Below are 56,318 nucleotides of genomic sequence, written 5' to 3'. Positions count from 1 at the left end.
GACGATCGGGCCGCTGTCGACGAGGCCCAGTTGCTCCAGCTGACGTCCCCGGCTGAGCACGTGGCTGACGCCCATGCCCGCGAACCGGGCCACCGTGGATTGCGCCCACTTGTCGGCGTCGGCGCCGCGGACGGGGCCGGGCGCGATGGTCACCGGCACGCCGGCCTGGAAGGCGCCGAGGATGGCCGCGATGAGTTCGACGGTGGGCTCGTTCGCCAGGCCGAGCGCGGCCACTTCCTCGTTGAGCAGCCAGTCGGCGACATTCTCGGCGCGGGCGTGCACTTCCGACCAGGGGTGGCGCGTCCACGTCCCGTCGTCGAAGACGTAGAGGCTGTTATCGGAGCTGGTCAACCGCTCGGCAAATGTCGCAGCCAACGATTTCATCTATAACCTCGCAGTGCTTACCCGCTCAATTCGCGATTTTCGGTCTAGTAAATATCGCCTAAGCTAACTTACGGGAATTTGCGGTGATCCTACGGGGTGGGAGGCTTCGTTCGTAGGCCAGCTTCAGCGGGCATCGGCCCAGACGTCGACCCGGTGCACCGGCAGACCGTGGCCGGGCAGTAGGTGTTCGACGGGCAGCGCGCGCATGCGCTGCTCGCTGCGTTTCGCGGCGGCGGCGTCGACGGTCTCGGGGGTGAACCAGGCTTGCCCGCCCGCGCTGAGCACCGCGTCGCCGGAGATCAGGGTCCGACTGTCGGCATGCCAGAACGCGGTCGAGTCGTCGGTGTGGCCGGGCACGTGCAGCACCTCCCAGCCCGGCGCGCCGGGCAGCGGCTGACCGTCGGCCAGCGGTCGCGCCCCGCCAAGGGCGTCACCGACCATCCCCTTACCTCCGCCGTACCCGGCGATGCGGGGGCCGTCGGCGAAGCCGCGCAGTCCGGTCAGGTCCAGCGGCTGGCTGATCAGGGTGGGCCAGATCTGGACGATCTTGCTCAGCGCCGGGGTGCGGGGCTGCCGCGTGCCGTCCAGATAGCTGAGAGTGACCTCGGGAAGATGGAGCGCCACGAGGTGTTCGGCGGCCAGTCGCGGCGCCCCGGCGACGTGGTCGCTGTGGCCGTGGGTGGCTGCGACCGCGCCGACGGTGCCGCGGTAGACCGACAGCACGCCCGCGACGTCGTCGGCGCTGCCGGGCATGCCCGCGTCGACCACGACAACGCCGCGGTCGCCACGGATCAGGTAGCAGTTGAAGATCCACCGCGAGAGGCGGATCACCCCGATGTCGTCGAGCGGATCAACGACCAACGCCATCGCAGGCTCCTTCGGTGGGGTCCACGTGAGAAGTGTGCGGTGCGGGACTCTCCTGCGGCAAGCATCGGGCCGACGCTTCCGGGAGCGGCGTAGCCAATGGGAAGCCAATGGGAAGCGAATGAGAACGGCCCCCGGAGTGTCCTCCGAGGGCCGTTCCACCTAGTAGCGGGGACAGGATTCGAACCTGCGACCTCTGGGTTATGAGCCCAGCGAGCTACCGAGCTGCTCCACCCCGCGTCGGGTGAACGCAACGTTACCGAAGGCGCTCGCGCAGTTCCAAATCGCGCGGTCACCGATGGTGGTGAATCGCGTCACCCCTGCGATTGCATGGCCGTTGGCGCCTCGCGAGCGACCGCAAATGTACGCACTGTGGCGGCGTGTCGCGGGACAAACACGGTCGCTCGCGGAACGCGTGGGCCGCTCGCGGAACCAGGGTGGGGTCAGTTCGCGGACTGGTATTTCTCCATCGCATCGTCGAGGCGTTGCAGCGCCTCGCCGAACTCGGCGAAGTTGCCGCCCTGCTGCGCCTGGCGCAGCCCGTCGAGCGCCGTGTTGACCTCCTGCAGCGCAGCGGCTTTCGCACCCGACAGCTCGACCGGCCCGCCCGGCGGCACCGCTGCCGCCGGCGGTTGCGGCGTCCGGCCCTGCTGGTTGGCCGGCGGGCGAGCCGACGGAGCTTCGCCGTCGGCCGGTGGCTGCGCCGCGGGCTGCTCGCCGCCGGTGCCCGCGATGGGCGCGGGGCCGGTGGCCGTGGCGTCCGCGCCGGGCCCGAACAACTCGATCAGCGCGTCGCGCACCGTCGGGCCGTAGCCGACCTTGTCGTTGTACATCATCGCCACGCGGATCAGGCGCGGGTACGACGACGCGGCGTCGCTGGCCCCGGGTGAGGCGTATACCGGTGCGACATAGAGCAATCCGCCCTCGGCGACCGGCAGCGTCAGCAGGTTGCCCCACCGGATGCGGTTCTGGTTGTCGCGGCCGATGACACCGAGGTCCTGGGACACCGCCGTATCGGTGCTGATCGCGTTGAACGCCAGCTTGGGACCGTTGACCTGTCCCGGGATCGTCAGCACGGTGATTTTGCCGTAGGTGTCCGGGTCGGAACTGGCACTCATGAACGCGGCCAGGAAGTCGCGGCGGAACCGGTTCATCGCACTGGTCAACTGGAACGATGCCGCACGCTCGTTGGCCGCAAGGTCTTTGGCCACGATGTAGTACGGCGGCTGATAGCTGCTCGCGGTGGGGTTGGGATCGAGCGGAACGTCCCAGAAGTCCGACGTCGAGAAGAAGGTGATCGGGTCGTCGACGTGGTACTTCGCCAGCAGCGCACGCTGCACCTTGAACAGGTCTTCCGGATAGCGCAGATGCTCCTGCAGTTCATCGGAGATCTCGCTCTTGGGCTTGACCGTGCCCGGGAACACCTTCATCCACGCCTGCAGCACCGGATCGTCTTCGTCCTGCGCGTACAGCGACACCGTGCCGTCGTAGGCGTCGACGGTGGCCTTGACCGAGTTGCGGATGTAGGACACCTGCTTGTCGGGCTGCAACCGGTTCAGCGCCACCTCGTTTGAGTCCACGGTGGCCGAGGACAAGGTCGTCAACTCCGAGTACGGGTAGTTGTCCAGCGTGGTGTAGCCGTCGACGATCCAGACGATGCGCTCGTTGACGATGGCCGGGTAGACCGCGGTGTCGGTGGTCAGCCACGGCGCCACCGCCTCGACCCGCTTGGCCGGGTCACGATTGAACAGGAGCTTGCTGTTCTCCCCGATCACGTTGGAGAACAGGAAGTTTCGCTCGGCGAACTTCGCGGCGAAGACGCTGCGCGTCAGCCAGTTGCCGATCGGAACGCCGCCCTCACCGGTGTAGGTGTAGTTGCGGGTCTCGACGTTGTTCTCGTAGTCGTACTCCCGCGGCGCACCGTTCTCCCCCACAATGGCGTAGTCGGCCGGGGTGTTGGCGATGACGGGGCCGTAGTAGATGCGGGGCTGGGCCAGCGGGGCGGGTCCGGGTGAGATCACCTCACCGTTCGCGCCGACCACACTGGCCAAAAACTCCGGGTAGCCGCCGTTCTGGTTGGGGTCGTTGGCCACGCCGCGCACGGTGTTGGCCGGCGAGGCGATGAAACCGTTGCCGTGGGTGTAGACCGAGTGGCGGTTGATCCAGTCGCGCTGGTTGTCGATCAACCGGTCGGGATTGAGTTCGCGCGCGGCGACCACATAGTCGCGTAGGTTCCCGTCCTCATCCCGGTACCGATCCATGTTCAGCTGGTCGGGGAAGTAGTAGAAGTTCTTGCCCTGCTGGAACTGGGTGAATGCCGGGCTGACGATGTTGGGGTCGAGCACGCGGATGTTGGACGTCGTGGCGCGGTCAGCGGCCACCTGGGCTGCGGTCGCGGGGGCGTTACCCGGATAGTCGCGATAGCTCACCACGTCGTCGGTGAGCCCGTAGGCCTGTCTGGTCGCCGAGATGCTTCGGCTGATGTATTCGCTTTCCTTCTGCGCCGCATTCGGTTTGACGCTGAACTGCTCGACGACCAGCGGCCAGCCCGCGCCGACAACCAGCGACGAGAGCAGCAACAACACCACGCCGATGGCGGGGATCCGCAGGTCGCGCAGCACGATCGCCGAGAACACCGCGGCCGCGCAGATCACGGCGATCGCCATCAGGATCAGCTTGGCGGGCAGCACCGCGTTGATGTCGGTGTAGCCCGCACCGGTGAACGGCTTGCCGCCGCGGGTGTGGCTCAGCAGCTCGTAGCGGTCCAACCAGTACGCGATCGCCTTGAGCAGCATCAGGATGCCGACCAGGGTGATCAACTGGATGCGCGCGGCACGGCTCAACGCACCGGCGCGGCCCGAGAGCCGGATACCGCCGAACAAGTAGTGGCCCAACAGGTTTCCGATGAAGGCCAGGAAGGTCGCGACGAACAGGTAGTTCAGGACCATCCGGTAGAACGGCAGGTCGAAGGCGTAGAAGCCCAGATCCTTACCGAACTGCGGGTCGGTGATCCCGAAGCTGTTGCCGTGCAGGAACAACTGGACCGTCTCCCACTGGCCCAGCGCGAACAACCCGACGAACAAGCCGATGAGCGCGGGAACCCCGAAGCCGACGAGGCGCAGCCGCGCCATCACCGCGGTGCGGTAGGCCGCGACCGGGTCGTTGGGGCCGTTGGTCGGCACGAACACCGGCCGGGTCCGGTAGGCCAGCGCCAACCCCGCGAACAGGATCGAACCGATCACCAGCGACACGACCAGGAACAGCAGGATCTGGGTGAACAGCACCGTGGTGAAAACCGAGCGGTAGCCGAGTTCGCCGAACCACAGCCAGTCGACGTAGGTGTCGACCAGCCGCGGGCCGATCAACAACAGGAGCACGATCACGGCTCCCAGCGCGATGAGAATTCGGCTACGTCGTGTCAGCTTCGGCATTCGTGCCGCGGGCCGCATACCCACTCGTTGACTCCAGTCCCGTTCCTGTACGTCGTGCTCGACGTGGCCCCAACTCTACGCAACGGCTTTTCGCCGATGACCTAACAATGGGGGCGTTCGCCACCGGCGGACAAGGTCTTCAACGCGTCGACGGCTTGCGACAGGGTCTCGACCTTGACCAGTTCCATACCGTCCTGCGGCGCCGTCTTGGCTTCTTCGCAGTTGTCGGCGGGCACCAGGAAGATGGTGGCGCCCTCCTCGCGCGCGCTCAGCATCTTGTGGGTGATGCCGCCGATCGAGCCGACCTCGCCGTCTCCGCTGATGGTGCCGCTGCCGGCGACGAACTTCCCGCCGTTGAGGTCGCCGGTGGTCAGTTTGTCGACCACCGCCAGCGAGAACATCAAGCCCGCCGACGGGCCGCCGATCTTCTCGAGGTTGAATTCGATCGAGAACGGCGCCCACGGCGCGTCGAGCACGCCGATGCCGAGGAGACCCTGGTCGCGATCGGGGTGCTTGCCCAGCGTGATGATGGCGACGCCGGACGGCGCATCCTTGCGGCGGTAGTCCAGCTTCACGGTGTCGCCGGGCTTGGTGTCCTTCAAAAGGGCTTGGAACTCCTCGAGTGTGGTCACCGGCGTGCCGTTGACGGCGTCGATCGCGTCACCGTCGCGCAGCTTTCCCGCCGACGGGCCCGGATCGTTGACGTTTTCCACCGTCACCGCCATCGGGAACTCCAGGAAATGCAGCGCGGCGTACTCGGCGCTGCGTTCGGAGTTGCGGAAATCGGTGGTGTTGGCCTCGTCGACCTCTTCGCGGGTCTTGTCCGGCGGGTAGACCAGGTCACGCGGGACCAGTTGTTCGCGGCCCGACAGCCACAGCGCCATCGCCTCGCCCAGCCTGAGCTGATCGCGCTGCGACACCGTGGTCATGTTCAGGTGCCCCGAGGTCGGATAGACATCGGTGCCCTCGATCTCGACGACCGGCTTACCGTCGAACTCGCCGAGCGTGTTGAACGTCGGCCCCGGCCCCAGGGAGACGAAGGGCACCGTCACCGCCGACACCAGCGCGCCGAACACCAGAATCGGCACGAGCGCGACGATCAACGTCAAAGTCCGCCTGTTCACGCCGCCCAATCTAAAGGTTGCGGTGCAAGCGACCGTGCCCACGACGTCCGTCGCCGGCCTGGTAGCCCGCTGCAACGCGGAAACGGGCGGTCCAGGGCGGGTTCGCTGTCAGCGTGAGGCGCCCACCCACGAGGCGCCGCCCTGGTGAGTACCGTTGGGGACATGGCTGACGTGCCTTTCGGCTTCTCCGCCGGCGACGACGACCCCGAGCGCGACAAGCGCAAGAAGGATCCCGACTCCGGATCCGGGGGGCCCGGCGACCCGTTCGGCATGGGCTTTCAAGGCGGATCCGAGTTCGACATGTCCCAGCTGGGGCAAATCTTCAGCAAGCTCGGGGAGATGTTCAGCGGCGCCTCCAGCGCGATGGCCGGCGGCAAACAATCCGGACCGGTGAACTACGACCTGGCCCGCCAGTTGGCGTCGAGCCAGATCGGTTTCGTCGCTCCGATTCCGGAGAAGACGTCGGCCGCGATCGTCGACGCCGTGCACCTGGCCGAGACCTGGCTCGACGGGGTGACAGCGCTTCCCGCGGGAACCAGCAAGTCGGTCGCCTGGACCCCGACGGACTGGATCGACAACACCCTCGACAGGTGGAAGCGGCTGTGCGACCCAGTCGCCGAACAGATCTCCACGGTGTGGGTGTCGGCGCTTCCCGAGGAGGCGCGCACCATGGCCGGTCCGCTGCTGTCGATGATGACGCAGATGGGTGGCATGGCGTTCGGCTCACAGCTGGGGCAGGCGCTGGGCAAGCTGTCGCGAGAAGTGTTGACCTCCACCGACATCGGGCTGCCCTTGGGCCCCAAGGGCGTGGCCGCGCTGATGCCCGAGGCGGTCGAGTCGCTGTCGGAGGGCCTCGAGCAACCGCGTAGCGAGATCCTGACGTTCCTGGCCGCCCGCGAGGCCGCCCATCACCGCCTGTTCAGCCACGTGCCGTGGCTGGCCAGCCAGCTGCTCAACGCGGTCGAGGCGTTCGCCCGCGGGATGAAGATCGACATGAGCGGCATCGAGGAACTGGCGTCCGGCCTCAACCCTGCCGCGCTGACCGACCCGGCTCAGATGGAACAGCTGCTCAACCAGGGCATCTTCGAGCCGAAGGCGACGCCGGAACAGACCGCGGCGCTCGAGCGGCTGGAGACGTTGCTCGCGCTGATCGAGGGGTGGGTGCAGACCGTCGTCTCCGACGCGCTCGGCGACCGTATTCCCGGCACGTCGGCGCTGGCGGAGATGCTGCGCAGGCGCCGCGGCACCGGCGGGCCCGCCGAGCAGACGTTCGCGACCCTGGTGGGCCTGGAGTTGCGTCCGCGCAAGATGCGCGAGGCCGCCGCGTTGTGGGAGCGGTTGACCGAGGCCGTCGGCTCCGACCGCCGCGACGCGGTGTGGCAGCACCCCGACCTGCTGCCCAGCGCAAAGGATCTCGACGAACCGGCCGGGTTCATCGACCGGATGATCGGCGGCGACACCAGCGGCATGGACAGCGCCATCGAGGAGGCGATCGCCGATCTCGAGAAGGACATCCAGAAGCCGGACGACGACGACCGGTAGCCGGTCGGTGACCGGTGACCCCTGTGGATAACTGGGGGTGACCCGCCGCCGGCGTGGCACGCTCGACCGATGACGCGCTATGCGTTGAGCGCCGCGACGCCGGTGCTGATGCGACCCGACGGTGCCGTGCAGGTGGGCTGGGATCCGCGGCGCGCCGTCGTGATCCGTCCGCCGGCCGGGCTTCCCACGTCGGCGCTGGCCGACATGCTGCGCCGCCTGCAGTCCGGCGCACGGGTGGCCGACCTTGCGGCGCTCGCCCCCGACGGCGCGGTCGTCGAGAACCTGCTGACGTCGTTGGTCGACGCCGGTGTCGTCACCGCCGCCGCCCGCCGGCGTGGCCGTTCCGCCGCGGTCCGCATCCACGGGCGCGGGCCGTTGTCGGATCTGCTCGCCGCGGCGCTGCGCTGTTCGGGTGCGCGCCTGAGCCTCAGCACCCGTACCGACACCGGTGCGCCGTCGGAGCCGACCGACCTCGTGGTTCTCACCGACTACCTGGTGGCCGATCCGCGTATGGTGCGCGAACTGCATGCGGTCGGGGTCGCCCATCTGCCGGTGCGGGTGCGCGACGGTGTCGGCCTGGTCGGGCCGCTGGTTCTTCCGGGTGTGACGAGTTGTTTGGCCTGCGCGGACCTGCATCGCAGCGACCGGGACGCGGCGTGGCCTGCCCTCGCAGCGCAACTGCGCCACACCGTCGGCAGCGCCGACCGGGCCACGCTGCTGGCCACCGCGGCGCTGGCGCTCAACCAGGTCGACCGGGTCCTTGCCGCGGTGCGCGGCGGCGTCGACGTCGAGGGCCACCCCGAACCGCCGCCGACGCTGGACACCACGTTGGAGTTCGACGTCAACGTGGGTTCGGTGGTGGCGCGGCGGTGGTCGCGCCATCCGCGCTGCGCGTGTTGACATCGGCCGTTGGCAAGTCGTTGCGCTGCGGGCAGCCGCGTCATGGATGATGGTCTGGTGAGTGAGATCAAACGGGGCAGCGCTGCGCGTAACGCCAAGTTGGCCGGCCTGGGCGCAGGGATGGCCGGGCGGGCCGCGCTGGGCTTCGGCAAACGGTTGACCGGCAAGTCGAAAGACGAGGTCAACGCCGAACTGATGGACAAAGCGGCTCAGCAGCTTTTCACCGTGCTCGGCGAGCTCAAGGGCGGCGCGATGAAGGTCGGTCAGGCGCTGTCGGTGATGGAGGCCGCAATCCCCGAGCAGTACGGCAAGCCGTACCGCGAGGCGCTGACCAAGCTTCAGCGGGAGGCCCCGCCGCTGCCCGCCGCCAAGGTGCACCGGGTGCTCAACGCGCAACTGGGCACCAAGTGGCGGGAGCGGTTCGCGTCGTTCGACGACCAGCCCGTCGCGTCGGCCAGCATCGGCCAGGTCCACAAGGCGGTGTGGTCGGACGGCCGCGAGGTCGCGGTCAAGATTCAGTACCCCGGCGCCGACGAGGCGCTGCGGGCCGACCTGAAGACGATGCAGCGCATGGTGGGCGTCCTCAAGCAGCTGTCCCCGGGCGCCGACGTCGACAGTGTGGTCAAAGAACTCATCGAACGCACCGAGATGGAGCTCGACTACCGGCTGGAGGCCGACAACCAGCGCGCGTTCGCCAAGGCCTACGAAGGCCACCCGCGCTTCGTGGTTCCCCGCATCGTGGCCAGCGCGCCCAAGGTCGTGATCCAGGAGTGGATCGAGGGAGTGCCGATGTCGGTGATCATCCGAGAGGGCACCCAGGAACAACGAGACCTGATGGGCACCAGGCTTTTCGAGCTGACCTACGACGCCCCCCGCCGGCTCGAGATGATGCACGGGGACACCCATCCCGGCAACTTCATGCTGCTGCCCGAGGAGAAGATGGGTGTCATCGACTTCGGCGCGGTGGCCCCGATGCCCGGCGGTATTCCGATCGAGATCGGTTTGGCGACGCGCTATGCGCTCAACGACGACTACGACAACCTGCTCACCACGATGCAGAACATCGGCTTCATCCAGAAGGGCGAGCAGGTGTCCAAGCGCGAGATGGACGACATGATGCGCCAGTACGTCGAACCGCTCGAGGTCGAGGTCTTCCACTACAACCGAAAGTGGCTGCAGCGCATCACGACCGCCAATATGCGCCCCGAACGCGCCGCAGGCCAGATCAAGGCCGCCCGGCAGATGGACATCCCGGCCCAGCTCGCGATTCCGATGCGGGTGATCGCGTCCAACGTCGCGATCGCATGTCAGCTCGATGCGCATGTTCCAGCGAGAAAGCTTGCCACCGAGCTCATTCCGGGCTTCGCCGACGAAGCGGCCTGACGCAGCCCCCCCGGGCGGGTCGGATGCGCCCACCCCGCCCCTCGGTACGGATTGTGAATCTGACGACGCATCTCGTGGGTTGAGCGTCGCCAGATTCACAATCGAGCGCGCGCAGGTCGCCCCGTGTGCGGCTATGCTGCTGCCGGGTTCCCGACGGTGTTCTTGCGCGGCCGGCCACGTGGCCGCTTGCGCGCGATGACGGAGCCCCGTTCGAGGATCTCGCCGCCCCAAACGCCCCACGGCTCTTGCCTTTCCAGCGCGGCGGCCAGGCACTCACGCCGGATCGGGCACTCTGCGCACAGCGCCTTGGCGCGTTCGAGTTCGACGGGATTCTCGGCGAACCACATATCGGGATCGCCCCTGTGACACGGCACCGCCAGCTTCGTCTTCTCTCGGCATGTCCCGAGTGACATGTCCAGTCCTTCCCTGGTCGTGGTGGGTTTCGAATCATTTCCTCGCTGGATCCGGGACCAGGGCTTTGGCGTGGTGTCCAAAAGACCAAGGCCACGGATCCGACTGCGGGTCCGTGGCCTTTTCGGCGAAATCGTGGGCTTACCTAGGTGGTGCCCCGATCGACGGACGACACAGTCGCGGCGGCGGCGCGGCGCTTGCGCTGCGGGGTGATGGCAGCGGCGGCACCGGCGGCGTGCGCGGCGGCGAACGCGGGATGCGCCGCGGCGGCGGCGACATGGAGGGTCCGCGTCATGCCAGCAACGGCTACGCCGGTGAACGCGTAGTTGCTACCCATGATGTCGGTCCCTCCTTTCGCACAAAAAGACACCCAAACGGTGTGATGTTGAGGCTAAGCGTAACAGCGGCGGCTGACAATTGATTTTTGACCAGCGGGTTTGGCGCGATCTTTACGAGGTTTGGCCGTGCGGGTCGCCGGCCTGTCCCCGCCCGCCTACCGGGTCCGGCTCTTGACGAGGGCGAGCACGTCGGCGCCGTACTGCTCGAGCTTGCGTGCCCCGATGCCCGGGATCGCGACCAGTGCGGCGTCGTCGGTGGGCAACGTCTCGGCGATCGCGATCAGCGTGTTGTCGGTGAACACCACATACGCCGGCACGCTCATCTCCTTGGAGGTGCGCAATCTCCAGTCCTTGAGGTCGCTGAGCAGCTGCTCGTCGATGTCGGACGGGCAGGTTTCGCAGCGGCGCAACATGATCGCGGCCGGTGCGGTCAATACGCTGTTGCACACCCGACAGCGGGGGGTGGCGCCGCGCACACGTCGAGGCTTGGAAGGTGTGTCGCTGGTGTTCGACGACTGCGGCGCGATGCCGTTGAGGAACCGCGACGGTTTGCGGCTCTGCCGTCCGCCGGGAGCCCTGGCGAGCGCCCAGCTGAGCGCCAAATGCACACGCGCCCTGGTGATTCCGACGTAGAGCAGCCGGCGTTCCTCTTCGACCGCCTCGCTGTCGGGACCGTGCGCGAGAGCGTGGGAGATGGGCAGCGTGCCGTCGGCGAGGCCGACGAGGAACACCGCGTCCCACTCCAAGCCCTTCGCCGCGTGCAGCGAGGCGAGCGTGACGCCCTGCACGATCGGAGGGTGGCGCGCGTCGGCGCGCTGGCGCAGTTCGACGAGCAGTGCGCGCAGGTCGAGGGTGGGACGCAGCGCGACTTCCTCGTCGACGAGTTCGGCAAGCGATGTCAACGCTTCCCACCGTTCCCTCGCCTTGGTGCCCGGCGGCGGCTCGGAGGTGAGCCCGAGCGGTTCGAGCACCGCGCGCACCACCTCGGGTAGAGGGCTGTCGACGTCGGGTTCGGCACTGCGTTCGGCCGCGCGCTGCAACGCCACCAGCGACTGGCGGATCTCCTGACGGCTGAAGAACCCTTCGCCGCCGCGCACCTGGAACGGGACGCCGGCTTCGGTGAGCGCCTCCTCGTAGACCTCCGACTGGGCGTTGATGCGGTAGAGCACCGCGATCTCGGCCGGTTCCGTGCCGGATTCGAGAAGTCGTTTGATGTTTTTTGCCACCGCCTTGGCCTCGGCGACCTCGTCGGGATATTCGGCGAACCGGGGCGCGGGGCCGGCATCGCGCTGCCCCACCAGGTGCAGCTTGCTGCCCGCCATCCGGCCGCGCGCACCGGCGATGACCCGGTTGGCCAGCGACACCACCTGCGGGGTCGAGCGGTAGTCGCGTTCCAGGCGGACCACCGCCGCGTCGGGGAAGCGCCGGGAGAAGTCGAGGAGGTAGCGGGGGGTGGCGCCGGTGAAGGAGTAGATGGTCTGGTTGGCGTCGCCGACGACGGTGAGGTCGTCGCGCTCCCCGAGCCAGGCGTCGAGCACGCGCTGCTGCAGGGGTGTCACGTCCTGGTATTCGTCGACGACGAAGCAGCGGTAGCGATCGCGGAACTCCTGACCCACCGCGGCGTCGTTCTCGATTGCCGCGGCGGTGTGCAGCAGCAGGTCGTCGAAGTCGAGCAGGGTGGTCCCGTCGCTGCGGGCCTTGAGCGCCTCGTAGCCGGTGTAGACAGCGGCCACCTTCGCCGCGTCGAACGGGATGTCGCGGCCGACCTGTGCGACCGCGTTCGGATAGTCCTCGGGACTGATCAGCGACGCCTTGGCCCACTCGATCTCGCCGGCGAGGTCGCGCACGTCGTCGGTGCTGGTCGACAGCCGGGCCCGGTTGGCGGCTTGGGCCACCACCGCGAATTTGGTGTCGAGAAGCTCCCAGGTGGTGTTGCCCACGACGCGGGGCCAGAAGTACGACAGCTGGCGGCGCGCGGCGGCGTGAAACGTCATCGCCTGCACCGAACCGGTGCCGACGCCGCCGAAGGCCGCGTCGAGCGCACGCAACCGGGCCCGCATCTCACCGGCCGCGCGCTGGGTGAAGGTGACCGCGAGGACCTGCCCGGGCGCGACGTGGCCCGCGGCAACCAGGTGGGCGATGCGCCGGGTGATCGTGCGGGTCTTACCGGTGCCTGCGCCGGCGAGCACGCACACCGGACCGCGTGGGGCGAGCACCGCCTCGCGCTGCTCGTCGTCGAGGTCGTCGACGGTGTCCGGGCGGCTACCCACCGAAGCGACCTCTACCGACATGCGGTCCATCTTGGCAGGGGCCGGTGACAAATGACCGGTACGCCGTCGGGCATGTTCGGTTCATCGGATACGTTGAACGCCTTATGAGCGCAGCACAGACTCCCGTGATCATGTACACCACCACCTGGTGTGGCTACTGCGTGCGTCTGAAGAAGGCGCTACAGGCCGAGGGCATCGCGTTCACCGAGGTCGACATCGAGAAGGACCCCGCGGCTGCGGAGTTCGTCGCCAACGCCAACGGCGGCAACCAGACCGTTCCGACGCTGAAGCTGCCCGACGGTTCGACCTTGACGAACCCGACCGCACGCGAGGTCAAGGCAAAGCTCGGCGGCTGAGCGATCAGTCGAGCGCGGCCCAGGACTCGATGATCTCCCGCGCGATCGAGATCGACCCGGGCAGCAGCAGCCGTGACGGCGAGTTGGTGCTCCAGTCTCCGTGGTCGAGGGCCTCGCGGATCTCGGCTCGGGTGAACCAGCCGGCCTCGCCGATCTCGCCGTCGTTGAACGACATCTCCTGCTCGGGGTCGCCGATGGCGTGGAACCCGACCATCAGCGACCGCGGAAACGGCCACGGCTGGCTGCCCAGGTAGGTCACGTCGGTCACCGTCAGCCCGATCTCTTCGAAGATCTCACGGGCGACGCAGGTCTCGAACGACTCACCGGCCTCGACGAAGCCGGCCAGGATCGAGAACAGCCGCTCCGGCCACACCGCCTGGCGGGCCAGCACCGCGCGGTCGTGTCCGTCGTGCACCAGGCAGATGACCGCGGGGTCGATACGGGGAAACTCCTCGCGACCGCTGACGGGGTCGACCCGAGCCCAGCCGCCCCTGGCGGATTTGGTCGGTGAGCCGTCGACGCTGCTGAACCGCGCGCTGTCGTGCCAGTTGAGCAGCGCGGTCGCCGTCGCGACGAGTTGCGCGCTGGTGTCGTCGAAGACCTGACCGGCCCGGCGCAGGTCGAGCACCTCGGTTTGGGTGTGCGGGTCTTCCGGCCCCTCGAGGGCGCCGCGGATCGCCCACACATGGCGACCGTCGTTGAGCCGCCCGAGGAAGACCGCGTGCTCCGGCGGCCGATCGCCCAGTTTGGCGGCGCCGCCGAGGACGACGCTGCCGTCGGCGATCAAGACCTGGTTGCGGCGATCGACGCGCAGCACCAGCGCGTCGGGCCATCCGGCCAGCGCGGCGTCGACGTCGGTGCGCAGGGTGTCGGCGCGGTCGGCACCCACGCGCGACAGCAGCGGTATGTTGCGCAGGCGAAACGGCGTCATCTGCCGGCTGTCACTCGGCGTCGGCATTGCGGATGTAGAGCAGCCGATCGCCGGACTCGACGGTGTCCACCTCCGGTGAGTCGACGCGCAGCAACTCCCCTCCGCGGACCACGCCGAGGACGATGTCGTGCAGGTGCCGCGGAGATCCGCCCACCTCCTTGGGCGTCACCTCCCGCTCGGCGATCGCGAAACCGGCGTCCGGTGTCAGCAGGTCTTCCATGATCTGCACGACGCTGGGGGTCTGGGTGGCGATCCCGAGCAGTCGGCCCGCGGTTTCCGAAGACACCACCGTCGAGTCGGCGCCCGATTGCTTGAGCAGGTGCTGGTTGTCGGACTCGCGGGCCGCGGCGATGATCTTGGCCTTGGGTGCCAGTTCGCGCGCGGTCAGGGTGACCAGCACCGCGCTGGCGTCGTCGTCGGTGGCGACGATGATCGACTTCGCGTGCTGGGCGCTGGCCAGGCGCAGGATGTCGGCCTTGGTCGCGTCGCCGTGGACGGTGACCAACCCGGCGCTGCGGGCGCGTTCGAGAGCGCCGGCGTTCTCGTCGACGACGACGATGTCGGCGGGCGCGACCTCGTCGCCGACCATCGCGGCGACCGCCGTTCTGCCCTTGGTGCCGTAGCCGATGACGACGGTGTGGTTGCGCACTCTGCTCCTCCATCGCTGGATCTTCAATGCCGCGCGCGATTGGCTGGTCAGCGTCTCGACGGTGGTGCCGATGAGCACGATCAGGAAGGCGACGCGCAGCGGGGTGATCACCAGGACGTTGATCAACCGGGCTTCGGGGGTGAACGGGGTGATGTCGCCGTAGCCGGTCGTCGACAGCGAGACCGTCGCGTAGTACAGGCAGTCCAGGAACGACAGCTGGTTGTCCTGGACATCGCGGTAGCCGTCGCGGTCGAAATACACGATGAGCACGGCGGCGGCCAGCGCCAACGTCGCGTAGATGACGCGGCGGATGATCCGCTGGGTCGGGCTGATGAACGGTTCGGGGATCCGCAGGATGTCGACGAGCCGCGAGTCGGGCTGTGTAGTCAGGTCCTGCTCGATCGCGGCGAGCCGGCGCCGCAACCTACCTTTTGCCACGAGGACCCGTTACCGGTCCCGCAGGGGTGTGCACGCCACAATGTAATCATGACCTCTCCCCCGCCCGAACTGCAGCAAATGGCCAGCCCGTCGCGCGCCTACCGGATGGCGGCCGGCCTGCTGGGTATCGGGACATTGCACTTCGTCGCGCCGAAGCCGTTCGACGACATCATCCCCGCCGAGCTGCCCGGCAGTCCGCGGTTCTACACGTACGCCTCCGGCGTCGCCGAGCTCGGGGTGGCGGGCCTGCTTCTGGCGCCGAAGACGCGACGCTTCGGTGCGTTGGCCGCGGTAGCGCTGTTCGTCGCGGTGTTCCCGGGCAACGTCAACATGGTCCGGTTGTGGTGGGACAAGCCGCTGCCGATGCGGTTGGTCGCGATCGCGCGCCTGCCGCTGCAGATTCCGATGATCGTCCAGGCCGTGGAGGTCTACCGCGAGTCGTAAGCCTCCCAGGCCTTTCAGGCCGCTTCCAGCAGGCTGGCGAGTTCGTCGACGCCGGGCAGCGTCTCGGGGGTGACGGTGGTACCGCTGCGCACATAGTGGAACGCCGCCCGCACCGACTCGACCGGACATCCGTGCAGCGCGGCCCACGCCAACCGGTACACCGCGAGCTGAATCGCATTGTGTTGTAGGGCTTCCGCGGTGCTCGGCGGCTCGCCCGTCTTCCAGTCCACCACGGTGGCTCCGCCGTCGTCGTCGACGAACACCGCGTCGATACGTCCCCGGACCACCCTGCCGCCGATCACCATGTCGAACGGCACCTCGACGTCGACCGGGGTGCGCGCCGCCCACGGCGACACCGCGAACGCCGCCTGCAACTCGGCGAGTTCCTCGGCCACGGCGGCGTCATGATCGACCGCACCCGGCAGGTCGTCGAGGTCGAACAACCGCTCGGCGTGATAGAAACGTTGCACCCAGTCGTGAAATGCCGTGCCCAGCAACGCATGTGGATCCGGACGCGTCGGCAGCCTACGGCGCAGCCGCTGCGCGACGGCTTCGGGGTTCTTGCCGAGCTCCACCATGGTGCTGACCGACACCTGTAGAGGAAGCGGAGGCGCAGACGGTTCGACGGCCCGGGTGCGTTCGGCGATGAGCGCGTCGACGTCGGCCTCCCACCCTTCTGCGGAGTCGATGGGTTCGTCGTCGCGGGCGTTCGACATCGCCTCCGCCACAAGCGTGGCCCCGCGCGCCACGTCGGCGCGGCGCGCACCCGCAGGATCTGCGGGCCAGACGGCTTCGACCACCTTGTCCCGCAACGGGTTCGGTTCGCCGTCGGGTGGGTCGGGCGCCCAGTGTTCGATCACACCACAGGGCTCGCCCTCGTCGGCGGACTTGTCGATGATGTCTTTGAGCTCGCAGAGGAACTCCGACGGGCCGCGGGCCTTGCTCTCCGAGGCTCCCCAGTGGTGACCCGACAGGAACAGCGTGTCCTCGGCGCGGGTGAGCGCCACATAGAGCAAGCGGCGTTCCTCATCGATGCGGCGCTGTTCGAGGCTTCTCTTGTGCTCGCCGATCACGTCGGACAATCGTTTGCGGTCGTTGACGTCGCTGGTGTCGAGCACCGGGACGCCGTGCTCGGAGAGCGTGGCCCGGTCGCCGCGCAGCAGCGGAGGGAGGTCGCCGACGTCGGTCAGCCACGTGCGGGCGGTGCCGGTCGAAGGAAAGACGCGGCCGCTGAGGTGCGGAACGGCGACCACCTGCCATTCGAGTCCCTTCGCCGCGTGGATGGTCATGATCTGCACCCGGTCGGCCGCGACAGACCCTGGGGCCGGGGCCAGGCCGTTCTCCACCTCCTCGGCGGCGTCGAGGTAGGCAAGCAGGCTGCTGACATCGGCGCCGGGACGGTCGGCGAAGTCGGCCACCACATCGGCGAACGCGTCGAGATGTTCGGTGCCCGACCAGCCCGCCGTGACGGGGCGGCGCGCGCGTACCTCGGTGTCGATGCCGAGCACGCGGCGCACCTCGGAGACGAGCTCGGGAAGCGGGTGCGACAGATGGGCCCGTAAAGCGGTCAGCTCGCGGCCCAGCGCGACGATCCGCGCGTACCCCGTCGGCGAATACGCCGCAGATGCACCGGGATCGGTGACCGCTTCGGCGAGACACGCGGTATCGGCGTCGGGTGCCGCTTGGGCGGCGATGCGTTCGGCGGCCCCGGCTGGGGCTTCGGCTCTGTCGTCGAGTTGTACAGCGCGCCGCCACAGCGCGGTGATGTCGCGGCCACTCAGCCGCCACCGTGGCCCGGTGAGGACCCGCATGGCCGCGCTGCCCGCGGTCGGGTCGGCCATCATCCGCAACATCGCCACCACGTCGGCGACCTCCGGCACACCGAGGAGGCCGGCCAGCCCGACGACTTCGACCGGCACCCCGCGGGCGGCGAGCGCTTCGGCCATCGGCGCGGCATCGGCGTTTCGGCGCACCAGCACGGCCGTCGTCGGTGCGGGCACCCCGTCTTTGCGCGACCGCTCGAAGATGTCGGAGATATGGTCGGCCAGCCACTCCCGTTCGGCCGCAACGTCGTTCAGCAGGGCACAGCGGATGGCGCCCAGCGGTGCGTCCGGCCTGGGCAGCAGTGAGCGCACCGCCACCGAACGACGCCGCGCCTGCGCCGAAACCGCGTTGGCCAGATACAGCGCACGCGGCGGATTGCGCCAGCTCGTGCGCAGTTCCAGGGTGGGCGCCGGCGTGCCGTCCGAACGGGGGAAGTCGGTGGTGAAGCGCGGTAGGTTGGTGGCCGACGCACCGCGCCACCCGTAGATCGACTGGATGGGATCGCCGACCGCGGTCAGCGCGAGGTCGTCGTCGGCTCCGCCGCCGAACAACGACGACAAGGCGACCCGCTGCGCATGCCCGGTGTCCTGGTATTCGTCGAGCAATACCACCCGATACCGCTGGCGCAGTTGTTCACCCACGTGCGGGAAGTTCTCGGCCAGCCTGGCCGCCGACGCCATCTGCATGCCGAAGTCCATCACCTTGTCGGCCCGCATCCGCTGGTGCAGGGTGTCGATCAGCGGGACCAGCTCGGTGCGCTCGGTTTGGGTGGCCAGCAGCCGCAGCAGCCACTGGCTGGGGCCCCGGTCGCGTTGGTACGGACCGGCGGGCAGCGTATGCACCAACCGCTCGAGCTCGACGTGTGTGTCGCGCAACTGGTCGGTGTCGACAAGGTGCTCGGCGAGCTGACCCGCGAGCCGCAGCACCATCGACGTCACCGCCGCCGGTGTCTTCTCGGTGTGCAGTTCGGGGTGCTGACACACCACGCGGAAGGCCAACTGCCACAGTTCGGTTTCGCTCAGCAGCCGGGTCTCAGGTTCGACCGGCAGCAGCAGGCCGTGCTCGCGCAGCAGGTTACCGGCGAAGGCGTGATACGTGCTGACGGTCGGTGGCTCGTCGGCGAAGGCAGCGCCGCCGAGAAGGCCGGCGCCCGCGAGCCGGGCCAGTCGGGTGCGGACCCGGCGCAGCAGCTGGCCGGCGGCCTTGCGGGTGAAGGTGAGGCCGAGAACCTCGCCGGGATGCGCGTACCCGTTGGCGACCAGCCACACCACCCGCGCGGCCATCGTCTCGGTCTTGCCCGCGCCGGCGCCGGCGATGACCACCAGAGGCCCGGGCGGGGCGGCGATCACGGCGGCCTGCTCCTCGGTCGGCGCGAAAAGGCCGAGGGCCGCGGCGAGTTCGTGTGGACTGTATCGCGCGGTCATGGCTGTCCTCCGGTCCCGGCCTGGGCGGGACACATGGCCCGGACGGGGCAATGGCCGCATCCGTCGTTGATCCGCGCGACGAACTGCGGGCCCTGGGTGGCAGCCGCTGCCGCGCGCACCGTGTCGCGCCACTCGGCGTGCTTCTCCGGTGTCAGCGCGTCCTGTGTGCGCTCGGTAGGCCCCGATGCGCAGGTTTTGCCGAGATAGACCAAGCGGCCACCACCCGGAGAGTCCCCTTGTCCCAGCAGACCTTCCGCGATGGCCAGCTGATACATCGCCAACTGGGCGTGGTTCTGGGCGTCATCCTTGGTCACCGGGCTCTTGCCGGTCTTGAGATCGACCACGACGAGCCGGCCCTCGCTGTCGCGTTCGAGGCGGTCGACACGTCCGCGCACACGCACGTCGGGTCCACCATCGACACCCTCGATCACGACACCGTCGACACCGACCTCGCTGCCCACCTCGGTGAGCTGGCCGCGGGTCTGCGCACGCCACTGCTCAAACGTCGCCAACATCGCACGGTGCCTGTCGAGTTCGTTGTCGGCGTACCAGCGTGACTCGAATGGCAGCTTGGGCCAGACCTTCTCGAGCTCGTTGACCATCTGGCTCTCGGTGCGCCCCGGATCGGCGACGAGGGCGTGCACCAACGAGCCGACCGCCGAGCGCACATCGCGACCGTCGGCGCCGCCGTGCCGTTCCAGCAGCCAGCGCAATGGGCAGTCGGTGAGCATCTGCAGCGTCGACGGCGACAATGTCACGGTGTGGCCGTCACCGCTCCACAATGGGTCCTCGCTGGACAGCGGAGTCATCGACTGCCACTGCGCCGGGTCCGCACCGGGCACGTCGGCGGCCGCCAGCCGCGCCAGCAGTGTTGCCGCGCAAGCCCTTGCGGTGTCGTCGACCGCATCGTCGGACGCGCACACCACGGCGCGCAGTCGGCCGACCAATGCTGCGGGGGCCAGTACGCGCGGTGCGCTGACCGGCTCGGTGAGGTCGGAATCGCGATCGCCCGATAGTGCGGCCAACTCGTAGCAGAACGCCGACGGGAGCAGCGACTCGTCGCCGTTATCGCTGTCGACTGCCGTCACCAACAGACGGCTGCGGGCACGACCCATCGCGGCGATGAGCAACCGGCGTTCCTCCGCCAACAGCGGCGCCCGCGTCGACACGCTTGCAGCGTGCTGGGTGACACCGTCGAGCAGGTCGACCAGCTGCTGGGTGGCCAACACCCCGCCACGCGGAACGGTGTTGGGCCACAGCCCTTCCTGCACACCGGCGATGACGACGAGCTCCCACTCGCGGCCCGTCGCGGCGTGCGCGCTGAGCACGGCGACCGCTTCGGCGTCCACGCGCTCATCGCGGGCGGGCGATCCGAGACCGGCGACATGGTCGAGCAACCCGCGCAGCGTCGCGCCTGCGGTGCGGTTCACGTACTGCTCGGCGACGTCGAAGAGCGCGGTGACGGCGTCGAGGTCCCGGTCGGCCTGTGTGCCGGACACACCGCCGCGTTCGCTCGCCGCCAGCCAGCGTCGTTGCAGCCCGCAGCGCTGCCAGGCCTGCCACAGCGTGTAGCGCGGATCGGCGCCCGTCTCGGCACTGCGCCGGGCCGCCGCCAGCACCTTGCGCACGCGATCCAAGGGCCGGCCCAGGTTCTCCGGCAATCCGTCGACTCCGTGCTCCACCGCCTCGACCAGCAGATCGCCGAAATCTCGTGGCGGTTGCGAGCCGTCGATGCGTCGCAGCGCGCGCCGAAGTTGGCGCAGCGACACCGGATCGACGCGGCCGATCGGTCCCGTCACAAGCGACACCGCCTGCTCGGCGTCGAGTCCCTGCGACGTTGCCGCCAGCACGGTGAGCAGCGCCTGCACGGCGGGTTGGTCGCCGAGCGGTGTCGCGGGCGACGGCGCGTCCACCGGGACTCCGGCCGCGGCCAGTGTGCGAGCCAGCGCCGCACCGAGGCGGGGCATCGAACGCACGACGACGGCCATCTGGGACCACGGGACGCCGTCGACGAGGTGCGCCCGTCGTAGCGCGTCGGTGATCATCGCCGCCTCCGCGTGCGGAGAGGCGGCGATGCGCACGGCCAGTGCGCCTGTTGGGCCGGGCGCCCCGGTCAGCACGCGCCCCCCGTCGACACCGGACAGTCGTCGCGCGACGTCGGTGATGGCCTCGGCGATCGCGGGTGCGCAGCGGTGCGATTCGGTCAGCACGATCGCCGGCTCGTCACCGCGCAGCAGCGCCGGGTCGGCGCCGCGGTAGCCGAAGATCGCCTGATTGGGATCACCTGCGAACACGGCGGTTTCGGCGCCCTGGGCCAACACCCGGACCAGCAGCGCCGCCTGCGGATCGAGCTGCTGCGCATCGTCGACGAGGAGGATCTTGACGCGGCCACGTTCGGCGGCCAGCAGCTCGCCGTCGGTGCCCAACGCCTCCAGCGCCGCCCCGACCAGTTCGGCCGCTCCCAATGCGGGGATGGTGGCCTGCGGCGCCGCCATACCGACGGCCGAGCGCAACAGCATGATCTGCTCGTAGGCCTGGGCGAATTGGCCGGCCGCCAGCCACTCCGTCCTGCCCGAGCGCCGCCCGATGCGCTGCAGTTCGACGGGATCGACCCCGCGCTCGGCGCAGCGGGCCAACAGGTCTCGCAGCTCGTTGGCGAAGCCGACCGTGCTCAACGCCGGGCGCAGATGGTGCGGCCACGCCGTCGCCGCGCGGTCGCCGTCCTCGATGTCGCCGGCGAGCAGCTCCCGGATGATCCCGTCCTGTTCGGCGCTGGTGATCAGCCGCGGCGGCGGATCGCCGTTGCGCTGAGCGGCCAGCCGCAGCACCGCGAACGCATACGAGTGCACGGTGCGCACCAACGGTTCGCGCACGACTGTGCGGCTGCCGGCCTGTAACAGCGTTGAGGTGATGCGCGCCCGCACCTGCGCGCCGAGGCGTGCCGAACCGGTCAGCAGCAGAACCGATTCCGGATCGACGCCGGTGGCGATGTGCGCGACCGCCGTCTGGATCAGCAGCGAGCTCTTGCCGGTGCCGGGTCCGCCGATCACACGGAAAACGCCGCGCGCGCCGGGATCGGTGAGTGCGCTCGGCGTGAGGTCGGTGTGCGGTGCGGACATGTGGGCATGACACCACGGGGGTCCGACAAGTGGCCGTCGCCCGAGGCTGGCAGCATCGATAGCCGTGACCGAACTCCTGCACGTTCACCGCTACGGGCCTGCCGGGCCCGCACAGGTGTTGGCGATCCACGGCCTGACCGGGCACGGGCAGCGATGGCAGACGCTGGCCACACGCCACTTGCGCGAGTACGCGGTTCTCGCACCAGACCTCATCGGGCACGGCCGTGCCTCCTGGGCGGCTCCGTGGTCGATCGACTCGAACGTCGCGGCGCTGGCCGCGCTGCTCGAGGGTCCCGCGGTGGTGGTCGGCCACTCCTTCGGCGGAGCGGTGGCGCTGAATCTGGCTGCCGCCCGGCCAGACCTGGTGTCGCGGATCATCCTGCTGGACCCGGCCGTCGGCCTGGACGGCGACTGGATGCGCCAGATCGCCGACGACATGTTCGCCTCCCCCGACTACACCGACCGCGCCGAGGCGCGCGCCGAGAAGGCGAACGGCTCATGGGGTGAGGTCGAGTCGGCCGAGCTGGATCGCGAGCTCGACGAGCATCTGATCGATCTGCCGTCCGGACGGGTCGGCTGGCGGATCAGCATCCCGGCGATGCTGTCGTACTGGAGCGAGCTCGCTCGCCCGGTCACGTTGCCCCCAAGGGGTATTCCCACGACACTCGTGCGGGCAGCACGCACCAGACCACCGTATGCGACCGACGACATCGTCACGGCGCTGGCGCAGCGCCTCGGCGCGGACTTCACGTTGCTGGAGTGGGACTGCGACCACATGGTTGCGCAGGCCAAGCCCGCCGAGACGGCGGCGTTGATCCGCGAGCAGCTCGGCTCCTAGCGATGGCGCCGGTCACCGACGAACAGGTGGAGGCCGTGCGCGCGCTGGTGGCCGCGATCCCGCCGGGCCGGGTGTCGACCTACGGCGACATCGCCGATGCCGCCGGGCTTTCCAGTCCCCGCATCGTCGGCTGGATCATGCGCACCGACTCGTCGGACCTGCCGTGGCATCGGGTGATTCGCGCGTCCGGTCGGCCCGCGCCGCACCTGAGCGCTCGACAGCTCGAACGACTGCGCGCCGAGGGTGTGCTTGCCGAGGACGGCCGGGTGAACCTGCGCGCCGTGCGCCACGAATTCTGAAGGTGTCGAGTGTGGGGTTGACGCACGCTCCGAGCGCCGCGCGCGTGCGGGTAACCCACGTTCGGCGTGGCGACGCTCAGAGCACGACGCTCAGAGCACCAGGCGGACCAGAGCCGCCGTCCGCGCGAGACCGGGGAACGCGGCGGCCGTCGAACGCGGATGAAGGGCGTGCACGGCGATGCGGAACATCAACGCGCGCAACAACATCTGCGACCACTCGGGAAGCGGACTCCAGCGTTCGATCAGCCCGTCGTCGGCCTCGCCCCAGGACAGTGCGTCCACCACGACGACACCGGCGGCCCACGACGCCGGCCGCCAGTACGGGATGATGTCGGTGATCCCGGGCGCGGCGGTGCCTGCGAAAAGCACTGTGCCGTAGAGGTCGCCGTGGACCAGCTGGCTGGGGCTCTTCGTCGGCTTACGCAGAGTGGCAAGCTGACTGAGCAACTCGATCGAGCGTTGCCCGTCGGCCGACCCCGGCGACACCTTGGCACCCGGCGGCAACGAGTGCAGCGGCCGTTCCTCCCAGGCGGCGCGGTCGGCCGCGATGAACACGTCCACGTCAGCCCACGGCGCGACCGGCGGCTGTGTCAGAAACCTCGGGCGTTCGAGTTTGGCCGTCGCCTCATGGAGTCGCACCGCGGCCGAAACCACCTCGTCGTGGCGGGGTTCCGGCGTCCCGGCGACAAAGGTGTCCGCACGCCACCCAGCTACCACATACCGCCCGTCCGTCGAACGCACCGGACGCGCCAGGCGCACCCCGTCGACGAACAACGTCTCGCGGACCTTGGCCGACCATGCGGCGCGGGCGTGGTCGGCGACCATCGACACCACCACTTCGCCACAGCGCCAGCCGCCCTCCCAGCCCGGCCCGAGTGCAACGGGCTCAACACCGGTCAGGCCGAACGCGGCCAGCACATGATCCGGTGGCCGTTCGACAGTCACCACCTCAGCGTAAGCGGAGTTTCGGCAAACCAGCCGTTAGTACATGACCATGTCGGGTTCGAGTTGTCTACCCCACGCGACGATGCCGCCTTGCACATGCATCGCGTCGGAGAACCCGGCGTTCTTCGCGATCGCCAACACCTCGGCAGAGCGCACACCGGTCTTGCAGTAGAACACCGGCGTCCGGTCGGTCGGCAACTTGGCCAGCGCCTCCCCGGATTCGAAGGCGCCCTTGGGGATCAGCTCGGCGCCCTGAATGCGGTTGATGTCCCACTCGACCTGTTCGCGCACGTCGATCAGCGCCAACGGCTTGCCCGAATCGAGCAGCTCCTTGAGTTCGCGAGGGGTGATCGTCGCATCGGCGGCGGCCTCGGCGGCGGCGTCGGACACCACGCCGCAGAACTCCTCATAGTCGATCAGCTCGGTGATTTTCGGGGTCGACGGGTCCTTGCGGATCTTGATCGTGCGGTAGGTCATGTCGAGTGCGTCGTAGACCATCAGGCGGCCCAGCAGCGTTTCGCCGATGCCGGTGATCAGCTTGATGGCCTCGGTGCCCATCACCGATGCCACCGAGGCGCACAGGATGCCGAGCACCCCGCCCTCCGCGCACGACGGCACCATTCCCGGCGGCGGCGGCTCGGGGTACAGGTCGCGGTAGTTCAGTCCTCGCTCATTGCCGCCCTCGTCGGCCGGGGCGTCTTCCCAGAACACGGAGATCTGGCCCTCGAACCGGTAGATCGAACCCCACACATAGGGCTTGTGGGCCAGCACGGCGGCGTCGTTGACGAGGTAGCGCGTCGCGAAGTTGTCGGTGCCGTCCAGGATCAGGTCGTACTGCTCGAACAGCTCGACGGCGTTCTCGGGTTCGAGCCGGAACTGGTGCAGCCGCACGTCGACCAGCGGGTTGATGTCAAGAATCGAGTCACGCGCGCTTTCGGCCTTCGACCGGCCGATGTCGGACTGGCCGTGGATGATCTGGCGCTGCAGGTTGGACTCGTCGACCACGTCGAACTCGACGAGCCCGATCGTGCCGACGCCCGCGGCCGCCAGGTACAGCAGCGTCGGCGAGCCCAGCCCGCCGGCGCCGATGACCAGTACCCGGGCGTTCTTCAGTCGCTTCTGCCCGTCCAGGCCCAGGTCGGGAATGATGAGGTGACGGCTGTAGCGCGCCACTTCCTCGCGGGTGAGTTCGGCCGCCGGTTCTACCAGCGGCGGCAACGGTGTCGACACCGTGTTTCTCCTTGATCCACCTGATTCAACGTCTATGACCATCACAGCAGTTACGACATTCAACAGCAACGAGCGGCGATCGCTTCCCCCAGGACCGTGGCCGCTCACCGTGGGCGAGCGACCGCCGTTGTACGCCCAGGCACGGCGTGTCGCCGCACAGCCACGGTCACTCGCGGCAGGGGAAGGAAGGAACTCAGGCGATCGGGTACGGCCAGGGGTTCGGTTTGCAGGTGTGATTGTCGGGCTGGACCGACTGCGGGTCGAAGCGCGCGGCGTCGTTGTTGTTGGTCGAGAAGGTCTGCTGCATCATGACCGGCGCGAGTTGGTCGTTGCCCCCGCACGGCTCGTGCCGTTGGTAACCGATCGCGTGGCCGACCTCGTGGTTGATCAGGTACTGCCGATAGGAGCCGACGTCACCCTGGAAGGGCACCGCACCGCGCACCCAGCGCGCCTCGTTGATGAACACGCGCGGCTGCCCGTCCCGGTAGGCCGGGTTGTAGCAGGACGCCTCCAGCTGGATGTCGTAGCCGCAGCCCTCGCGCACGGTCATCGGCGTGCTCAACGACACCCGGAAGTCCGGTTCGATTCCTGACGTCCCGTCGATGCGGGTGAAGGCGAACTGCGGATTGTGGGTCCAGCTCTTGGGGTTGGCCAGCGTCTCGGTGACCATGCGGGCGAACGCCTCGTCGCCGCCGAATGTCGTGGTGTCGATCCCGTCCTCGACCTCGACGGTGTAGGTGAACACCTTCGCGGTGCCCTGGCCGACCTGCGAGGTCGCCCCGGGCACGACGTGCCACGTCTTGGCGCCGGCCTCGGTGAACGGGCCACCCTGGGGCAGGATTCCGGTCGGCAGGTCCGCGTCGAACTGGGTCAACCCCTTGGGCGGGGCACCGATGATCGCGGTGCTGGCCACGCCGATGGTTGGCGGGCCCTGCACCGGGCCCTCGGCCTGCTTGGGTGCGGGCGCGCCCGTGCCGGTGATGGTCTGGTAGACGACGACCGCGGTCAACACGATCAAAACGGGCAACGCATAGGCCCGCCAGCCGTAAGTGGAGACGAAGCGACCGAGCCACGACTGCTTGCGGAAGCCGCGGTGCTCATCGCGATTGGACCTCACCCGTCCCGAGCTCTCTGCGAGGGGATCGCGTTGGGCGCGCAACGGCTCGCGCCATTCATTGCGCAGCGCGGGCACGCGAACACCCCCGCCGGGTTCGGGACCCATCTGTCCTCCTCGCGTACGGGAGTCGTAGGTCACCGCAACAGGATGACACAGGCCGACGTCCTCATACTTTCGGCGCGCCATCGACCACCTTAAGCGCTGTGATCCGCGCCTCACCTGCATGCTTTATCAACGGTAGTAAGGTCATTGCGATAACCGGTGCCCGTCGACGCAGATGAAGGATGTGATGAGCGATCTCGCCAACACCGCCGCGAGGAGAGGCGCGCAGCCGGGCGGCGAAGTGTTGAATCGGCGCGGCGGCAGGCTGCCGCGCGATGAGCGTCGAGGGCAGCTACTGGTCGCTGCCAGCGAGGTTTTCGTCGACCGTGGCTACCACGCGGCGGGCATGGATGAGATCGCCGAACGCGCCGGGGTTAGCAAACCCGTTCTGTACCAACATTTCTCGTCCAAGTTGGAGCTCTACCTGGCGGTACTCGCCAAGCATGTGGAGAACCTCGTCTCCGGTGTGCGCCAGGCGCTGCGCACGACCACCGACAACCGGCAGCGGTTGCGCGCGGCGGTCCAGGCGTTCTTCGACTTCATCGAGCACGACGGCCAGGGCTACCGGTTGATCTTCGAGAACGACTACGTCAACGAACCGCAGGTCGCCGCGCAGGTGAAGGTGGCCACCGAGGCGTGCACCGACGCAGTGTTCGACCTGATCAGCCGCGACTCCGGACTCGAGGCGCACCGGGCCAGGATGATCGCGGTCGGTCTGGTCGCCATCAGCGTCGACTCCGCACGCTACTGGCTCAACAACGACCGCCCGATCTCCAAGGACGACGCGGTCGAGGGCACGGTCCAGTTCGCTTGGGGCGGACTGTCACACGTGCCGCTTACCCGGTCTTAGATCCGATCCCGACCCCGAAGCCGACGCGTCGGACATCGGCAGCGCCGATCTCCACGTAGGCGATCTTGGATGTCTGCACGAGGAAGCGCCGGCCCTTCTCGTCGGTGAGGGCCAGCACACCCGAATCCTTGGCCAGCGCCTCGGTGAACAACTGCTCCACCTCGCTGGGTGTCTGCGCGCTGTTGAAGCTCAGCTCGCGCGGGCTGTCCGTGACACCGATCTTGACCTCCACGCCGTGGGCCCCTTTCGTTTTCGAAGAACTTGAGCCAAGGCTAGTGGACGACCCGCTGACCGACCGCACCACGGCGGTGAGTTCGCGGTCGGCGAAGCGCCGAGACCTACGGCGACCGAACCGAGTCCGGACCGTAACCAACACACCAGCCGCTGAACCTCATCTGTCACTTCTGCCTCGATAGCATCAGGCGCGGCAAGATCTTCTACGCTCGAGACGACACCGGGAAAACCCACATGAACAGGTCTTACACCGCGCACTCACCGTATTCGCTGGCCCCGACGGAGCGGATTCCCAGCTACTCCGATTACTCGGAGCCGCCTGCCGAAGACTTCGACTACGACTACCCCGGTTCGCCCGAGTTCGAGGACTACGACGACTACGAGCAGTCATACGACGAGGAGAGCATCGACCGACGCTGGATGTGGGTCGCCGGCATCGCCGGGGTGATCCTGTTCATCGCGATCGGCACCACCGGCATCATCCTCGGCGGCGGCGACAGCGGTTCGGTGTCGGCCACCGCGACATCGGAGGCGCCGGTGCCGTCGAGCGCTCCCGCCACCACCGCGCCGAGCGCGGGAACGGCGGCGCCCCTCGTTCCCTCGCTGCCGCCGGAGACCGTCACGACGGTCACCCCGAGCGCCGAGACGACGCCACCGCCCGCACCGAGCACGACGGCACAGGCAGCCGTTCCGCCGCCCGCACCGCCGTCACCGCGCACCGTGACCTACCGGGTGACGGGTAACCGCCAGCTGCTCGACCTGGTGACCGTGATCTACACCGACGGCCAGGGCGCGCTGCGCACCGACGTCAACGTCGCGCTGCCCTGGGTCAAGCAGGTGGTCCTCGACCCGGGCGTTGAACTGAAATCGGTCACCGCGACCAGCGTCGGCGGCCAGCTGAACTGCAGCATCCTCGACGCCGCCGGCACGCTGATCGCCGCGCAGAACAACAACTCGATGATCGCGACCTGCACCCAGTAGGTCAGGCGAGGCCCAGCTCCTCCATCCGGGAGGCGTGTGTCCGCTGGAGCCGGTCGAAGAACTCGGTCATCTGAGTCAGACCTTCACCGCTGGCCAGCACCAGGTCGACGAGCTCGTCGTGATCGGCCATCACGAACTGCGCCTGGGTGATGGCCTCACCGAGGAGCCGCCGCGACCACAGCGCGAGCCGGTGGCGCTGCCGGTCGCTGGCCGTCACCGCCGCGCGCACCTCGGCGACGACGAACTGGGAGTGGCCGGTCTCCGACAGCACCGCGCGCACCACGTCGGCGACCTCGTCGGGCAGGGCATGGGCGATCTCGAGGTAGAAGTCGGCCGCCAGCGCGTCGCCGACATAGGTCTTCACCAGTGCCTCGAGCCAGGTGCTCGGGGTGGTCAGCCGGTGGTAATTCTCAAGGGCGGACGCGTATTTCGTCATCGCGGGCACGACGTCGACTCCGCGGCGCTCGAGCGCGTCGCGCAGCACCTCGTAGTGGTTCATCTCCGCGGCCGCCATGCTCGCCATGTTGATGCGCCCGCGAAGGTTCGGCGCCATTCGCGCTTCGTCGGTGAGGCGGTAGAACGCGGCGACCTCGCCATAGGCCAGCAGCGCGAAAAGCTCGTTGACGCCGGGATGGTCGGCCGACACACCCGAGGTTGCCGAGTCGGTCTGCCCGGGTGCCGGAGGCGTCGCGTTCATGGGCCCAACAATAAACGCCGACGGCGGGTGGCTCGTCGGGCGAGCGCCGCCAGGTACGATGGGTTCGGGCGGTGGCATTTCAAGGCATCTGCAAAACATTTGCAGAGCCCGCCGCGACCCAAAGAAATGTGCGTGCACGCAGTCGGTCCGCCTACCTCAGTGCAGGGCCTTGGTCTTCACAGGCCAGCTTTTGTCGAACTCGTGCGCGCGTGGAAGCCATGAGGACGACAACTGAAAGGCCTCGTTTCGCGTATGACGCATCTCAATCCCACATTTGCTGAACTGGGAGTTCGCGACGAAATCGTCCGCGCTCTCGCCGAGGACGGCAAGCAGCATCCCTTCGCCATCCAAGAGCTGACCATGCCGATGGCATTGGCCGGCGACGACCTGATCGGCCAGGCCCGCACCGGTATGGGCAAGACGCTGGCATTCGGCGTGCCCCTGCTCCAGCGGATCACCACCGACCCCGACCGCCCCCTGACGGGCGTCCCGCGGGCCTTGGTGGTCGTACCCACCCGCGAGCTGTGTCTGCAGGTATACGGCGACCTGGCGGCCGCTGCGAAGTACCTGACCGTCGGCGACCGCAAGCTGTCGGTCACCTCGATCTACGGTGGACGGCCCTACGAAGGACAGATCGAGGCGCTCGAGAAGGGCGTCGACGTGGTCGTCGGCACACCGGGCCGGCTGCTCGACCTGGCCCAGCAAGGGCACCTGAAGCTGGGCGGACTGTCCATGCTGGTGCTCGACGAGGCCGACGAGATGCTCGACCTGGGCTTCTTGCCCGACATCGAGCGGATCCTGCGCCAGATCCCCGACAACAGGCAGTCGATGCTGTTCTCGGCGACGATGCCGGACCCCATCATCACGCTGGCCCGGACCTTCATGAACCAGCCGACGCACATCCGGGCCGAGGCCCCGCATTCGGCGGCCACCCACGACACCACCGAGCAGTTCGCCTACCGCGCGCACGCCCTGGACAAAGTCGAGATGGTCGCCCGCATCCTGCAGGCCGAGGGTCGAGGCGCGACGATGATCTTCACCCGCACCAAGCGCACCGCGCAGAAGGTCTCCGACGAACTGGCCGAACGCGGCTTCAAGGTCGGCGCCGTGCACGGTGACCTCGGTCAGGGCGCGCGCGAGAAGGCACTCAAGGCGTTCCGCACCGGCGAGATCGACGTCCTGGTCGCCACCGACGTCGCCGCCCGCGGCATCGACATCGACGACGTCACCCACGTGATCAACTACCAGATCCCCGAGGACGAGCAGGCCTACGTGCACCGCATCGGCCGCACCGGGCGCGCGGGCAAGACCGGTGTCGCGGTGACCCTCGTCGACTGGGACGAGTTGGCGCGCTGGACGATGATCGACAAGGCGCTGAACCTCGGCTGCCCCGATCCCGCCGAGACGTATTCGAGCTCACCGCACCTCTACAGCGAACTGGGCATTCCCGCCGATGCCTCCGGCACCGTCGGCGAGCCCGTGAAGGTGCAGAGCAGCAGGCGCGCCCCGGCCGAGAAGTCCGACGACCGCCCCGCGCGCAACCGCAACCGCACACGTCGCCGCACCCGCGGCGGCAAGTCGGCCACCGGCCACCCGGACGCGTCCACAACGCCGTCCGATCAGGCTTCTTCCGGCGAGACGGGCGAAGGGTCCGGCGATACGGCTCCTGCCAAGCGCAGGCGTAGGCGCCGACCCCGCAAGGCTCCGGCCAGCACCGGCTAGTCCACCGCCTCCCCCGCGATGGTCAAACCCGAACGCCGCACGCGCACCGATGTGATGGTGGCGCTGGCGATTGGCGTCGTGGTCGCGGTGACGGCCGGGCTGGTGTGGTGGACCAGCGACGCGCGGGCCACGATCAGCAGACCCGCGGACGGCCCGGTTCCGGCACTGACCCCCGCCAAGGCGGTTCCGCAGTCGCTGCGCCAGGTGTGGAGCGCACCCAGCGCAGCCACCACGATGCCGCTGGTCATCGGCGGTGCGGTGGTGACCGGCGACGGGCGGGCCGTGGAGGGCCGCGACCCCGCGACCGGGACCACGCTGTGGAGTTACGAGCGTGATCTCGACCTGTGCGGGGTCAGCTACGTCTACCAGTACGCGGTCGCCGTCTACCCCGACACCCGCGGCTGTGGCCAGGTCAGCACGATCGACGCCAAGACCGGCATGCGCGGTCCGGCGCGGTCGTCCTACGCCGACCCCTCAGTGACCCTGTCTTCGGACGGCACCGCGGTGCTCTCGGCGGGTGAGAACCGGCTCGAGCTGTGGCGTTCCGACATGGTCCGAATGCTGAGCTACGGCGCGCTGGATGCGCGCATCAAGCCGGATGTCCCCTCGCGGCCGCTGTGTCGGTTGGTGTCCGCTCAAGCGAGTTCGAGCGCGGTGTCGGTGCTCGAGGCGTGCCCGCGGCAGCCCGATCTGCGCCTGACGCTGCTGCGGCCCTCCGACGAGGAGGACACCCCCGAGTTGAGGTATGTCCAGCAACCGGGTGTCACACCGGATTCGGGCGCACGCGTGGTGGCCGTGGCCGACACGATGACCGCGCTCTACGTGCCCACACCCAAGCCCGTGGTGAACATCGTCGACGAGACGGGCGCGACGGTCGCCAGCACCCCGGTGCCAAGCCCGCCGTCGCCGCAGGCCACGATGTCGCGGGCGGGCGACCTGATCACGTGGTGGACCGGCGACAGCGTAATGGTGTTCTCCGCCAACGGATTTGAATACCGATACACCGTCACGCCCGAGGGCCGCAACAAGCCGCTGGGGCCGGCGACGATCATGGCGGGGCGGTTGCTGGTCCCCGTCACCGACGGCTACGACGTGTTCGACCCCGCGACCGGGCAGGGTGAACGCCACATTCCCGTGACACGGCCGCCGAGCGCGGCGCCGGTGGTGCCCGCGGTCGCCGGTTCGATGGTGATCGAACAGCGCGGCGAGGAACTGGTGGCGCTCGGCCAGTCGTAACTTGGGTGCACTACCAGTCGCGCAGCGATCGGTAGTACACCGAAATCGCTATATGTCTGGGGCGAACGTCGGCATCGGCTTGCCGTTCTTCCAGTGCTTGAGCAGCGCGGTGGCCAGCTCGCGGTAGGCGCCCGCACCCTTGTTCTTGCGGCTGGCCAACACCGACGCTCCCGAGGCGCTCGCTTCGGCGAAGCGGACGGTGCGCGGGATCGGCGGCGCCAGCACCGGCAGGTCGTAGCGGTCGGCGACGTCGAGCAGCACGTCGCGGCTGTGGGTCGTGCGCGAGTCGTACAGCGTCGGCAGCGCGCCCAGCAGTTTGAGATCGGGGTTCGTGATCGCCTGAACGTCGGCGATGGTGCGCAGGAACTGCCCGACCCCGCGGTGCGCCAAGGTCTCGCACTGCAGCGGCACGATCACGTCGTCGGCGGCGGTCAACCCGTTGAGCGTGAGCACGCCGAGCGACGGCGGACAGTCGATGATCACGATGTCGTAGTCGGACCTGCCCGATGAAGACGGCGTTCCGGCTCCTCGGCCTGATGTCGCCGGCGTTCCGGCTCCTCGGCCTGATGTCGCCGGCGTTCCGGCTCCTCGGCCTGATGTCGCCGGCGTTCCGGCTCCGACACCGAGCTTGGCCAGCGCCCTCTTGAGCGCGTACTCGCGCCCGGCGCGCATCAACAGCATGGCCTCGGCCCCCGCCAAGTCGATGTTGGCGGGCAGCAGTGTCATCCCCTCGGGCGTCTCCAGCAGGGCGACGTCGGGTTCGACCTCGCCGAGCAGCACTTCGTGGATCGACACCGCCAGCTTGTCCGGGTCGTGGCCCAGGGAGAACGTCAGGGACCCCTGCGGGTCGAGGTCCACGAGCAGGACCCGCTTACCCGTCTCCTGAATCGCCGCACCCAACGACGCCACCGTCGTCGTCTTGGCTACCCCACCCTTTTGATTGGCGACCGCAAGTACTCGCGTCACGGTGCCCATCGTTGCATGGGTCGGGACACCGCGACCGACCGTGCGGCAGAATCAGTGAGCGTGGCCCTTTTGGAGCACCGCCTGATCCTGCTTCGTCACGGCGAAACGGAGTGGTCGAGAAGCGGTCGGCACACCAGCCACACCGATCTCGAACTGACCGCGGTCGGCGTGGAACGCGCCAAGCTGGCCGCCGAAGCGCTGGCCGAACTGGAACTGGACCACCCCCTGGTGCTGTCCAGCCCATTGCGGCGCGCGGTGCAGACCGCCGAACTGGCCGGGCTGAACATCGACGAGGTGTCGCCGCTTCTGCGGGAATGGGACTACGGCCGCTACGAGGGGCTGACGACGCCCGAGATCCGCGAGACCGTCCCCGACTGGCTGATCTGGACGCACGGCGCCGACGGCGGCGAGAGCGTGGAGACGGTCACGCAGCGCGCCGACCGCGCCCTGGAGTCGGCGCTGAGCCATATGACATCGCGCGACGTCGTGTTCGTGGGCCACGCGCACTTCTCCCGCTCGATGATCGCGCGGTGGGTCGAGCTGCCGGTGTCCGACGGGATCCGGTTCGCGATGGCGCCCGCGTCGCTGGCCGTCCTCGGATTCGAGCACGCCATGCGCCAGATCATCGCGCAGGGACTGACCGGCCATCAGGATCCGTGTAAACCACGGTGACCCGCGAACCGTCCTTCGTCCTGGCCTCCCGCGGCGCCGTCGTCGCGGAGGGAGTGCACACCGCGTTCCCGAAGGTCGCTGAGGCGCGAGCCGCGCTGGCATCGCACAGCGCCCCGATCATCGTGGGGGCGTTGCCTTTCGACCTGACCAAACCGGCGGCGCTGATCCGCCCGCAGAGCGTCCAGTTCCTCGACGCGCTGCCGGACTGGCCGCTACGCCCGATGCCCGGCGTACAGATAGCCGAGGCGCTGCCGGATCCCGAGGAACACCGCACGCGGGTCGCCAGCGCCGTCGACCGGCTCAACAGCCCGTCGAGCGGGCTGCACAAGGTCGTGCTCGCCAGGGCCCTTCGGCTGGCCGCCGACGGACCGCTGGACGCGCGCACCGTCCTGCACCGGCTCGTCAGCGCCGATCCCGCGGCCAACGGGTACCTCGCCGACCTGACCGCCGCGGGCGGTGGTTACTCCGGGAGCGTGCTGGTGGGCGCAAGCCCCGAGCTACTGGTGGCCCGCCGCGGCGATCAGGTGGTCTGCGCACCGTTCGCGGGTTCGGCGCCGCGCTCCCCCGATCCCGACACCGACGAGGCGAACGGCGCCGCGCTGGCCGCGTCGGCGAAGAACCTTCGCGAGCACCAGTTCGTGGTCGACACGATCCGCGACGCGCTCGAGCCGCTGTGCGCCGACCTCGAGGTAGCCGCCGAACCGGCGCTTCGCAAGACTGACTCGGTGTGGCATCTGGCCACCCGCATCACCGGCACACTTCGCGAAAGATCAATCACCGCACTGGACTTGGCCATCGCGCTGCACCCGACGCCTGCGGTCGGCGGGGTGCCCACCGCCGATGCGGCCGACCTGATCGCCGAGCTCGAAGGCGACCGGGGTTTCTACGCCGGTGCCGTCGGCTGGTGCGACCAACGAGGCGACGGCCGGTGGGTGGTGTCGATTCGCTGCGCGGCGCTGTCGGCGGATCGCCGTACGGCCGAGGCGTATTCGGGCGGCGGCATCGTCGCCGAATCCGATCCCGACGACGAACTCGAGGAAACCACAACCAAATTCACCACGATCCTCGCCGCGCTTGGCGCCGCGACGTGACCGAGCTGATCCGCAGGGTGCGCCCCGGCGACGAGCGTGAGCTGACCGCGATGGTCCACGAACTCGCCGAGTTCGAACACGCCGCGCACGAGTGCACCGTGACCGAAGACCAGATGCGCCGAGCGCTTTTCGACGAACCGGCCGCCGTCGCGGGCCACATCGCCGAGGTCGACGGACAGGCCGCCGCGGGCGCGCTGTGGTTTCGCAACTTCTCCACATGGGACGGTGTCGCCGGCATCCACCTCGAAGACCTCTACGTGCGCCCGCAGTTCCGCAGGCGCCGGTTGGCCCACAAGTTGTTGGCAACCCTGGCACGGGAGTGCACCACGCACGGTTACACCCGGTTGTCGTGGGCGGTGCTCGACTGGAACGTCAACGCGATCGCGCTCTACGAGGCCGTCGGCGGCAAGCAACAGACGGACTGGATCACTTACCGCGTCTCGGGGCCCGAACTGTCGGCGCTGGCCGCAGAATCGCCGTGAGTCCCCACCCACTCCAGGGTCGAGGGACTGAACAGCAGCGCCAGCGTCACCACCGCCACCACGCCGATCGGCGCGGCGTACAACCACTGGTGCGACCCGACGCCCATGTAGTAGACGACCGGCAGCAGCAGCAGTTGGGCGAACACGGCGATGCCACGCCCCCACCGCCTGCCCGTCCACAACGCCCACGCCGCGGCCAGCACACCGGCGCCCATGATCGCGAACCACAGCGCGGTGCCGTACTTGTTCAGCCCGGACTCTTCGGCCCTGCCGAACCCGCTCACCACATAGACCAGCGCCGCGACCAGGGCAGCCGCGCCCTCCACGGCGACCAGGACAGCGGCTTGGCGCACCGTCGTCGGAGATGGAACGATCACGCCTTCGAGCGTAGAGGGGCGCGCAGAACCGGTTCAGTAGGCTCAGACCCCGTGCGCGCCGTGCTGATCGTGAACCCGAATGCGACGTCAACGACTCCGGCCGGCCGTGATCTGTTGGCCCATGCGCTGGAGAGTCGGGTGAAGCTGACCGTCGCGCACACCGATCACCGCGGACATGCCATCGAGATCGCCCGCGACGCAGCGCGTGACGGCGTCGACGTCCTGATCGTGCACGGCGGCGACGGCACGGTGAACGAGGTGGTCAACGGCATTCTCGAGGTCGGTGGGCCGGGCGCGGCAGCGCCTGCCGTCGGCGTGGTGCCCGGCGGGTCGGCCAACGTCTTCGCGCGCGCCCTCGGCATCAGCCCGGACCCGATCGAGGCGACCAATCAGCTGATCGACCTGCTGTCGGAGTACCGCCGCCGCAAGTCGTGGCGGCGCATCGGGCTGATGGACTGCGGTGAACGCTGGGGCGTGTTCACCGCGGGGATGGGCGTCGACGGCGACGTGGTGGCCGCCGTCGAGGCGCAGCGCGCGAAGGGCCGCGTCGTCACCGCTTCGCGCTACATCCGCGTCGCCATCCGCGAGATGCTGGCCAGCACCCGTAAGGAACCGTCGCTGACCGTGCACCTGCCCGACCGCGAACCGATCGGCGGCGTGCACTTCGCGTTCGTGTCCAACGCCAGCCCCTGGACGTACGCCAACGCCCGCCCGGTCTGGACCAACCCGATGACAACATTCGAGACCGGCCTGGGTGTTTTCGCCACGACCAGCATGAATGTGTGGGCCAACCTGATGCTGGTGCGGCGGATGCTGTCCAAGAAAGCCCGCATCGAGGCCAAGCATCTGGTCCGTGACGACGACCTGTCGTGGCTGCAGGTCACCAGCGAGGCACCGGTCGCCTGCCAGATCGACGGCGACTACGTCGGATTACGCGATTCGATGATGTTCACCGCCGTCCCCGACGCGCTCGGCGTGTTGGCACCTGCACCTGGAGAGGTCTCTGACCTGCGGTGATCGGCCTGCGGCGTAGGATTTCGGGCGCAGTTGGATCGAGTCTAGTACAGACGAGTCTGCGGCGTGCGAAGCCACCCGGCTAGTGACATTGCGCACTTGTTAACTCGCGAGTATTGACATCTGTCCAGCCTGTGAAAGCATCGAAGCAACGTTGCAGAAACATTCAATGTGCACGCGTTAAACAGCCGAAGAATATGCCGTGCGCCGTGCTGCGCACGGGTGACGTATCTGACGAGGAGTTTGATCTAATGGATTGGCGCCACAAGGCGGTCTGTCGCGATGAGGATCCGGAACTGTTCTTCCCGGTGGGAAACAGCGGCCCGGCGCTCGCTCAGATCGCTGACGCGAAGCTCGTCTGCAACCGCTGTCCCGTGACCACTGAGTGCCTGACCTGGGCTTTGGAGTCCGGACAGGATGCCGGTGTCTGGGGCGGTATGAGCGAGGACGAGCGTCGCGCACTCAAGCGCCGCAATGCTCGCACCAAGGCCCGCAGCGGAGTCTGAGCACTACCCGAACCAAACAAGATACGGCCCCGACATTCGTCGGGGCCGTATCTTTCTGTAAATGCAATAACGGCCGCTTTACGACACGAAAGGCCGATTTGCGAATTGCGAAGTTTGCTACTGCGCGAGTCGACGCTGCCGGCCCAGCGGCACCCGCAGCACCACATCGGTTCCGCCGTCCTGTCCCTCGCGCATGCCCAGCGACCCGTCCAGTTCGGCAGACACCAGCGTCCGCACGATCTGCAATCCGAGCCGGTCGGCCTTCTCCAGGCTGAACCCGTCGGGTAGTCCCCGGCCGTCGTCGTGGACGACCACATCCAGCCACCTGGCCGAGCGCTCGGCGCGGATGGTGACACTGCCCTCGCGCACGCCGGGGTCGAAGGCGTGCTCGATGGCATTCTGCACCAGCTCGGTGATCACCATGATCAGCGCGGTGGCGCGGTCAGCGTCGAGCACACCGAGATCGCCGACCCGGCGGATGCGGATCGGACTGTCAACGGCGGCAACATCATTCATCATCGGCAGGATCCGGTCGACCACTTCGTCGAGGTTGACCTCCTCGTCCACCGACATCGACAGCGCATCGTGGACCAACGCGATCGAGGAGACCCGTCGCACCGATTCCATCAGCGCCTCGCGGCCTTCGTCGTTGTTGGTGCGACGGGCCTGCAGGCGCAGCAGCGCCGCGACGGTCTGCAGGTTGTTCTTCACCCGGTGGTGGATCTCGCGGATCGTGGCGTCCTTCGACAGCAGGGCGCGGTCGCGGCGCTTGACTTCTGTCACGTCGCGGATCAGCACCGCTGCGCCCACCGGTTGGCCGTGCACGACGAGCGGGAGCGTACGCATCAGCACGGCCGCACCACCGGCGTCGACCTCCATGCGCATGCTCGATCCGCCGGCCAGCGAGTCGCGCACATGGTTGGCCAGTTCCTGCGCCTCGAACGGGTCACCGATGAGCGGGCGTGTGACGGTGACCAGGTTGTGCCCGCCGAGTTCGGCGGCCAGCCCCATCCGGTGATAGGCCGAGATCGCGTTGGGGCTCGCAAAGGTAACCACACCCGCCCCGTCGAGCCGGATGAACCCGTCGCCGACGCGTGGGCTCGAGCGCGACATCGCGATGTCGCCCACGTTGGGGAAGGTGCCCTCCGAGAGCATGTGCAGGAGGTCGCCTGCACAGTCGAGGTAGGCCGACTCCAGCGGGCTGGCCTTCCTGGACTCCAATGCGGTCTGATGCGTCAGCACCGCGACCACCTCGTCCTTGTACCGGACTGGAACGGCCTCGACGTTGAGCCCTGGTGAAACCTGTTGTCCCGCGCCGTCTCCCACGACGATTTCACCCGCTGCGAACGCCGTGGCCACGAGTGGCATCGCGTCGGCGTCGGCCAGCGTGCTGACCGCGTCGGCCAGCAGTACCGTCGGCGCGGTGTTCGGCCGCACCTGCGCGACGCAGACCAGGGCGCCGTCGTCGCGGCGCACCCACATCAGGTAGTCGGCGAAGGACAGGTCGGCGAGTAGTTGCCATTCGCCGACCACCGCATGCAGGTGGTCCACCGCATTGCCGGGCAGCATGGTGTGCTCGGCGAGCAGATCACCGAGGGTGGACATCGGGGGTTACTTCCGGCGGTGGTTCACGACGCGGTGATCAGCTGATCACCGCGATGAGGTCACCGGCCTGGATGACGTCGCCAACCGAAACGCTGACCTTGCTCACGGTGCCCGCCACCTCGGCCAGCACCGGGATCTCCATCTTCATCGACTCCAGCAGCACCAGGGTGTCCCCCTCGCCGATCTGATCGCCCTCGCTCACCACGACCTCGAGCACACTGGCCACGATCTCAGCGCGAACGTCCTCGGCCATCATCACCCCATCCGCTTTCCGCTGCTGTACGACTTTCGGCCTACATCGAACCACACGACCGGCTTGTCAGCGCTGTCGCCGGGCCATGAGACAATGGTCCGAACGCGCCCGCCGAGCACGGGCCGAGAATCCCCAGAGCACTCGGAGGTAGACCATGGCCAAGCGTGGCCGTAAGAAGCGTGACCGCAAGCACACGAAGGCCAACCACGGTAAGCGGCCCAACGCCGGCTCGAAGTCGGTGCGCTAGCGCCTAGGCGTGATCCTCGGCGCTAACCGCGCCGGATGATGGTGGTGCGGCTGATCTCGATGCGCAGACGCTCGCGCAGGCTCTCCGGAGCTCTCTCGCCGCCGCACTTCTTCGCGATCAGGCTCTTGACCCGCTCCTCGACGCCGTAGTGGCGCAGGCATGCGGGGCACTCCTCGAGATGGTGCCGCAGCTTGTCGCGGGTTTCGGGGGTGCACTCACCGTCGAGCAGCGTCCACACCTCGGCAATGACAGCGGCGCATTCGGGATGCTCGGGGTCGATGGGACCGACGGGGGGCTGCCATCGCTCTTCGTCAGAGAACGAGCTCACGACGAGACCTCCTCGGGTGTGTCCATCTGCTGTCCCCGAATGAACCCGCGGTCGCGGGCCACGTCGGCCAGCAGCTCGCGGAGCTGGCGCCTGCCCCGGTGCAACCGGGACATCACCGTGCCTATCGGCGTGTCCATGATCTCGGCGATCTCTTTGTATGGGAAGCCCTCGACGTCGGCGTAATAGACCGCCATCCGAAAATCCTCCGGCAGCGCCTGCAGCGCTTCCTTGATCTCGTTGTCCGGCAGCGACTCGAGCGCCTCCACCTCGGCCGAGCGCAGTCCGGTCGACGAATGCTCGGCGTTGGCCGCGAGCTGCCAGTCGGTGATCTCCTCTGTGGGGTACTCCGCCGGCTGACGCTGTTTCTTGCGGTAGCTGTTGATGTAGGTGTTGGTGAGGATGCGGTAGAGCCACGCCTTGAGGTTGGTGCCCTCGCGGAACGACCGGAAGCCGGCGTACGCCTTGACCATGGTTTCCTGCAGCAGGTCCTCGGCGTCGGCGGGGTTGCGCGTCATCCGCAGCGCGCCGCCGTACAGCTGGTCGAGCAGCGGAATCGCGTCACGCTCGAAGCGCGCGGTGAGCTCGGCGTCGGTCTCCTGCGGTTCAGGAGCCTCTTGCGCCGAATCTCGGGTTGACCCGTCGGAGTCGGTCATGGTGGGGAACACCGTCCCTTCTGTCGCGGTGCCAGCGAACAAACCCGGCAGATCGACCGGGAGCACTGGAAAGTCCATAGCCAGCGTTGGCACCTGACCCCCTCCGCTCATCCTAGAGGTTGAGACCGACATGTTTTCTGCCCGCGAACTCCCGCCGCGGTGCAGCCACCGTCAACAACAGCGGCACCGGCCCCGATTGTTCCCCGAAGCCCGACGTAAGGGCGTCGCATTAGGCTGGCGCGGTGGCACGCGCAGCAACTCCGGCCATCGCCGCGCTGGTGGCCGCCGGTGTTGCGCATGAGGTTCTGCGCTACCGCCATGATCCGCGCCAGCCGTTCGGCGAGGAAGCCGTGGCGGCGCTTGTCCGGTCCGAAGGTGTGGAGCCTGAACAGATCTTCAAGACGCTGGTGCTGGCGTTGCCGACAGGCCTCGGCGTTGCGGTGGTGCCGGTTCCTGCCAAGCTTTCGCTGAAGGCGGCCGCGTCGGCGCTCGGCGCGCCCAGGGCCACCATGGCCGAACGCGCGGCCGCCGAGCGGTCCACGGGTTATGTGATCGGCGGTATCTCCCCGCTTGGGCAGCGGACGCCGCTGCCGACGGTGATCGACGAGACGGCGCTGCTGTGGGACCGGGTGCTGTGCAGCGCAGGCAAGCGCGGCTTGGAGGTCGCCGTGGCCCCGCAGGACCTGATCCGACTGACCGACGCGGTGACCGCAGCCATCTGCGCCTGAGCGTCCGGCGCCTGATTTTCCGCGAAACGGCATTCCAGCAGCGAAAGTTCGAGTGCGGACCTGCCGGAATGCAATTTCGCGGCGGATAGGGTGAGAGCATGTCGCTCAACGGGAAAACCATGTTCATCTCCGGTGCGAGCCGCGGCATCGGCCTGGCGATCGCCAAGCGCGCCGCGGCCGACGGCGCCAACATCGCGCTGATCGCGAAGACGGCCGAACCCCACCCCAAGCTGCCCGGCACGGTGTACACCGCGGCCAAGGAGCTGGAGGACGCCGGCGGGCAGGCGCTGCCGATCGTCGGCGACGTCCGCGACGGTGACTCGGTTGAGGCGGCGGTCGCCAAGACCGTCGAGCAGTTCGGCGGCATCGACATCTGCGTCAACAACGCCTCGGCGATCAACCTCGGTTCGATCGAGGACGTCCCCTTGAAGCGGTTCGACCTGATGAACGGCATCCAGATCCGCGGTACCTACGCGGTGTCGCAGGCTTGCATCCCCCACATGAAGGGCCGCGAGAACCCGCACATCCTGACGCTGTCGCCGCCAATCCGGCTGGAGTCGCAGTGGCTCAAGCCGACTGCCTACATGATGGCGAAGTTCGGGATGACGTTGTGCGCGTTGGGCATCGCCGAGGAGATGCGCGACGCCGGTATCGCGTCGAACACGCTGTGGCCTCGCACGCTGGTGGCGACCGCGGCCGTGCAGAACCTGTTGGGCGGCGATGAGGCGATGGGCCGCGCCCGTAAGCCCGACGTCTATGCCGACTCTGCCTACGTAATCCTTAACAAGCCCGCCCGCGAGTACACCGGGCAGTCCCTGCTGTGCGAGGACGTGCTGCTGGAGTCCGGCGTGACCGACCTGTCGGTGTACGACTGCGTTCCCGGTTCGGAACTGGGCGTCGATTTGTGGGTGGACACTCCGAACCCGCCGGGATACGCGGGCCCGTAGTCAGCGGACCCAGCTATAGGGGTCCTGGCCGCCGAGCGTCAGGGAACGCAGAGTTCGAATCCGAACAGGTTGGCAGGCCAGAACACCGCCGTCACCATGAACGCGCCGATGTCCGACCCGGCCGGGATCCGCGTGCGCAGCGCGGTGTCGATCAACTGCACCTGCTCGGCGTCGAAGAACGCCCACACCAGGCCGATCAGCAGGTAAGGGATCGACAGCCACATGCCTGCCTCGATCATCGCCTCGACGCTGACCCGGCGACTGAGCAGGCGGCGCAACGCCGTCATACCAGTGCCTTGTGCATACGGACCCGGCGGCGCACGTCGGCGAGCAGCACGTAGCTACCGCCCTGGCGAAGGAACACCGGCATGAACCTGTTGACGAAAGCGACTGTGAGGAAGAGCCATTCGAACAGGAACTGGGCAAATGCGTTCCACCGCAGGCCCATCTGTTCGCGGAACACCGGCGCGAGGAATCCGGTTGTCAGGAACTTCAGCAACGGCCGAAACGGCAGCCCCAGCAACGGGTTGATCATGCGCAGGTTCAGCATGTGCATCAGGTGCTCGCGGACCCGGTCGTCGATCTTCACCCGCTCGCACGCGACGCGCCAGTAGTCGTCGAACTCGGCGCGCGTCGGCGGCCACTGGTCTTCGGTGACCTGCAGGGTGGTGCCCAGCGGCCATGCGGAGCGGTAGAACTGCTCGGCCTGCTTCGGTGTCATCTCACCGCGCAGAAGCTGATAGGTGTCCTCCAGCCCGACGAAAAGACATGCGGCCACCCACATCTGCAGGTCGCGGTCGAACGCGTTGTATCGCACCGGGCTTTCGGCGGTCGACTTGACGTGCCGGTGCGCGCTGTTGACCGCCTCCCGGAACGCCGCGCGGTCATCGGGAGTCCCCAGCACCGAGACCGCGAGGTACTGGAAGGTCGTGCGCGCCCGCTTCCACGGGTGTTTGAGCAGGTTTCCCGAGTCGACCTTGCTCTCCGCGACGCCGTAGCCGACCTCCGGCCAGGACAGCTGCATGACGACGTTGGCGGCTCCCCCGGCGAACGCCCAGAAGTCCATCGCCTCTGCGGCGGTGACATCGGCGTCGGGGTCCCATCGGGCGGTGCGCCGTCGAACGGAGATGCGGTGGCGGTTCGTCATCCGACGCACACCGCCGAGAAGACCAGCGCCGGCCAGAACGCGACGGAACCGACCAGCTGGACGAACCAGGCCAGTCCGCTGCCGTCGAGCTGATCCAGGCGCAGGGCGGTCCAGCCGAGGCCGACGACGACGTAGGGTGCGGCGAGGATGAGCCCGGTGCCGATCCACTCGGCGATGGTCATTTCGAAGCTCAAGAGCTTCCTCACCGCAGTGACCATGCCTGACCCCCTCATCCGGCCTACCCGCACTATGTTAATGCCCATTCTGACGTGATCAGGCAGATGCGGGAAATCTCGAGCGCGGCACGGGGGTGCCGGTGCCGGTTCAGGAGAGCATCGAGCGCACGCTGTCGGCGAACGCCGCGGTGGTGAAGCAGGTCGGTTCGGCGAACTCCTCCAGGGTGAGGGCACCGGACCAGTCGGCGTCGGCGGCCGCCCGCAGCAGGGGCTTGCTCATCGCGACGGCATGCGGCGGGAGCGCGGCGATGCGCGAACACCAGTCGTCGGCGGCCGCGAGCAGACGGTCGTGATCGACGACCTCCTGCACCAGGCCGAGCCGTTGGGCCTCGCGGGCATCGATGTGTTGGCCGCGCAGATAGTAGGCCAGCGCGCCCTGATAGCCCAGCCGTCGGGTCAGCGCCCAACTGGTGCCGACCTCGGGGATCAGTCCCAGCTTGGCGAATGCGGGCACCACGACGGCACGTTCGCTGGCGATCACGAGATCACAGGTCAGCGCCCAGGCCAGCCCGACGCCTGCGGCTGCGCCGTTGAGCGCGGCGACGAAGATCGTGTCCGATCCGGCGATCAGCCGCGCGATACCCCCGAATTCGCGGCGGATCCAGCGCCAGATGTCGGCAGCGCCCTCCGGAGCGTCGAGTTGGTCGATCGCGGCGTCCATCATGCGGAGATCGCCCCCGGCGCTGAAGCCCGGGTCCGTGCCGGTGAGCACGACCGAACGCACGTCGGGGTCGGCGTCCAGGTCGGTCAGCGCGCGCCGAAGTTGGCGGACCAGCGGGGCGGACAGCACGTTGAGCCGTCGTGGCTCGTCGAGCGTGACGACGGCCCTGTCCCCGCGGTGTTCGACGCGCACGCGAAGCGGCGCGTCGGCCTCGTCGCCGCTGGTCACCATGTTCCGGTACAGCGAATCCGTCACGATAAGTCCTCCTCGGTATCGTTGGCGCGCAACGCCTTCCACGCAGCGTCGGCAAAGGTTTCGATGGTGCCCGGCGGTATCCGCTTGGCCGCTCCGGCGATCCAGTACCGGCTGTACTCCTGGGCGGGGCCCAGCCACAGCGCTGCCGTCACCCCCACGTGCATCGGCTGTAGCGCGCCGTAGCCGTGATGCGGACGCCACCAGTCTTTGATGGCTGCGAAGAAGGCGTCGTTGTGTGCACGCAATTCCGCGCTGTCGAGCCGGGGCCCGAGCAGCAGACCGGCCTCTCCGCGATGCGCCGAGATCCACCGCAGGTGATAGGTGACACCGCCGCGGATGCCGCCCTCGGCGGTGTCGTGTCCGCGCAGCATGGTGACGAACCCGGCCTGGTATTCGCTGAGCACCTCTGCGAAGACAGCGGCGGCGAGTGAAAGTTTGTCGGGGAAATGGTGATACAGCGCGCCGACGCTCACTTCGGCCTCGCGGCGCACCTCGTCGAGGGTGGCCGAGAGCGCGCCGTCGGACGCGAAGCGGCGGCGCGCGACGGCAAGTAACCGGCTCCGCGCATCGGGACGCGTCCGCGATGGCACGAGAATTACTCTAACTCAACCGAGGAATCCTCTGGCAAGGGTCAGGTGGCCTGGTAGAGGATGCCCCGCCCGACCGCTTCCCGCACGACGGGCAGCGCGGCCCGCGCCAGCGCGTCGGCGTCGACACCGTGAACGGTTGCGAGCAGGTCGATCAACGTCCCCAGCGGTGCCTCGCCCCGGCAGCCGGCCAACAACGCCCGCCCGATCTCGTCGACGCCGATGACCGCACCTGGCCCACCGGGGCGGCGCACGGCCGCGCCGACGACCTGCCAGCCCTCGGGCCCCGGCAGCGACTGTTCGTCGAGGAACACCGGCGCCGTCGACAGCCTCGCCGCCAGCAACTGCTCGTCGGAGGTGTTGTGCAGGTACTCCCGGCGCGCGAAGAACGAGTCGACCTCGTCTCCGGTGACGGCCTCATCGGCGCCGGTGAACGCCTCGACGATGTGCTCGGGCGGGCGGTGCTCGCCCAAACGTGGTGCACGCAACGCGATCACCCCCATACCGATGCCGGTGATGCCCTCGTCGGCGAACCAGTCGAGCCACTGCCCTCCGCGGCGCGCCGCTTGCTCTGAATCCTCTCCGGCGTCGGCCAACCACAGCGACACATAGCTGACCGGATCGGCGAGCTCGCGCTGCACCACCCACGCGTGCAAACCGCTGCCCGCCAACCACCTTCGCACCCGGTCGCCCCAGTCGTCTCGGCGGACGATCCAGTTCGCCATGACCAGCGCCGTGCCCCCGGGCTCCAGATGAGCACCGACCTGCTCGATCAGGTTGCGGCACAGGGTGTCCCCGGCAAGGCCCGAGTCGCGGTAGAGATAGTCGCGGTCGCCCGCGCCCACCACGAACGGCGGATTGGAGACGATGAGGTCAAAGCGCTCACCGACGACCGGCTCAAAAAGGCTGCCACACCGCAGATCCCAGGACATGTCGTTGAGCCGCGCGGTCGCCGCCGCGAGCGCGAGCGCCCGCTCGTTGGTGTCGGTGGCCACGATCTGCGCGCAGTGCCCGTTCAGGTGCAGCGCCTGCACTCCGCACCCGGTGCCGAGGTCGAGCGCGCGGGCGACCGGCTTGCGGACGACCGCGCGGGCCAGGGAGACCGACGCACCGCCGATACCGAGGACGTGGTCGCGGTGCACCGGTCCCGAGCGCATCGAGGCGTCCAGGTCGGAGACGACGAAGAAGTCGTTGACGCCGTCGCTGTGAGGCCGGACGTCAAGGGCGGCGCGCACGGTCCCCGCCGCCGCCCACTCCAGCACGCCATTCGCCACGAGTGCGTCGATATCGGAGCCGAGCGCGAGGAGGACGCGGTCGCCGGGTTCGGCCGAGCCCAGCAGGAACAACCGCACCAGCACCGCCAGGCGTTGCTGCTGTGCTGTCCCGGCGTCGAGGACGCGATCGGTGGCCCTCAGGGCCGGCCACCACACTCCCCTGGCGAACGCGGCGTCGGCGTCGTCGCCGAGCAACGCGGCCACCGCGTCGGTCGTGTACCCCGCGCTGCGCAGGTCGGCGGCCAGCGCATCGACGACGGCGACATCGGACAGCGGGCCGGGCGGGTCCGGCTGCGTCAAAGCAGGGTGCCTTGTTCAGCCTGGGGTTCGACGGGCTCGATCAGCTCCGGGCCGTTGTTGCGCACGCTGTTCACCAGCCGGGACACTTCGCGGATCTCGATGCGGTCGAGGTCGCCGTGGCCGCGCAACAGCCCCTCGTCGATTGGCGCGTCGGGGTCCAGCCAGCGGTCCCAGTCGCGTTCGCTGATGGTCAGCGGCATGCGGTCGTGGATGTCGGCAAGCGGTCCGGCGGCGTCGGTGGTGATGATCGTACAGCTGAGCAGCGGTTTGGCGTCCTTGGGTGCGTCTTTTGGTCGCCACGTCGTCCACAGCCCCGCCATGAACAGCGGCTCACCGTCGCCTGCGTACATGAAGAAGGGTGTCTTGGCGCCCTTCTGGCCCTGCCATTCGTACCAGCCGTCCATCGGCACCAGGCAGCGCTTGTTCTTGGCCGAGTTGCGGAAGGCCGGCGAGGTGGTCAGCTTCTCCGAACGGGCGTTGATCAGCAGCGGCCCCTTGGTCTCGGGGCTGCCGTCCTCTTTGGCCTTCACCCACGGCGGCACCAGGCCCCAGCGCATCGACCGCAGCCGCCGGGTGGCGTCGTCGTCGGGTTCGCTGTGGCGCTGGACCACGGTGCTGACAGTCGTGGTCGGCGCGACGTTGTAGTTCGGCCCCGACGCGTCCTTACCGCCGGAGGTGGCCGCCGTGGTCTCGTCGATCGCCTTGATCTTCTCGGCCAATAGCGCCGGGTCCGTGGTCACCGCGAAACGTCCACACATGAATCCCATGGTGGCACGGCGAGCCGACAGGGGAAGATGGAGCGGTGAGCGCGCCCGCAGACCAAGAACGCCAGGCCTGGCGTGCACCGTCGACGACGGCTCCGGTGCATGCCACCGTCACCGTGCCCGGCTCGAAATCGCAGACGAACCGGGCGTTGGTGTTGGCGGCGCTGGCCACGGCCAACGGCGAATCGACGATCAGCGGGGCGCTGCGCAGCCGCGACACCGACCTGATGATCGGGGCGCTGGCCGCGCTCGGCGTGACGGTCGAGGGCCATGCCGACGAACTGTCGGTCAGCGGGCGGATCGCGCCGAGCGAGGGTGCGCGCATCGACTGTGGACTGGCCGGCACGGTGTTGCGGTTCGTGCCACCGGTGGCGGCCCTGGGCACGGCCACCGTCACGTTCGACGGTGACGAACAGGCCCGTGCCCGCCCCATCGCACCCCTTCTCGACGCGTTGCGCGGCCTCGGTGTCGACATCGACGGCGATGGGCTCCCCTTCGCGGTGCGCGGCGCCGGATCAGTCACCGGTGGGACCGTGGAGATCGATGCCTCGGCCTCGTCACAGTTCGTCTCCGGGCTGCTGCTGTCGGGAGCGGGTTTCCGCGACGGGCTCACCGTCGTGCACACCGGCGACTCGGTCCCCTCCGCGCCGCATGTGGCGATGACGGTCGCGATGCTGCGCGACGCCGGAGTCGACGTCGACGACGGCCGCGACAACCAGTGGCGGGTGTCGCCGGGGCCGGTGGCCGCCCGGCACTGGGACATCGAGCCCGACCTGTCCAACGCGGTGCCGTTCCTGGCGGCCGCGGTGGTCAGCGGCGGCAGCGTGCGGTTGACGGGCTGGCCGCGGGTCAGCACGCAACCGGCCGATGCCATCATCTCGATTCTGAAGAAGCTGGGATCGGTTGTGCAACATGGCGATACCTACCTCGAAGTGTGTGGTGCCGAGGTGTACGGCGGTATCGACGTCGACCTGCACGAGGTCGGCGAGCTCACGCCCGCCGTTGCTGCGCTGGCGGCATTGGCCTCCCCCGGCTCAGTGTCGAAGCTGTCGGGTGTCGCGCATCTGCGTGGACACGAGACCGACCGGCTCGCGGCACTTTCGGCGGAGATCAACGGTCTCGGCGGTCAGTGCGAGGAGACCGAGGACGGGTTAGCGATCACGGCCCGACCGCTGCACGGCGGGCTGTGGCGGTCCTATGCCGACCACAGGATGGCCACCGCGGGCGCGATCGTGGGGCTTCGGGTCGCCGACGTCGCGGTCGAGAATATCGACACCACCGCCAAAACGTTGCCCGGTTTCCCACAGTTGTGGGCCGACATGCTCGCGGGGCAGACGGCGGAGGTCGACCCCGCTTGAACCGACGCGAGTACGACGAGTCCGATGTCCGGGTGCGGCCCGGCCGAGGCTCGCGGCCGCGGACCAAGATTCGGCCTGAGCACGCCGACGCGCAGGAAGCGATGGTGGTGACCGTCGACCGTGGGCGATGGGGCTGCGCGCTCGGCGGCGACCCGGACCGCCGCGTGGTCGCGATGCGGGCGCGCGAACTGGGCCGCACCCCGATCGTCGTCGGCGATGAGGTAGGAATCGTCGGCGACCTGTCCGGCCGGCCCGACACGCTGGCCCGCATCGTCCGACGCGGTGAACGGCGAACGGTGTTGCGCCGCACCGCCGATGACACCGACCCGACCGAGCGGGTCGTGGTGGCCAACGCCGACCAACTGCTGATCGTCGTCGCGCTGGCTGACCCGCCGCCGCGCACCGGGCTGGTCGAGCGCGCGCTGATCGCGGCCTATGCCGGCGGGCTGGAGCCAATCCTGTGCCTGACGAAGACGGATCTCGCTCCGCCCGAACCATTTGCGGCGCAATTCGCCGATCTTGATCTGAAAATCACCACGGCGGGTCGCGACGATCCGCTCGACGCGGTGGCCCCGATGCTCGCGGGGCGGGTCACCGTTCTGCTCGGGCATTCGGGGGTCGGAAAGTCGACGCTGGTGAATCGTCTTGTCCCCCAGGCGGAGCGGGCCACCGGAGAGGTGACCGACGTCGGGAAGGGCAGACATACGTCGACCCAGTCGGTGGCGCTGCCGCTGGAGTTCGGCGGGTGGGTGATCGATACGCCCGGCATCCGGTCGTTCGGACTGGCGCACATCGAACCCGATGATGTGCTGCTGGCGTTTTCGGATCTGGCCGAGGCGATCAAGGACTGCCCGCGCGGATGTGGGCACATGGGTGCGCCCGCCGATCCGGAGTGCGCACTCGACACGTTGACCGGCCCCGCGTTCGACCGTGTCGCCGCCGCCCGCCGGCTGCTGGCCGCCCTGCACGAGTCAGACTGGTAGCGCGCGCCTCGCACCCGTTGCGCGAGCGTGCGCGTCTGCATCCGACACGCCGCTGATTTACGGCAGTTTGTGCACGCCCGTCGTCGACGAGAGTGCGTGAAGTGCTGTCGACGCGGGACGGCTCGGCGCCGGACGCACGGTCACCGCGGCGCCAACGTGCGCAAAGTGTCGAGAATGCGCGGCGTGTCGTGCGCAAGCACGCACGCTCGCGCCACATGAGAGTGCGCTGGCGCCACATGAGAGTGCGCTCGCGCCACTGGAGAGTGCGCTAGGCGGCCAGTTTGGCGGCGCGCTTCTCGCGGCGACGGGCCCGCACGGCCGCGATTGACGACTTGAGACCACGCCGTTGGGTCGGCTCCAGTTCGGCGAACATCCGCTCGCTGCGCGTCTCCGGCGCATCGTCGGCGGTGTCGCGCAGGTACTTGTCCGGCAGCGACAGTTTGGCGATGGTCCGCCATGTCTTGCCGTACTGCACCAGGAACGAACCGGTCGTGTAGGGCAGGTCGTACTTGTCGCACACCTGCTGCACCCGGACCGAGATTTCGTGCAGCCGGTTACTCGGAAGGTCCGGATACAGATGGTGCTCGATCTGATGGCACAAATTGCCGCTCATGAACCGCAGTACCGGGCCGCCCTCGAAGTTGGCACTGCCCAGCATCTGTCGCAGATACCACTGGCCCTTGCTCTCACCGACCATGTCGGTCTTGGTGAATTTCTCTGCGCCGTCAGGGAAGTGACCGCAGAAGATGACCGCATTCGACCAGACGTTGCGGATCACGTTCGCGACCGCGTTCGCCGTCAGCGTCGACCGGTATGTCGCACCGGGCGACAGCGAGGTCAATGCGGGGTAGGCGACGTAGTCCTTGACCAACTGCGCGCCCGCCTTGGCGGCGAACTCGCGCGCCCGGATCTTGCTTTCGTCGCGGTTGTCCCTGCCCTTGAAGATCTTGCCCAACTCCACGTGCTGCAGGCCGACGCCCCACTCGAAGCCGAGCGCGAGAATCGTGTTGTACAGCAGGTTTCCGAGGTTAAACGGCTTCCACTTGGTGTCCCGGGTGACCCGTAACAGGCCATAGCCCACGTCGTCGTCCATGCCCAGGATGTTGGTGTACTTGTGATGCATGAAGTTGTGGGTGAAGCGCCAGTGCTTGGACGAACCACTCATGTCCCACTCCCACGTCGAGGAGTGAATCTCGGGATCGTTCATCCAATCCCACTGCCCGTGCATGACGTTGTGGCCGATCTCCATGTTCTCGATGATCTTGGCCACGCCCAGGGTCACGGTTCCTGCCCACCAGGCCGAGCGGCGTGAGCTTGCCGCCAGCATCAGGCGGGCCGCGACCTCCAGCGCACGCTGGCCGGCGATGGTGCGACGGATATAGCGCGCGTCGCGCTCACCGCGGGAGTCTTCGATGTCCTGCCGGATCGCATCCAGTTCCACAGCCAGACTCTCGATATCCGCATCAGTCAGATGCGCGAATTCGGGAACGTCAGTGATTGCCATCGTCAAGCCTCCTCTCGCGTGCCTACGATACCGTAACCTACGTACCCGTAGGTTACCGGCCAGTAAACCTCAGACATCGAGCACGCAATCGCCCGATGCCGCGGAGATACATGTCTGCACTCGGCTGCCCGGCTCGTGTTCAACACCGGTGCGCAGGTCACGGACGTGGCCCTCGACCAGGCCCACCACGCATGATTGGCAGATACCCATCCGGCAGCCGAACGGCATCTGGACCCCGACCTGCTCCCCGGCGTCCATCAGCGGAGTCGCGGCGTCCACGGTGGCCGTCTTGCCGCTGCGCGCGAACTCCACGGTGCCGCCCTGCCCGTGCACGGCGGCCTTGGACACCGCGAAACGCTCGAGGTGCAGGCGTTCACCGAGGCCGGCACTCGACCAGCACCGCTGGGCGGCATCGAGCATGCCCTCGGGACCACACGCCCAGGTCTGTCGCTCGCGCCAGTCGGGCACCTCGTCGTCGAGGCGCGACAGGTCCAGCCGGCCCTGGCTGCGCGTCGCGCGTGTCCGCAGTCGGTAGGAATGGTGCGCACGGGCCAGCTCGGCGAGTTCGGAGGCGAACATCACATCGGATTCGGTTGGCGCAGAATGCAAATGAACGATATCGGTGATCTGGTCGCGGCGGGCCAGCGTCCGCAGCATCGACATCACCGGCGTGATACCGGAGCCGCCGGTGAGGAACAGCACCTTCGCCGGGGCGGGGTCGGGCATGACGAAGTTGCCCTGCGGCGCGGCCAGCCGCACGATCGTGCCGGGCGCCAACCCGTCGACCAGATGCGTCGACAGGAACCCTTCGGGCATGGCCTTGACCGTGATGGAGATGGTTCGGGTGGTGCGCGACGGCGCCGAGGTCAGCGAATAGGACCGCCAGCGCCAACGGCCGTCGATCTGCACGCCGATTCCGATGTACTGACCGGGCTGGTAGTCGAACGAGAAGCCCCAGCCCGGCTTGATGACCAGCGTCGCCGAGTCCTCGGTTTCGCGTCGGACGCTCAGCACCCGGCCGCGCAGTTCGCGCGCCGACCACAGCGGGTTGGCGAGTTTGAGGTAGTCGTCGGGCAACAGCGGCGTGGTGACCCGTCCCACGATGGTCCGCAGCGCGCGCAGGCCCGGGTTCTTGGTCCCGGCGACCGTCGGCTTCACCGTGTCGGCGACGTTGGCCGACACCTTGATGGAGTTCTTGGCCATGAACCTACGGTACCGTAACTTACGCAGCCGTATCCAGCCGGGATCAGGGCCGACGGGGCTCAGAGCAGGTCGAGCAGGAACGGCAACTCCTGCGGCGCGTACCAAGCCAGGTCGTGGTCCTGGGCATCACCGACGACGAAGTCGGCATCCTCGTCGCCGAGGTCCGCGTCGTCGACGGCCTCGATCGCGTGCAACACCGCGGACTCGGCTTCGGCATTGTCGACATAGGCGGCGATGACGTCCTCCAAGGCGACCGGACCGGCCAGCCGCACCACCGCGTCATCGAGATCGGGGCGCGGCGTCACGCCGTCGACCTCGGCCTCCACCACCGCGCGGCGCGGCGGCAGGTCGCCCACCCCTTCGCTTCCGAGCAGGCGCAGCGACGCCAGCGCGGCTTCCCGGCGCGCGACCTCGGCGAGTTCTTCGTCGTCGCCCTCGGCGTAGGACTCGCGCAGGGCGGGCGTCACCGCAAACGCCGTACCGCTGCGGGCATGGAGCACCCGGTCGGCCACGAGCTGCTGCAGCATGGTCAGGGTCGCGGGGATGTAGACGCGCACCAGGCGAGATTAGTCGTCGGGCGATTTCTCGCTCGCCGGATCCTTCTCCACCGAGATGACGAAGTCGTCACCGTGCTCCGTGACGCCGTGGATGACCGCGCTGTCGACGGCCTCTTCGGCATACTTCTTTCGCACCATCATCGGGTCGCGGCGCAGGTCCTTGACCAACCCCACGGCCAGGCCGACCATCACCACGACGAACGGCAGCGCCGCGATGATGGTGATGGACTGCAACCCGGTCAACGCGTCCTCCCCGCCGACCAGCAGCATCACCGCAGCGACGGCGCCGGTGGCTACACCCCAGAAGATCACGGTGGCTCGACCGGGTCTGATCGTGCCGCGTTCGGACAGCGATCCCATCACCACCGACGCGGCGTCCGCGCCGGAGACGAAGAAGATCGCCACCAGCGCCATCACCAGCACGCTGGCGATGGTCGCGATCGGATACTGCTCGAGCAGGCCGAAGAGCTGAGCCTCGATGCTGCCTTCGCCGGCGAGGTCGGTGCCCTCCTCCTGTACGCGGATCGCCGAACCGCCGAACACCGCGAACCACACGAGTGACACCAGGCTCGGCACCAACAACACGCCGGTGACGAACTGACGGATGGTGCGCCCCCGCGAGATCCGCGCGATGAACATGCCGACGAACGGCGTCCACGACACCCACCACGCCCAGTAGAAGATCGTCCACGACTGCAGCCACACGTTGACCGCGGAGCCTTCGGCGCCGGTGCGCGCCGACATCATCGCGAAGTCCGCCATGTAGCTGCCCAGCGATGTCGGCAGCAGGTTGAGGATGAAAACCGTTGGCCCGACGACGAATACGAATAACGCGAGCACCATCGCCAGCACCATGTTGATGTTGGACAGCCACTGGATGCCGCGCGCGACCCCGGAGACCGCCGACAGCACGAACGCCATCGTGAGCACCGTGATGATGACGACGAGGATGGCGTTGCCGGTTTCCCCGATACCGCCGACGATCTGCAGGCCGCTGCGGATCTGCAGCGCACCCAGACCGAGCGAGGCGGCCGAGCCGAACAGCGTGGCGAAGATCGCCAGCATGTCGATGACCTTGCCCCACGGTCCGTTGGCGCGCGAGCCCAGCAGCGGTTCGAACGCCGCGCTGATCAGCTGCAGTCGGCCCTTGCGGTAGACGCCGTAGGCGATCGCCAGACCGACCACCGCGTAGATCGCCCACGGGTGCAGCGACCAGTGGAACAGCGTGGTGGCCATCGCGGTCTGCACGGCCTCGGTGTTGCCCGGCTCGCCGGTGCCCGGTGGCGGTGTCGCGTAGTGCGAAAGCGGCTCGGCTACCCCGAAGAACATCAGCCCGATCCCCATGCCGGCGCTGAACATCATCGCGACCCACGACACCCCGTGGAACTCGGGTTCCTCGTCGTCACGACCAAGTGGGATGGCGCCGAAGCGACCGATCGCCAGCCACAGGATGAACACCACGAAACCGGAGGCCGTCAGCACGAACAGCCACCCGGTGGTGTCCATGACCCACGTCAGCGCGCTGTCCGAGGCGGAGGCCAGCGACTCCGTGCTGACGAAGCCCCACACCAGGAAGGCAATCGCAATGACCGCGGTGACCCCGAAGACGATCCAGTCCACGCCGCGCGAGCGGGTGAACGCGTCATCGTGTGGCGGCAGGTCGAGTGCCGGGTGGGGTACGACGGAATCGGTCGGTGACCGGAATGCGCGCTGTGTGGCGGACCTGGCTTTTCCTGGCGTCTCGTTCTCTGCGCTCGTCGTCATGGTGACCCAATTCGACCCCGCTGGCGGTGAGAGAGTCAATCCCGCAAACGCATAGAGGGTGTTATTGGGCCGCTTCTAGCAGTTCTTCCATCGATTCGCGCAGCAGACTCGGCAAAACATCGACGTCGCTCATCGCGTCGCGGTCGGCATTGATGCCGAAGTAGACCATGCCGTGGTAGGACGTCACCCCCAGCGCCAGCACCTGGTTGCTCAAAAGCGGCGGTACCGCGTAGGTCTCCAGCAGTTTGGTGCCCGCGATGTACATCTGATGCTGTGCGCCCGGCACGTTGGTGATCAGCAGGTTGAACTGGCGCGCCGAGAACGTGGTCGCCACCCGGATGCCCATCGCGTGCAGGGTCGGCGGCGCGAACCCGGACAGCGTCACGATGGTTCTCGCGTCGACCAGGCTCGCGGCGGTGGACGCCGATTCGGTGGCGTGGGCGATCTGCGAGAGCCGCACCACCGGGTTGCCCTCACCGACGGGAAGGTCGACGAGAAACGGCGTCACCTCGCTGATGGCCTGGCCCGGGCCGGTCGCGTCGAGTTCGGCATCCGGATACACCGACATGGGCGCCATCGCCCGCACCCTCGCGGTCGAGGTCACCGGTTCACCGCGCGACATCAGCCAATTGCGTAACGCGCCGGCCACCACGGCCAGCACCACGTCGTTGACGTCGCAGTCGTAGCGGGCGCGCACCGCGCGGAAGTCCTCGAGCCGCCCGCAGGCGACGGTGAACCGCCGGTTGCGCGACACGGTGGTGTTCAGCGGGCTGCTCGGCGCGGTGCCGCGCGCCACGGTGCGGACCACCTCGAGGGCACGGCGGCCCATGTCGACCAACTGGCCCGCGTTGGTGGCGACGTCGACGACGGCGTTGCGGACCGCACTGATCTGCTCGGCGGGCCGCGTGATCCACTCGCCGAGCGCACCGAGCAGCAACTGCCGATCGCTGGGCTCGCGCAACGGGATCCAGATGTCCTCACCGAACTCCGGCGGCTTCTGGGTGCGGTCGGCGATGACGTGGCCGATCTCGAGGGCAGTCATGCCGTTCACCAACGCCTGGTGCGACTTCGTGTAGATCGCGAGGCGGTTCTTGGCCAGGCCTTCGATCAGGTACATCTCCCACAACGGCCGCGACCTGTCCAGCGGCCGGGACCCCAGCCGCGCGATGAGCTCGTGCAACTGGGCGTCGCTGCCCGGCGACGGCAGCGCGGAGCGACGGATGTGGTAGGTGATGTCGAAGTCGCGATCGTCCACCCACACCGGGCGCGCCAGGCCCAACGTCACCTCACGCACCTTCTGCCGGTAGCGGGGTATCTGCGGCAGCCGCTGTTCGACGGTGGCCAGCAGGGTCTCGTAGCTCAGGCCGCTGCGGGGTTTGCGAAGGATCGACAGCGAACCCACGTACATCGGCGTCGACGTGTTCTCCAGGCGGTAGAACGACGCGTCCGCCGTCGACAACCGGGTGACCATCGCGACGTCGTCCCTCCCCTGTACTGCCGCGGTCCGACCGCGGGCGCCGAAGTCCCCGCCACGCTATAGGCAAACCCCGCAGATGCGCATCACGGGTGCTTATCGCTGTCTCGGAGGCCCCGCGGACCGTGCGATCATGGTGGTGTCTGCCCACTCTCCAGCAGACGGGTCCCGTCTCGTCGAGTCGCTGGAGAACGCGTTGTGACATCCTTTCGCACCCCTGCCGAGGCCGCGTCCGGCCCCGACGAACAGCGACCGGCTGCACTGGTGGCACCGGTCATCGACTGTGAACCGCCTCCCCT

Annotated in this window: 56 protein-coding genes and 1 tRNA gene (2 of these 57 running past the window's edge); 22 read left to right on the top strand and 35 right to left on the bottom strand. The window is 68.3% G+C overall.

Going from position 1 to position 56,318, the window contains the following annotated elements:
- From mbtM to CEX87_RS03795, 5 genes are all read right to left on the bottom strand, one after another.
- On the bottom strand, nt 1-384 hold the 5' end (the start) of the coding sequence (gene mbtM, locus CEX87_RS03815; protein ID WP_094286030.1) for a long-chain-fatty acid--ACP ligase MbtM. Its footprint begins 1,137 nt before the window's first position; only the first 384 of its 1,521 coding nucleotides appear in the window; the start codon lies at nt 382-384; its stop codon lies beyond the left edge, outside the window.
- A 123-nt stretch (nt 385-507) separates the two neighbouring features.
- Nucleotides 508-1,251: an MBL fold metallo-hydrolase gene (locus CEX87_RS03810; RefSeq protein WP_094286028.1), complete on the bottom strand. Its 744-nt coding sequence runs from the start codon at nt 1,249-1,251 to the stop codon at nt 508-510.
- Between the two features lie 163 nt (nt 1,252-1,414).
- A tRNA-Met gene (locus CEX87_RS03805) sits at nt 1,415-1,488 on the bottom strand.
- A 203-nt stretch (nt 1,489-1,691) separates the two neighbouring features.
- Nucleotides 1,692-4,703, bottom strand: a complete 3,012-nt coding sequence (locus CEX87_RS03800) for a UPF0182 family protein (protein WP_094286026.1) — start codon at nt 4,701-4,703, stop codon at nt 1,692-1,694.
- A gap of 77 nt (nt 4,704-4,780) precedes the next feature.
- The gene (locus tag CEX87_RS03795; RefSeq protein ID WP_198957149.1) at nt 4,781-5,803 is read right to left on the bottom strand and encodes a YlbL family protein; all 1,023 of its coding nucleotides are present in this window, start codon (nt 5,801-5,803) and stop codon (nt 4,781-4,783) included.
- A 162-nt stretch (nt 5,804-5,965) separates the two neighbouring features.
- On the opposite strand from CEX87_RS03795, the gene CEX87_RS03790 reads away from it, so the two are divergent.
- The 3 genes from CEX87_RS03790 to CEX87_RS03780 all read left to right on the top strand — a co-directional run bounded on the left by CEX87_RS03790 (nt 5,966) and on the right by CEX87_RS03780 (nt 9,628).
- Entirely contained in the window at nt 5,966-7,345 is a 1,380-nt protein-coding gene (locus CEX87_RS03790) for a zinc-dependent metalloprotease (protein WP_064394348.1), read from the top strand.
- A 69-nt stretch (nt 7,346-7,414) separates the two neighbouring features.
- Nucleotides 7,415-8,245, top strand: a complete 831-nt coding sequence (locus CEX87_RS03785) for a cyclodehydratase (RefSeq protein WP_094286022.1) — start codon at nt 7,415-7,417, stop codon at nt 8,243-8,245.
- A gap of 42 nt (nt 8,246-8,287) precedes the next feature.
- Nucleotides 8,288-9,628, top strand: coding sequence for a macrolide-binding ATPase MABP-1 (locus CEX87_RS03780; RefSeq protein ID WP_064394346.1), 1,341 nt, complete (start codon nt 8,288-8,290; stop codon nt 9,626-9,628).
- Between the two features lie 131 nt (nt 9,629-9,759).
- Here the strand turns inward: CEX87_RS03780 and CEX87_RS03775 are convergent, their stop codons facing one another.
- From CEX87_RS03775 to CEX87_RS03765, 3 genes are all read right to left on the bottom strand, one after another.
- Complete coding sequence (locus CEX87_RS03775) at nt 9,760-10,041, bottom strand: WhiB family transcriptional regulator (RefSeq protein ID WP_064394345.1); 282 nt, start codon at nt 10,039-10,041, stop codon at nt 9,760-9,762.
- A gap of 143 nt (nt 10,042-10,184) precedes the next feature.
- Nucleotides 10,185-10,376, bottom strand: coding sequence for a hypothetical protein (locus CEX87_RS03770; protein WP_064394344.1), 192 nt, complete (start codon nt 10,374-10,376; stop codon nt 10,185-10,187).
- 156 nt (nt 10,377-10,532) lie between these two features.
- Nucleotides 10,533-12,668 carry an ATP-dependent DNA helicase UvrD2 gene (locus CEX87_RS03765; protein ID WP_094286216.1) on the bottom strand — a complete coding sequence of 712 codons (2,136 nt, stop codon included), beginning with the start codon at nt 12,666-12,668 and terminating at the stop codon, nt 10,533-10,535.
- Nucleotides 12,669-12,751: 83 nt separating this feature from the next.
- Between CEX87_RS03765 and CEX87_RS03760 the strand changes: the two genes are divergently transcribed.
- Nucleotides 12,752-13,003, top strand: coding sequence for a mycoredoxin (locus CEX87_RS03760; RefSeq protein WP_064394343.1), 252 nt, complete (start codon nt 12,752-12,754; stop codon nt 13,001-13,003).
- 4 nt (nt 13,004-13,007) lie between these two features.
- Here the strand turns inward: CEX87_RS03760 and nudC are convergent, their stop codons facing one another.
- Both nudC and CEX87_RS03750 read right to left on the bottom strand, forming a co-directional pair.
- Entirely contained in the window at nt 13,008-13,934 is a 927-nt protein-coding gene (gene nudC / locus CEX87_RS03755; protein ID WP_064394438.1) for an NAD(+) diphosphatase, read from the bottom strand.
- A 10-nt stretch (nt 13,935-13,944) separates the two neighbouring features.
- Nucleotides 13,945-15,021, bottom strand: a complete 1,077-nt coding sequence (locus tag CEX87_RS03750) for a potassium channel family protein (RefSeq protein ID WP_064417253.1) — start codon at nt 15,019-15,021, stop codon at nt 13,945-13,947.
- 48 nt (nt 15,022-15,069) lie between these two features.
- Here CEX87_RS03750 and CEX87_RS03745 point away from each other — a divergent pair, with 48 nt between their 5' ends.
- Nucleotides 15,070-15,465: a DoxX family protein gene (locus tag CEX87_RS03745; RefSeq protein WP_094286020.1), complete on the top strand. Its 396-nt coding sequence runs from the start codon at nt 15,070-15,072 to the stop codon at nt 15,463-15,465.
- Nucleotides 15,466-15,479: 14 nt separating this feature from the next.
- Here CEX87_RS03745 and CEX87_RS03740 read toward each other — a convergent pair whose 3' ends face one another.
- Together CEX87_RS03740 and CEX87_RS03735 are read right to left on the bottom strand one after the other, a co-directional pair.
- Nucleotides 15,480-18,713 (bottom strand): ATP-dependent helicase, encoded by a 3,234-nt coding sequence (locus CEX87_RS03740; protein WP_094286018.1) that lies wholly within the window; start codon nt 18,711-18,713, stop codon nt 15,480-15,482.
- Nucleotides 18,710-21,832 (bottom strand): ATP-dependent helicase, encoded by a 3,123-nt coding sequence (locus CEX87_RS03735; RefSeq protein ID WP_094286016.1) that lies wholly within the window; start codon nt 21,830-21,832, stop codon nt 18,710-18,712. Before CEX87_RS03735 ends, CEX87_RS03740 begins: the two co-directional genes overlap by 4 nt.
- Nucleotides 21,833-21,896: 64 nt before the next feature.
- Between CEX87_RS03735 and CEX87_RS03730 the strand changes: the two genes are divergently transcribed.
- The gene (locus CEX87_RS03730; RefSeq protein WP_064394338.1) at nt 21,897-22,670 is read left to right on the top strand and encodes an alpha/beta fold hydrolase; all 774 of its coding nucleotides are present in this window, start codon (nt 21,897-21,899) and stop codon (nt 22,668-22,670) included.
- Between the two features lie 2 nt (nt 22,671-22,672).
- Entirely contained in the window at nt 22,673-22,969 is a 297-nt protein-coding gene (locus CEX87_RS03725) for an MGMT family protein (protein ID WP_064394337.1), read from the top strand.
- A 90-nt stretch (nt 22,970-23,059) separates the two neighbouring features.
- Here the strand turns inward: CEX87_RS03725 and CEX87_RS03720 are convergent, their stop codons facing one another.
- The 3 genes from CEX87_RS03720 to CEX87_RS03710 all read right to left on the bottom strand — a co-directional run bounded on the left by CEX87_RS03720 (nt 23,060) and on the right by CEX87_RS03710 (nt 26,366).
- Nucleotides 23,060-23,914 carry a TIGR02569 family protein gene (locus tag CEX87_RS03720; protein ID WP_064394437.1) on the bottom strand — a complete coding sequence of 285 codons (855 nt, stop codon included), beginning with the start codon at nt 23,912-23,914 and terminating at the stop codon, nt 23,060-23,062.
- A gap of 36 nt (nt 23,915-23,950) precedes the next feature.
- On the bottom strand, nt 23,951-25,144 hold the full coding sequence (gene moeZ, locus CEX87_RS03715) for an adenylyltransferase/sulfurtransferase MoeZ (protein WP_094286014.1): 1,194 nt from the start codon (nt 25,142-25,144) through the stop codon (nt 23,951-23,953).
- 193 nt (nt 25,145-25,337) lie between these two features.
- Entirely contained in the window at nt 25,338-26,366 is a 1,029-nt protein-coding gene (locus tag CEX87_RS03710; protein WP_064426867.1) for a DUF3152 domain-containing protein, read from the bottom strand.
- 184 nt (nt 26,367-26,550) lie between these two features.
- Here CEX87_RS03710 and CEX87_RS03705 point away from each other — a divergent pair, with 184 nt between their 5' ends.
- A complete protein-coding gene (locus CEX87_RS03705) occupies nt 26,551-27,213 on the top strand; it encodes a TetR/AcrR family transcriptional regulator (RefSeq protein ID WP_064394435.1) in 663 nt (220 codons plus the stop codon).
- On the opposite strand, the gene CEX87_RS03700 is transcribed toward CEX87_RS03705, so the two are convergent.
- Nucleotides 27,200-27,445, bottom strand: a complete 246-nt coding sequence (locus tag CEX87_RS03700; protein ID WP_064394334.1) for a DUF3107 domain-containing protein — start codon at nt 27,443-27,445, stop codon at nt 27,200-27,202. The genes CEX87_RS03705 and CEX87_RS03700 overlap by 14 nt on opposite strands.
- A 236-nt stretch (nt 27,446-27,681) precedes the next feature.
- On the opposite strand from CEX87_RS03700, the gene CEX87_RS03695 reads away from it, so the two are divergent.
- A complete protein-coding gene (locus tag CEX87_RS03695) occupies nt 27,682-28,428 on the top strand; it encodes a hypothetical protein (protein WP_064394333.1) in 747 nt (248 codons plus the stop codon).
- A gap of 1 nt (nt 28,429) precedes the next feature.
- Here the strand turns inward: CEX87_RS03695 and CEX87_RS03690 are convergent, their stop codons facing one another.
- A complete protein-coding gene (locus CEX87_RS03690) occupies nt 28,430-29,125 on the bottom strand; it encodes a ferritin-like fold-containing protein (protein ID WP_064394332.1) in 696 nt (231 codons plus the stop codon).
- A 252-nt stretch (nt 29,126-29,377) separates the two neighbouring features.
- On the opposite strand from CEX87_RS03690, the gene CEX87_RS03685 reads away from it, so the two are divergent.
- Together CEX87_RS03685 and CEX87_RS03680 are read left to right on the top strand one after the other, a co-directional pair.
- Nucleotides 29,378-30,847: a DEAD/DEAH box helicase gene (locus CEX87_RS03685; RefSeq protein ID WP_094286010.1), complete on the top strand. Its 1,470-nt coding sequence runs from the start codon at nt 29,378-29,380 to the stop codon at nt 30,845-30,847.
- 18 nt (nt 30,848-30,865) lie between these two features.
- Nucleotides 30,866-32,083, top strand: coding sequence for an Rv3212 family protein (locus CEX87_RS03680; RefSeq protein WP_094286008.1), 1,218 nt, complete (start codon nt 30,866-30,868; stop codon nt 32,081-32,083).
- A 48-nt stretch (nt 32,084-32,131) separates the two neighbouring features.
- On the opposite strand, the gene CEX87_RS03675 is transcribed toward CEX87_RS03680, so the two are convergent.
- Complete coding sequence (locus CEX87_RS03675; RefSeq protein ID WP_094286006.1) at nt 32,132-33,058, bottom strand: ParA family protein; 927 nt, start codon at nt 33,056-33,058, stop codon at nt 32,132-32,134.
- A 6-nt stretch (nt 33,059-33,064) separates the two neighbouring features.
- On the opposite strand from CEX87_RS03675, the gene CEX87_RS03670 reads away from it, so the two are divergent.
- Genes CEX87_RS03670 through CEX87_RS03660 form a run of 3 tightly spaced genes read left to right on the top strand, consistent with a single transcriptional unit; the run spans nt 33,065 to nt 35,294 of the window.
- Complete coding sequence (locus CEX87_RS03670; protein WP_416171883.1) at nt 33,065-33,721, top strand: acid phosphatase; 657 nt, start codon at nt 33,065-33,067, stop codon at nt 33,719-33,721.
- A complete protein-coding gene (locus CEX87_RS03665; RefSeq protein WP_064394714.1) occupies nt 33,718-34,812 on the top strand; it encodes an isochorismate synthase in 1,095 nt (364 codons plus the stop codon). The genes CEX87_RS03670 and CEX87_RS03665 overlap by 4 nt, the downstream gene beginning before the upstream one ends.
- Nucleotides 34,809-35,294 carry a GNAT family N-acetyltransferase gene (locus tag CEX87_RS03660; protein ID WP_064394715.1) on the top strand — a complete coding sequence of 162 codons (486 nt, stop codon included), beginning with the start codon at nt 34,809-34,811 and terminating at the stop codon, nt 35,292-35,294. Before CEX87_RS03665 ends, CEX87_RS03660 begins: the two co-directional genes overlap by 4 nt.
- On the opposite strand, the gene CEX87_RS03655 is transcribed toward CEX87_RS03660, so the two are convergent.
- On the bottom strand, nt 35,243-35,671 hold the full coding sequence (locus CEX87_RS03655; protein ID WP_064394716.1) for a hypothetical protein: 429 nt from the start codon (nt 35,669-35,671) through the stop codon (nt 35,243-35,245). The genes CEX87_RS03660 and CEX87_RS03655 overlap by 52 nt on opposite strands.
- A gap of 51 nt (nt 35,672-35,722) precedes the next feature.
- Between CEX87_RS03655 and CEX87_RS03650 the strand changes: the two genes are divergently transcribed.
- Nucleotides 35,723-36,688, top strand: a complete 966-nt coding sequence (locus CEX87_RS03650) for a diacylglycerol/lipid kinase family protein (protein WP_064394717.1) — start codon at nt 35,723-35,725, stop codon at nt 36,686-36,688.
- 248 nt (nt 36,689-36,936) lie between these two features.
- Entirely contained in the window at nt 36,937-37,191 is a 255-nt protein-coding gene (whiB1, locus tag CEX87_RS03645) for a transcriptional regulator WhiB1 (protein ID WP_014208822.1), read from the top strand.
- Nucleotides 37,192-37,308: 117 nt separating this feature from the next.
- Here whiB1 and CEX87_RS03640 read toward each other — a convergent pair whose 3' ends face one another.
- Both CEX87_RS03640 and CEX87_RS03635 read right to left on the bottom strand, forming a co-directional pair.
- The gene (locus CEX87_RS03640; RefSeq protein WP_064417266.1) at nt 37,309-38,796 is read right to left on the bottom strand and encodes a sensor histidine kinase; all 1,488 of its coding nucleotides are present in this window, start codon (nt 38,794-38,796) and stop codon (nt 37,309-37,311) included.
- Nucleotides 38,797-38,833: 37 nt separating this feature from the next.
- Nucleotides 38,834-39,049 (bottom strand): biotin/lipoyl-binding carrier protein, encoded by a 216-nt coding sequence (locus CEX87_RS03635; protein WP_043414713.1) that lies wholly within the window; start codon nt 39,047-39,049, stop codon nt 38,834-38,836.
- Between the two features lie 154 nt (nt 39,050-39,203).
- On the opposite strand from CEX87_RS03635, the gene CEX87_RS27935 reads away from it, so the two are divergent.
- On the top strand, nt 39,204-39,296 hold the full coding sequence (locus CEX87_RS27935; protein ID WP_090355725.1) for a 50S ribosomal protein bL37: 93 nt from the start codon (nt 39,204-39,206) through the stop codon (nt 39,294-39,296).
- 22 nt (nt 39,297-39,318) lie between these two features.
- Here the strand turns inward: CEX87_RS27935 and rsrA are convergent, their stop codons facing one another.
- The gene (gene rsrA, locus CEX87_RS03625) at nt 39,319-39,576 is read right to left on the bottom strand and encodes a mycothiol system anti-sigma-R factor (RefSeq protein WP_233151284.1); all 258 of its coding nucleotides are present in this window, start codon (nt 39,574-39,576) and stop codon (nt 39,319-39,321) included.
- 44 nt (nt 39,577-39,620) lie between these two features.
- Entirely contained in the window at nt 39,621-40,277 is a 657-nt protein-coding gene (locus CEX87_RS03620; RefSeq protein ID WP_066848906.1) for a sigma-70 family RNA polymerase sigma factor, read from the bottom strand.
- 242 nt (nt 40,278-40,519) lie between these two features.
- On the opposite strand from CEX87_RS03620, the gene CEX87_RS03615 reads away from it, so the two are divergent.
- Together CEX87_RS03615 and CEX87_RS03610 are read left to right on the top strand one after the other, a co-directional pair.
- A complete protein-coding gene (locus CEX87_RS03615; protein ID WP_094286002.1) occupies nt 40,520-41,005 on the top strand; it encodes an aminoacyl-tRNA deacylase in 486 nt (161 codons plus the stop codon).
- 98 nt (nt 41,006-41,103) lie between these two features.
- Complete coding sequence (locus CEX87_RS03610; protein WP_066810351.1) at nt 41,104-41,952, top strand: SDR family oxidoreductase; 849 nt, start codon at nt 41,104-41,106, stop codon at nt 41,950-41,952.
- A 38-nt stretch (nt 41,953-41,990) separates the two neighbouring features.
- Here the strand turns inward: CEX87_RS03610 and CEX87_RS03605 are convergent, their stop codons facing one another.
- From CEX87_RS03605 to CEX87_RS03575, 7 genes are all read right to left on the bottom strand, one after another.
- Nucleotides 41,991-42,239 carry a hypothetical protein gene (locus tag CEX87_RS03605; RefSeq protein ID WP_094286000.1) on the bottom strand — a complete coding sequence of 83 codons (249 nt, stop codon included), beginning with the start codon at nt 42,237-42,239 and terminating at the stop codon, nt 41,991-41,993.
- Nucleotides 42,236-43,099, bottom strand: coding sequence for an oxygenase MpaB family protein (locus CEX87_RS03600; protein ID WP_094285998.1), 864 nt, complete (start codon nt 43,097-43,099; stop codon nt 42,236-42,238). The genes CEX87_RS03605 and CEX87_RS03600 overlap by 4 nt, the downstream gene beginning before the upstream one ends.
- Nucleotides 43,096-43,305 (bottom strand): hypothetical protein, encoded by a 210-nt coding sequence (locus CEX87_RS03595; protein ID WP_094286215.1) that lies wholly within the window; start codon nt 43,303-43,305, stop codon nt 43,096-43,098. Before CEX87_RS03595 ends, CEX87_RS03600 begins: the two co-directional genes overlap by 4 nt.
- A 118-nt stretch (nt 43,306-43,423) precedes the next feature.
- Nucleotides 43,424-44,227, bottom strand: coding sequence for an enoyl-CoA hydratase/isomerase family protein (locus CEX87_RS03590; protein ID WP_094286214.1), 804 nt, complete (start codon nt 44,225-44,227; stop codon nt 43,424-43,426).
- A gap of 20 nt (nt 44,228-44,247) precedes the next feature.
- Nucleotides 44,248-44,841 (bottom strand): TetR/AcrR family transcriptional regulator, encoded by a 594-nt coding sequence (locus tag CEX87_RS03585; protein ID WP_094285996.1) that lies wholly within the window; start codon nt 44,839-44,841, stop codon nt 44,248-44,250.
- Nucleotides 44,842-44,882: 41 nt separating this feature from the next.
- Nucleotides 44,883-46,412, bottom strand: coding sequence for a DUF7782 domain-containing protein (locus tag CEX87_RS03580; RefSeq protein WP_094285994.1), 1,530 nt, complete (start codon nt 46,410-46,412; stop codon nt 44,883-44,885).
- Nucleotides 46,409-47,170: an SOS response-associated peptidase gene (locus tag CEX87_RS03575; protein ID WP_198957146.1), complete on the bottom strand. Its 762-nt coding sequence runs from the start codon at nt 47,168-47,170 to the stop codon at nt 46,409-46,411. Before CEX87_RS03575 ends, CEX87_RS03580 begins: the two co-directional genes overlap by 4 nt.
- Before the next feature lie 44 nt (nt 47,171-47,214).
- On the opposite strand from CEX87_RS03575, the gene aroA reads away from it, so the two are divergent.
- Nucleotides 47,215-48,534, top strand: coding sequence for a 3-phosphoshikimate 1-carboxyvinyltransferase (gene aroA / locus CEX87_RS03570; RefSeq protein WP_064394729.1), 1,320 nt, complete (start codon nt 47,215-47,217; stop codon nt 48,532-48,534).
- Complete coding sequence (gene rsgA / locus CEX87_RS03565; protein ID WP_064394730.1) at nt 48,531-49,517, top strand: ribosome small subunit-dependent GTPase A; 987 nt, start codon at nt 48,531-48,533, stop codon at nt 49,515-49,517. The genes aroA and rsgA overlap by 4 nt, the downstream gene beginning before the upstream one ends.
- A gap of 268 nt (nt 49,518-49,785) precedes the next feature.
- On the opposite strand, the gene CEX87_RS03560 is transcribed toward rsgA, so the two are convergent.
- From CEX87_RS03560 to CEX87_RS03540, 5 genes are all read right to left on the bottom strand, one after another.
- Nucleotides 49,786-51,021, bottom strand: coding sequence for a fatty acid desaturase family protein (locus CEX87_RS03560; RefSeq protein WP_094285992.1), 1,236 nt, complete (start codon nt 51,019-51,021; stop codon nt 49,786-49,788).
- A gap of 69 nt (nt 51,022-51,090) precedes the next feature.
- Nucleotides 51,091-52,224, bottom strand: coding sequence for a ferredoxin reductase (locus CEX87_RS03555; RefSeq protein ID WP_094285990.1), 1,134 nt, complete (start codon nt 52,222-52,224; stop codon nt 51,091-51,093).
- 59 nt (nt 52,225-52,283) lie between these two features.
- Nucleotides 52,284-52,784 carry a DUF6912 family protein gene (locus CEX87_RS03550; RefSeq protein WP_416171885.1) on the bottom strand — a complete coding sequence of 167 codons (501 nt, stop codon included), beginning with the start codon at nt 52,782-52,784 and terminating at the stop codon, nt 52,284-52,286.
- Between the two features lie 6 nt (nt 52,785-52,790).
- On the bottom strand, nt 52,791-54,545 hold the full coding sequence (locus CEX87_RS03545; RefSeq protein WP_064426877.1) for a BCCT family transporter: 1,755 nt from the start codon (nt 54,543-54,545) through the stop codon (nt 52,791-52,793).
- Nucleotides 54,546-54,606: 61 nt separating this feature from the next.
- The gene (locus tag CEX87_RS03540) at nt 54,607-56,016 is read right to left on the bottom strand and encodes a WS/DGAT/MGAT family O-acyltransferase (RefSeq protein ID WP_064394735.1); all 1,410 of its coding nucleotides are present in this window, start codon (nt 56,014-56,016) and stop codon (nt 54,607-54,609) included.
- 201 nt (nt 56,017-56,217) lie between these two features.
- Between CEX87_RS03540 and CEX87_RS03535 the strand changes: the two genes are divergently transcribed.
- Nucleotides 56,218-56,318 carry the beginning of an Rv3235 family protein gene (locus CEX87_RS03535; RefSeq protein ID WP_064426879.1) on the top strand. Its footprint extends 421 nt past the window's final position, so the window shows 101 of its 522 coding nt (coding positions 1-101); the start codon lies at nt 56,218-56,220; the stop codon falls past the right edge of the window.

The organism is Mycobacterium lehmannii (assembly GCF_002245535.1).
GTDB classification, from domain to species: Bacteria; Actinomycetota; Actinomycetes; order Mycobacteriales; family Mycobacteriaceae; genus Mycobacterium; species Mycobacterium lehmannii.
The sequence above is the reverse complement of the archived record's forward strand: the minus strand, read 5'-3'. Positions and strand labels throughout refer to the sequence as shown.

Bases quoted from the DNA above. Each gene is read 5' to 3' on its own strand.
- CEX87_RS03780 (WP_064394346.1), top strand. From the start codon at position 8,288: ATGGATGATGGTCTGGTGAGTGAGATCAAACGGGGCAGCGCTGCGCGT.
- CEX87_RS03785 (WP_094286022.1), top strand. From the start codon at position 7,415: ATGACGCGCTATGCGTTGAGCGCCGCGACGCCGGTGCTGATGCGACCC.
- CEX87_RS03540 (WP_064394735.1), bottom strand. From the start codon at position 56,016: ATGGTCACCCGGTTGTCGACGGCGGACGCGTCGTTCTACCGCCTGGAG.
- CEX87_RS27935 (WP_090355725.1), top strand. From the start codon at position 39,204: ATGGCCAAGCGTGGCCGTAAGAAGCGTGACCGCAAGCACACGAAGGCC.
- CEX87_RS03545 (WP_064426877.1), bottom strand. From the start codon at position 54,545: ATGACGACGAGCGCAGAGAACGAGACGCCAGGAAAAGCCAGGTCCGCC.
- CEX87_RS03705 (WP_064394435.1), top strand. From the start codon at position 26,551: ATGAGCGATCTCGCCAACACCGCCGCGAGGAGAGGCGCGCAGCCGGGC.
- CEX87_RS03745 (WP_094286020.1), top strand. From the start codon at position 15,070: ATGACCTCTCCCCCGCCCGAACTGCAGCAAATGGCCAGCCCGTCGCGC.
- whiB1 (WP_014208822.1), top strand. From the start codon at position 36,937: ATGGATTGGCGCCACAAGGCGGTCTGTCGCGATGAGGATCCGGAACTG.
- CEX87_RS03690 (WP_064394332.1), bottom strand. From the start codon at position 29,125: ATGAACGCGACGCCTCCGGCACCCGGGCAGACCGACTCGGCAACCTCG.
- CEX87_RS03670 (WP_416171883.1), top strand. From the start codon at position 33,065: ATGGGTCGGGACACCGCGACCGACCGTGCGGCAGAATCAGTGAGCGTG.
- CEX87_RS03765 (WP_094286216.1), bottom strand. From the start codon at position 12,668: ATGTCGGTAGAGGTCGCTTCGGTGGGTAGCCGCCCGGACACCGTCGAC.
- CEX87_RS03725 (WP_064394337.1), top strand. From the start codon at position 22,673: ATGGCGCCGGTCACCGACGAACAGGTGGAGGCCGTGCGCGCGCTGGTG.
- CEX87_RS03620 (WP_066848906.1), bottom strand. From the start codon at position 40,277: ATGACCGACTCCGACGGGTCAACCCGAGATTCGGCGCAAGAGGCTCCT.
- CEX87_RS03770 (WP_064394344.1), bottom strand. From the start codon at position 10,376: ATGGGTAGCAACTACGCGTTCACCGGCGTAGCCGTTGCTGGCATGACG.
- CEX87_RS03760 (WP_064394343.1), top strand. From the start codon at position 12,752: ATGAGCGCAGCACAGACTCCCGTGATCATGTACACCACCACCTGGTGT.
- CEX87_RS03775 (WP_064394345.1), bottom strand. From the start codon at position 10,041: ATGTCACTCGGGACATGCCGAGAGAAGACGAAGCTGGCGGTGCCGTGT.
- CEX87_RS03555 (WP_094285990.1), bottom strand. From the start codon at position 52,224: ATGGCCAAGAACTCCATCAAGGTGTCGGCCAACGTCGCCGACACGGTG.
- CEX87_RS03635 (WP_043414713.1), bottom strand. From the start codon at position 39,049: ATGGCCGAGGACGTTCGCGCTGAGATCGTGGCCAGTGTGCTCGAGGTC.
- CEX87_RS03600 (WP_094285998.1), bottom strand. From the start codon at position 43,099: ATGACGAACCGCCACCGCATCTCCGTTCGACGGCGCACCGCCCGATGG.
- CEX87_RS03735 (WP_094286016.1), bottom strand. From the start codon at position 21,832: ATGTCCGCACCGCACACCGACCTCACGCCGAGCGCACTCACCGATCCC.
- CEX87_RS03810 (WP_094286028.1), bottom strand. From the start codon at position 1,251: ATGGCGTTGGTCGTTGATCCGCTCGACGACATCGGGGTGATCCGCCTC.
- CEX87_RS03560 (WP_094285992.1), bottom strand. From the start codon at position 51,021: ATGGCAATCACTGACGTTCCCGAATTCGCGCATCTGACTGATGCGGAT.
- CEX87_RS03680 (WP_094286008.1), top strand. From the start codon at position 30,866: ATGGTCAAACCCGAACGCCGCACGCGCACCGATGTGATGGTGGCGCTG.
- CEX87_RS03605 (WP_094286000.1), bottom strand. From the start codon at position 42,239: ATGACGGCGTTGCGCCGCCTGCTCAGTCGCCGGGTCAGCGTCGAGGCG.
- CEX87_RS03575 (WP_198957146.1), bottom strand. From the start codon at position 47,170: ATGTGTGGACGTTTCGCGGTGACCACGGACCCGGCGCTATTGGCCGAG.
- CEX87_RS03610 (WP_066810351.1), top strand. From the start codon at position 41,104: ATGTCGCTCAACGGGAAAACCATGTTCATCTCCGGTGCGAGCCGCGGC.
- CEX87_RS03710 (WP_064426867.1), bottom strand. From the start codon at position 26,366: ATGGGTCCCGAACCCGGCGGGGGTGTTCGCGTGCCCGCGCTGCGCAAT.
- CEX87_RS03695 (WP_064394333.1), top strand. From the start codon at position 27,682: ATGAACAGGTCTTACACCGCGCACTCACCGTATTCGCTGGCCCCGACG.
- CEX87_RS03590 (WP_094286214.1), bottom strand. From the start codon at position 44,227: ATGGTGACCAGCGGCGACGAGGCCGACGCGCCGCTTCGCGTGCGCGTC.
- CEX87_RS03790 (WP_064394348.1), top strand. From the start codon at position 5,966: ATGGCTGACGTGCCTTTCGGCTTCTCCGCCGGCGACGACGACCCCGAG.
- CEX87_RS03640 (WP_064417266.1), bottom strand. From the start codon at position 38,796: ATGTCCACCCTCGGTGATCTGCTCGCCGAGCACACCATGCTGCCCGGC.
- CEX87_RS03740 (WP_094286018.1), bottom strand. From the start codon at position 18,713: ATGACCGCGCGATACAGTCCACACGAACTCGCCGCGGCCCTCGGCCTT.
- nudC (WP_064394438.1), bottom strand. From the start codon at position 13,934: ATGACGCCGTTTCGCCTGCGCAACATACCGCTGCTGTCGCGCGTGGGT.
- CEX87_RS03675 (WP_094286006.1), bottom strand. From the start codon at position 33,058: ATGGGCACCGTGACGCGAGTACTTGCGGTCGCCAATCAAAAGGGTGGG.
- CEX87_RS03685 (WP_094286010.1), top strand. From the start codon at position 29,378: ATGACGCATCTCAATCCCACATTTGCTGAACTGGGAGTTCGCGACGAA.